Origin of the sequence: Methylobacterium sp. 37f, from assembly GCF_023093475.1 — a bacterium.
GTDB lineage: Bacteria > Pseudomonadota > Alphaproteobacteria > Rhizobiales > Beijerinckiaceae > Methylobacterium.
In genome coordinates, this window is record NZ_JAGHKN010000001.1 from 112,508 (window position 1) to 166,429 (window position 53,922).

The 53,922-nt window shown below is 68.6% G+C and carries 59 protein-coding genes, 3 tRNA genes and 1 pseudogene (2 of these 63 only partly in view); 25 read left to right on the plus strand and 38 right to left on the minus strand.

Features of this window, described 5'->3' with window-relative positions; genetic code table 11:
• Positions 1-476 carry the 5' portion of a glycine betaine ABC transporter substrate-binding protein gene (locus J7U37_RS00520; RefSeq protein ID WP_247634491.1) on the minus strand. It extends 418 nt beyond the left edge of the window, so the window shows 476 of its 894 coding nt (coding positions 1-476); it begins with the start codon at positions 474-476; its stop codon lies beyond the left edge, outside the window.
• Positions 477-825: 349 nt separating this feature from the next.
• Here J7U37_RS00520 and J7U37_RS00525 point away from each other — a divergent pair, with 349 nt between their 5' ends.
• Positions 826-1,215, plus strand: a complete 390-nt coding sequence (locus J7U37_RS00525) for a response regulator (RefSeq protein ID WP_056190273.1) — start codon at positions 826-828, stop codon at positions 1,213-1,215.
• Positions 1,216-1,217: 2 nt separating this feature from the next.
• On the opposite strand, the gene J7U37_RS00530 is transcribed toward J7U37_RS00525, so the two are convergent.
• Together J7U37_RS00530 and rsmI are read right to left on the minus strand one after the other, a co-directional pair.
• Complete coding sequence (locus tag J7U37_RS00530) at positions 1,218-1,595, minus strand: YraN family protein (RefSeq protein ID WP_247634492.1); 378 nt, start codon at positions 1,593-1,595, stop codon at positions 1,218-1,220.
• The gene (gene rsmI, locus J7U37_RS00535) at positions 1,588-2,541 is read right to left on the minus strand and encodes a 16S rRNA (cytidine(1402)-2'-O)-methyltransferase (protein ID WP_247634493.1); all 954 of its coding nucleotides are present in this window, start codon (positions 2,539-2,541) and stop codon (positions 1,588-1,590) included. Before rsmI ends, J7U37_RS00530 begins: the two co-directional genes overlap by 8 nt.
• Before the next feature lie 119 nt (positions 2,542-2,660).
• Between rsmI and J7U37_RS00540 the strand changes: the two genes are divergently transcribed.
• Positions 2,661-3,878, plus strand: a complete 1,218-nt coding sequence (locus J7U37_RS00540) for a penicillin-binding protein activator (RefSeq protein WP_247634494.1) — start codon at positions 2,661-2,663, stop codon at positions 3,876-3,878.
• Here the strand turns inward: J7U37_RS00540 and hemW are convergent, their stop codons facing one another.
• The 4 genes from hemW to J7U37_RS00560 form a co-directional block, all read right to left on the minus strand.
• Positions 3,879-5,057, minus strand: a complete 1,179-nt coding sequence (gene hemW / locus J7U37_RS00545) for a radical SAM family heme chaperone HemW (RefSeq protein ID WP_247634495.1) — start codon at positions 5,055-5,057, stop codon at positions 3,879-3,881. It abuts the gene before it with no gap.
• Positions 5,058-5,120: 63 nt separating this feature from the next.
• Positions 5,121-5,753, minus strand: a complete 633-nt coding sequence (gene rdgB, locus J7U37_RS00550; RefSeq protein WP_056190282.1) for an RdgB/HAM1 family non-canonical purine NTP pyrophosphatase — start codon at positions 5,751-5,753, stop codon at positions 5,121-5,123.
• The gene (gene rph / locus J7U37_RS00555; protein WP_247634496.1) at positions 5,750-6,466 is read right to left on the minus strand and encodes a ribonuclease PH; all 717 of its coding nucleotides are present in this window, start codon (positions 6,464-6,466) and stop codon (positions 5,750-5,752) included. The genes rdgB and rph overlap by 4 nt, the downstream gene beginning before the upstream one ends.
• A 186-nt stretch (positions 6,467-6,652) precedes the next feature.
• Positions 6,653-6,961 (minus strand): hypothetical protein, encoded by a 309-nt coding sequence (locus J7U37_RS00560; RefSeq protein ID WP_247634497.1) that lies wholly within the window; start codon positions 6,959-6,961, stop codon positions 6,653-6,655.
• Positions 6,962-7,396: 435 nt separating this feature from the next.
• Between J7U37_RS00560 and hrcA the strand changes: the two genes are divergently transcribed.
• Complete coding sequence (gene hrcA, locus J7U37_RS00565; protein ID WP_200935846.1) at positions 7,397-8,452, plus strand: heat-inducible transcriptional repressor HrcA; 1,056 nt, start codon at positions 7,397-7,399, stop codon at positions 8,450-8,452.
• A gap of 58 nt (positions 8,453-8,510) precedes the next feature.
• Here hrcA and J7U37_RS00570 read toward each other — a convergent pair whose 3' ends face one another.
• Positions 8,511-9,389 (minus strand): DUF1236 domain-containing protein, encoded by an 879-nt coding sequence (locus J7U37_RS00570; RefSeq protein ID WP_247634498.1) that lies wholly within the window; start codon positions 9,387-9,389, stop codon positions 8,511-8,513.
• A gap of 295 nt (positions 9,390-9,684) precedes the next feature.
• On the opposite strand from J7U37_RS00570, the gene J7U37_RS00575 reads away from it, so the two are divergent.
• From J7U37_RS00575 to J7U37_RS00585, 3 genes are all read left to right on the plus strand, one after another.
• Positions 9,685-11,043 carry an MFS family transporter gene (locus J7U37_RS00575; RefSeq protein ID WP_056481662.1) on the plus strand — a complete coding sequence of 453 codons (1,359 nt, stop codon included), beginning with the start codon at positions 9,685-9,687 and terminating at the stop codon, positions 11,041-11,043.
• Positions 11,044-11,308: 265 nt separating this feature from the next.
• A complete protein-coding gene (locus J7U37_RS00580) occupies positions 11,309-12,094 on the plus strand; it encodes a YfdX family protein (protein WP_056190295.1) in 786 nt (261 codons plus the stop codon).
• Positions 12,095-12,241: 147 nt separating this feature from the next.
• Positions 12,242-12,460, plus strand: a complete 219-nt coding sequence (locus J7U37_RS00585; protein ID WP_056481656.1) for a hypothetical protein — start codon at positions 12,242-12,244, stop codon at positions 12,458-12,460.
• 98 nt (positions 12,461-12,558) lie between these two features.
• Here J7U37_RS00585 and J7U37_RS00590 read toward each other — a convergent pair whose 3' ends face one another.
• Positions 12,559-14,403: a chloride channel protein gene (locus tag J7U37_RS00590; protein ID WP_247634601.1), complete on the minus strand. Its 1,845-nt coding sequence runs from the start codon at positions 14,401-14,403 to the stop codon at positions 12,559-12,561.
• A gap of 195 nt (positions 14,404-14,598) precedes the next feature.
• On the opposite strand from J7U37_RS00590, the gene J7U37_RS00595 reads away from it, so the two are divergent.
• From J7U37_RS00595 to J7U37_RS00615, 5 genes are all read left to right on the plus strand, one after another.
• Positions 14,599-14,675: transfer RNA gene (locus J7U37_RS00595), tRNA-His, on the plus strand.
• A 221-nt stretch (positions 14,676-14,896) separates the two neighbouring features.
• The gene (locus J7U37_RS00600) at positions 14,897-16,096 is read left to right on the plus strand and encodes a transglycosylase SLT domain-containing protein (RefSeq protein WP_247634499.1); all 1,200 of its coding nucleotides are present in this window, start codon (positions 14,897-14,899) and stop codon (positions 16,094-16,096) included.
• 205 nt (positions 16,097-16,301) lie between these two features.
• The gene (locus J7U37_RS00605) at positions 16,302-16,832 is read left to right on the plus strand and encodes a response regulator (protein ID WP_056190430.1); all 531 of its coding nucleotides are present in this window, start codon (positions 16,302-16,304) and stop codon (positions 16,830-16,832) included.
• A gap of 88 nt (positions 16,833-16,920) precedes the next feature.
• Positions 16,921-17,841 carry a transglutaminase family protein gene (locus J7U37_RS00610; protein ID WP_056190432.1) on the plus strand — a complete coding sequence of 307 codons (921 nt, stop codon included), beginning with the start codon at positions 16,921-16,923 and terminating at the stop codon, positions 17,839-17,841.
• Between the two features lie 75 nt (positions 17,842-17,916).
• Entirely contained in the window at positions 17,917-18,723 is an 807-nt protein-coding gene (locus J7U37_RS00615) for a transglutaminase family protein (RefSeq protein WP_056190303.1), read from the plus strand.
• Positions 18,724-18,764: 41 nt separating this feature from the next.
• Here the strand turns inward: J7U37_RS00615 and J7U37_RS00620 are convergent, their stop codons facing one another.
• A complete protein-coding gene (locus tag J7U37_RS00620) occupies positions 18,765-19,295 on the minus strand; it encodes a DUF4142 domain-containing protein (RefSeq protein ID WP_056482693.1) in 531 nt (176 codons plus the stop codon).
• 215 nt (positions 19,296-19,510) lie between these two features.
• On the opposite strand from J7U37_RS00620, the gene J7U37_RS00625 reads away from it, so the two are divergent.
• Positions 19,511-19,738 carry a hypothetical protein gene (locus J7U37_RS00625; protein WP_056190306.1) on the plus strand — a complete coding sequence of 76 codons (228 nt, stop codon included), beginning with the start codon at positions 19,511-19,513 and terminating at the stop codon, positions 19,736-19,738.
• Positions 19,739-19,748: 10 nt separating this feature from the next.
• Here the strand turns inward: J7U37_RS00625 and J7U37_RS00630 are convergent, their stop codons facing one another.
• Positions 19,749-20,705, minus strand: coding sequence for a LysR family transcriptional regulator (locus J7U37_RS00630; RefSeq protein WP_247634500.1), 957 nt, complete (start codon positions 20,703-20,705; stop codon positions 19,749-19,751).
• 127 nt (positions 20,706-20,832) lie between these two features.
• Between J7U37_RS00630 and J7U37_RS00635 the strand changes: the two genes are divergently transcribed.
• Entirely contained in the window at positions 20,833-21,762 is a 930-nt protein-coding gene (locus J7U37_RS00635) for a ring-cleaving dioxygenase (protein ID WP_247634501.1), read from the plus strand.
• 101 nt (positions 21,763-21,863) lie between these two features.
• A complete protein-coding gene (locus J7U37_RS00640) occupies positions 21,864-22,502 on the plus strand; it encodes an alpha/beta fold hydrolase (RefSeq protein WP_247634502.1) in 639 nt (212 codons plus the stop codon).
• 49 nt (positions 22,503-22,551) lie between these two features.
• On the opposite strand, the gene J7U37_RS00645 is transcribed toward J7U37_RS00640, so the two are convergent.
• Genes J7U37_RS00645 through cyoA form a run of 5 tightly spaced genes read right to left on the minus strand, consistent with a single transcriptional unit; the run spans position 22,552 to position 27,641 of the window.
• Positions 22,552-23,307: an SURF1 family protein gene (locus J7U37_RS00645; RefSeq protein WP_247634503.1), complete on the minus strand. Its 756-nt coding sequence runs from the start codon at positions 23,305-23,307 to the stop codon at positions 22,552-22,554.
• A complete protein-coding gene (gene cyoD, locus J7U37_RS00650; RefSeq protein ID WP_056190317.1) occupies positions 23,307-23,690 on the minus strand; it encodes a cytochrome o ubiquinol oxidase subunit IV in 384 nt (127 codons plus the stop codon). The genes J7U37_RS00645 and cyoD overlap by 1 nt, the downstream gene beginning before the upstream one ends.
• Positions 23,687-24,331, minus strand: coding sequence for a cytochrome o ubiquinol oxidase subunit III (cyoC, locus tag J7U37_RS00655; protein WP_056190319.1), 645 nt, complete (start codon positions 24,329-24,331; stop codon positions 23,687-23,689). The genes cyoD and cyoC overlap by 4 nt, the downstream gene beginning before the upstream one ends.
• Before the next feature lie 28 nt (positions 24,332-24,359).
• Positions 24,360-26,363, minus strand: coding sequence for a cytochrome o ubiquinol oxidase subunit I (gene cyoB, locus J7U37_RS00660; protein ID WP_056190321.1), 2,004 nt, complete (start codon positions 26,361-26,363; stop codon positions 24,360-24,362).
• A 60-nt stretch (positions 26,364-26,423) separates the two neighbouring features.
• Positions 26,424-27,641 (minus strand): ubiquinol oxidase subunit II, encoded by a 1,218-nt coding sequence (cyoA, locus tag J7U37_RS00665; protein ID WP_247634504.1) that lies wholly within the window; start codon positions 27,639-27,641, stop codon positions 26,424-26,426.
• 366 nt (positions 27,642-28,007) lie between these two features.
• Between cyoA and J7U37_RS00670 the strand changes: the two genes are divergently transcribed.
• The 3 genes from J7U37_RS00670 (at position 28,008) to J7U37_RS00680 (ending at position 31,182) form a co-directional block, all read left to right on the plus strand.
• Positions 28,008-29,342 (plus strand): MFS transporter, encoded by a 1,335-nt coding sequence (locus J7U37_RS00670; protein ID WP_056190324.1) that lies wholly within the window; start codon positions 28,008-28,010, stop codon positions 29,340-29,342.
• Between the two features lie 99 nt (positions 29,343-29,441).
• Positions 29,442-30,761 (plus strand): carboxylesterase family protein, encoded by a 1,320-nt coding sequence (locus J7U37_RS00675; protein WP_247634505.1) that lies wholly within the window; start codon positions 29,442-29,444, stop codon positions 30,759-30,761.
• A 97-nt stretch (positions 30,762-30,858) separates the two neighbouring features.
• Positions 30,859-31,182 (plus strand): hypothetical protein, encoded by a 324-nt coding sequence (locus J7U37_RS00680; RefSeq protein WP_056190327.1) that lies wholly within the window; start codon positions 30,859-30,861, stop codon positions 31,180-31,182.
• A 393-nt stretch (positions 31,183-31,575) separates the two neighbouring features.
• Here the strand turns inward: J7U37_RS00680 and J7U37_RS25245 are convergent, their stop codons facing one another.
• The 5 genes and pseudogenes from J7U37_RS25245 to queA all read right to left on the minus strand — a co-directional run bounded on the left by J7U37_RS25245 (position 31,576) and on the right by queA (position 35,828).
• Positions 31,576-32,091 carry a hypothetical protein gene (locus J7U37_RS25245; protein WP_244478546.1) on the minus strand — a complete coding sequence of 172 codons (516 nt, stop codon included), beginning with the start codon at positions 32,089-32,091 and terminating at the stop codon, positions 31,576-31,578.
• Between the two features lie 51 nt (positions 32,092-32,142).
• Positions 32,143-32,682: pseudogene (locus J7U37_RS25250) on the minus strand (calcium-binding protein); the annotation flags it as partial.
• Positions 32,683-33,286: 604 nt separating this feature from the next.
• Positions 33,287-33,362, minus strand: a tRNA-Lys gene (locus J7U37_RS00695).
• Between the two features lie 143 nt (positions 33,363-33,505).
• A complete protein-coding gene (gene tgt / locus J7U37_RS00700) occupies positions 33,506-34,681 on the minus strand; it encodes a tRNA guanosine(34) transglycosylase Tgt (protein WP_247634506.1) in 1,176 nt (391 codons plus the stop codon).
• A gap of 61 nt (positions 34,682-34,742) precedes the next feature.
• Positions 34,743-35,828 (minus strand): tRNA preQ1(34) S-adenosylmethionine ribosyltransferase-isomerase QueA, encoded by a 1,086-nt coding sequence (queA, locus tag J7U37_RS00705; protein WP_247634507.1) that lies wholly within the window; start codon positions 35,826-35,828, stop codon positions 34,743-34,745.
• A 178-nt stretch (positions 35,829-36,006) separates the two neighbouring features.
• On the opposite strand from queA, the gene J7U37_RS00710 reads away from it, so the two are divergent.
• From J7U37_RS00710 to J7U37_RS00720, 3 genes are all read left to right on the plus strand, one after another.
• Complete coding sequence (locus tag J7U37_RS00710) at positions 36,007-36,249, plus strand: hypothetical protein (RefSeq protein ID WP_247634508.1); 243 nt, start codon at positions 36,007-36,009, stop codon at positions 36,247-36,249.
• A 95-nt stretch (positions 36,250-36,344) separates the two neighbouring features.
• Entirely contained in the window at positions 36,345-36,632 is a 288-nt protein-coding gene (locus tag J7U37_RS00715) for a hypothetical protein (protein ID WP_247634509.1), read from the plus strand.
• A gap of 119 nt (positions 36,633-36,751) precedes the next feature.
• Positions 36,752-37,639 carry a cation diffusion facilitator family transporter gene (locus J7U37_RS00720; protein ID WP_247634510.1) on the plus strand — a complete coding sequence of 296 codons (888 nt, stop codon included), beginning with the start codon at positions 36,752-36,754 and terminating at the stop codon, positions 37,637-37,639.
• Here the strand turns inward: J7U37_RS00720 and lipB are convergent.
• A complete protein-coding gene (gene lipB, locus J7U37_RS00725) occupies positions 37,636-38,343 on the minus strand; it encodes a lipoyl(octanoyl) transferase LipB (RefSeq protein WP_247634602.1) in 708 nt (235 codons plus the stop codon). The genes J7U37_RS00720 and lipB overlap by 4 nt on opposite strands.
• Before the next feature lie 97 nt (positions 38,344-38,440).
• Between lipB and J7U37_RS00730 the strand changes: the two genes are divergently transcribed.
• The 3 genes from J7U37_RS00730 (at position 38,441) to J7U37_RS00740 (ending at position 39,531) form a co-directional block, all read left to right on the plus strand.
• Positions 38,441-38,746, plus strand: a complete 306-nt coding sequence (locus J7U37_RS00730; protein ID WP_056190342.1) for a FliM/FliN family flagellar motor switch protein — start codon at positions 38,441-38,443, stop codon at positions 38,744-38,746.
• Positions 38,747-38,893: 147 nt separating this feature from the next.
• Positions 38,894-38,978, plus strand: a tRNA-Leu gene (locus J7U37_RS00735).
• A gap of 307 nt (positions 38,979-39,285) precedes the next feature.
• The gene (locus J7U37_RS00740; RefSeq protein ID WP_056190345.1) at positions 39,286-39,531 is read left to right on the plus strand and encodes a hypothetical protein; all 246 of its coding nucleotides are present in this window, start codon (positions 39,286-39,288) and stop codon (positions 39,529-39,531) included.
• 25 nt (positions 39,532-39,556) lie between these two features.
• On the opposite strand, the gene J7U37_RS00745 is transcribed toward J7U37_RS00740, so the two are convergent.
• The 4 genes from J7U37_RS00745 to J7U37_RS00760 all read right to left on the minus strand — a co-directional run bounded on the left by J7U37_RS00745 (position 39,557) and on the right by J7U37_RS00760 (position 41,919).
• Positions 39,557-39,772, minus strand: coding sequence for a hypothetical protein (locus J7U37_RS00745; RefSeq protein ID WP_247634511.1), 216 nt, complete (start codon positions 39,770-39,772; stop codon positions 39,557-39,559).
• A gap of 83 nt (positions 39,773-39,855) precedes the next feature.
• Complete coding sequence (locus J7U37_RS00750; protein ID WP_056190347.1) at positions 39,856-40,479, minus strand: GNAT family N-acetyltransferase; 624 nt, start codon at positions 40,477-40,479, stop codon at positions 39,856-39,858.
• 135 nt (positions 40,480-40,614) lie between these two features.
• The gene (locus J7U37_RS00755; protein WP_056190441.1) at positions 40,615-41,349 is read right to left on the minus strand and encodes an autoinducer binding domain-containing protein; all 735 of its coding nucleotides are present in this window, start codon (positions 41,347-41,349) and stop codon (positions 40,615-40,617) included.
• Positions 41,350-41,487: 138 nt separating this feature from the next.
• On the minus strand, positions 41,488-41,919 hold the full coding sequence (locus J7U37_RS00760) for a DUF488 domain-containing protein (protein ID WP_056190349.1): 432 nt from the start codon (positions 41,917-41,919) through the stop codon (positions 41,488-41,490).
• A 212-nt stretch (positions 41,920-42,131) separates the two neighbouring features.
• Here J7U37_RS00760 and J7U37_RS00765 point away from each other — a divergent pair, with 212 nt between their 5' ends.
• On the plus strand, positions 42,132-43,001 hold the full coding sequence (locus J7U37_RS00765) for a glycoside hydrolase family 25 protein (protein ID WP_247634512.1): 870 nt from the start codon (positions 42,132-42,134) through the stop codon (positions 42,999-43,001).
• Between the two features lie 34 nt (positions 43,002-43,035).
• On the opposite strand, the gene J7U37_RS00770 is transcribed toward J7U37_RS00765, so the two are convergent.
• From J7U37_RS00770 to J7U37_RS00800, 6 genes are all read right to left on the minus strand, one after another.
• Positions 43,036-43,716, minus strand: a complete 681-nt coding sequence (locus J7U37_RS00770) for a hemolysin III family protein (protein WP_056190351.1) — start codon at positions 43,714-43,716, stop codon at positions 43,036-43,038.
• Positions 43,717-43,811: 95 nt separating this feature from the next.
• Complete coding sequence (locus J7U37_RS00775; protein ID WP_247634513.1) at positions 43,812-44,018, minus strand: hypothetical protein; 207 nt, start codon at positions 44,016-44,018, stop codon at positions 43,812-43,814.
• Positions 44,019-44,178: 160 nt separating this feature from the next.
• Positions 44,179-45,309 (minus strand): COX15/CtaA family protein, encoded by a 1,131-nt coding sequence (locus tag J7U37_RS00780; protein WP_247634603.1) that lies wholly within the window; start codon positions 45,307-45,309, stop codon positions 44,179-44,181.
• Positions 45,310-45,360: 51 nt separating this feature from the next.
• Positions 45,361-45,513 (minus strand): hypothetical protein, encoded by a 153-nt coding sequence (locus J7U37_RS00785; RefSeq protein ID WP_200935836.1) that lies wholly within the window; start codon positions 45,511-45,513, stop codon positions 45,361-45,363.
• A 493-nt stretch (positions 45,514-46,006) separates the two neighbouring features.
• Entirely contained in the window at positions 46,007-46,192 is a 186-nt protein-coding gene (locus J7U37_RS00795; RefSeq protein WP_056190358.1) for a hypothetical protein, read from the minus strand.
• A 320-nt stretch (positions 46,193-46,512) separates the two neighbouring features.
• Positions 46,513-48,321 carry an adenine deaminase C-terminal domain-containing protein gene (locus J7U37_RS00800; RefSeq protein ID WP_247634514.1) on the minus strand — a complete coding sequence of 603 codons (1,809 nt, stop codon included), beginning with the start codon at positions 48,319-48,321 and terminating at the stop codon, positions 46,513-46,515.
• 347 nt (positions 48,322-48,668) lie between these two features.
• Between J7U37_RS00800 and J7U37_RS00805 the strand changes: the two genes are divergently transcribed.
• On the plus strand, positions 48,669-48,923 hold the full coding sequence (locus J7U37_RS00805; RefSeq protein WP_056190362.1) for a hypothetical protein: 255 nt from the start codon (positions 48,669-48,671) through the stop codon (positions 48,921-48,923).
• Positions 48,924-49,018: 95 nt separating this feature from the next.
• Here J7U37_RS00805 and J7U37_RS00810 read toward each other — a convergent pair whose 3' ends face one another.
• From J7U37_RS00810 to J7U37_RS00835, 6 genes are all read right to left on the minus strand, one after another.
• Positions 49,019-49,234 carry an alkylphosphonate utilization protein gene (locus tag J7U37_RS00810; RefSeq protein WP_247634515.1) on the minus strand — a complete coding sequence of 72 codons (216 nt, stop codon included), beginning with the start codon at positions 49,232-49,234 and terminating at the stop codon, positions 49,019-49,021.
• Between the two features lie 11 nt (positions 49,235-49,245).
• Positions 49,246-49,449: a hypothetical protein gene (locus tag J7U37_RS00815; RefSeq protein WP_056190366.1), complete on the minus strand. Its 204-nt coding sequence runs from the start codon at positions 49,447-49,449 to the stop codon at positions 49,246-49,248.
• 119 nt (positions 49,450-49,568) lie between these two features.
• Entirely contained in the window at positions 49,569-50,333 is a 765-nt protein-coding gene (locus J7U37_RS00820) for an SOS response-associated peptidase (RefSeq protein ID WP_247634516.1), read from the minus strand.
• Positions 50,334-50,404: 71 nt separating this feature from the next.
• Positions 50,405-52,093, minus strand: coding sequence for a methyl-accepting chemotaxis protein (locus J7U37_RS00825; RefSeq protein ID WP_247634517.1), 1,689 nt, complete (start codon positions 52,091-52,093; stop codon positions 50,405-50,407).
• A gap of 93 nt (positions 52,094-52,186) precedes the next feature.
• Positions 52,187-53,191: a magnesium transporter CorA family protein gene (locus J7U37_RS00830; protein WP_056190372.1), complete on the minus strand. Its 1,005-nt coding sequence runs from the start codon at positions 53,189-53,191 to the stop codon at positions 52,187-52,189.
• A 10-nt stretch (positions 53,192-53,201) separates the two neighbouring features.
• Positions 53,202-53,922 carry the 3' portion of an NAD(P)-dependent oxidoreductase gene (locus J7U37_RS00835; protein ID WP_056190374.1) on the minus strand. The gene runs 140 nt beyond the window's last position, so 721 of the gene's 861 nt are visible here — the last part of the coding sequence; its start codon lies off the right edge, out of view; it ends in the stop codon at positions 53,202-53,204.

Genomic DNA, 53,922 nt, shown 5'->3' on the forward strand with positions numbered 1-53,922 from the left:
TCGGTGGAGGCTGCGAGGCGGATGAGACCGCCCCGGACGGCGCGCGCGAAATCCACCATGGTGTCGAGGCGCTCACGCCGCGCGAGATCGCCGTTGACCGCGATCAGCCAGGTGTTGTTGGCCGGGGCGCGCGTGAGCCAGACCAATCCCCGCTCCGCATCGCTCCGGCGGATGGTGTCGTAGGCGCCCTCAGCCGATTTCCATGCCGGATCGCTCTCCGTCCCGGTGAAGAAGGCGCCGTTCCCGGTATATTCGGGGTAGATCGTGATGTCCCCCGCCAGCAGGCTCGCCCGGACGATCAAGGTCGGTCCGAGCCCGAGCCTGCGCTGCACCGGAAGCCCGAGCCCTTCGAGCACCAGCGCGATCATCGCGCCTGTCAGAGCCCCTTCGGTGTCGCTTTTCGAAGCGACCACCAAGGGGGTGAGACCCAGGCCCGCGTCGCTCGCCAGCAAGCCCGAGGCAGCGAGGCCGGTCATGACGGTGCGTCGCGTCAGCTTCCGGACGAAGGATGATCCAATTAACTTATGTTGTTGGTACAAGCGGGTGTCCTGCCTAGGGAGCGTTCGACGCGAGTCCGAAATGTATCACAGCGTAACATTGCTGCCGTGTTGAGGGCATCCGGCCGTCCCGGGACGCTTGACACGCTTCGCGGAACGGGCGACGGCTCGCTCTGTGCCGGGGCGTAACATGCGCCTCGCAGTCTCTCGGGTTCGTTCATCCTTCGGGATGCTCGGCGGCAATGGCACACGGTGGGAGCGAGGACCTGAACATCCTTCCTGAAGGTGTTCTGGAATTTCGAACGAATCGAAGGGAAGAAGCCCCGGCGTGAGTGCTCAAGTGGACGAAGACCTTCTCAACGGGGCTCGCGTGCTTGTCGTCGAGGACGAAGCGGCGATATCGATGCTTCTCGAAGACATGCTGCTGGATTTCGGCTGCACCGTCGTCGGACCGGCCGCGCGCCTGTCGACAGCCCTGGAAATGGCGCAGAACGAGAGTTTCGAGGTCGCCATTCTCGACGTCAACGTCGCGGGCGAGCCGATTTATCCGGTGGCCGAGGCGATCGTGGGGCGCAACCTTCCCATCGTGTTCTCCACCGGCTATGGCGGGGCCGGCATCCGCGAACCATTCCGGGATCGTCCGGTGGTGCAGAAGCCCTTCAGCCAGGCCGATCTCAAGCGGACGCTGATGGCCGCCGTCGCCGCCGCCCGCGCCTGACCTCACGCGATCGGGAAAGCATCCGTCACGTGACGGGGCCAGCGACCCGGCGCGACGAACATCGCATCGGCCCGGAACGTGGCGCCCCCGGCGGCCGGATGCCGGCTGATCCAGGCCCGTGCGGCCCGTGAGAAGCGCGCGACCTTGCGGGCGTTGATGGCGGCCCGCGCCTCATCCAGCGTCCCCCGCGCCTTGACCTCGACGAACGCGATGGTGTCGCCGCGCCGGACGATCAGGTCGATCTCGCCCCCGGCGGCGCGGAAGCGCGAACCGAGCGGGCGATAGCCCTTCAGCATCAAGGCGAGCAGCGCCAAAGTCTCGGCGATGCGTCCGCGCCGTTCGGTGGCGCGTCGATGCGCTTCGGATCGCCCGTCAGGCATCGTCGCGACGGGCCAGCGCCAGGGCGCGGGCATAGACGACGCGGCGCGGCTGACCGGTCTCCTCCGCCACCAGGGTGGCGGCGTCCTTGATCGAGTGACGCGCCAGAGCGGCCGTCAGGGACGCGTCGATGCCGGCGTCGGTCGCGGCCGCGTCGGGCACCTCGGCCTGCGTGCCGATGATCACCACCACCTCGCCCTTCGGTGCCCCCTCCTCCGCGTAGAGCGCGGCGAGGTCGCCGAGGCTGCCGCGCCGGATCGTCTCGTAGAGCTTGGTCAATTCGCGGGCGACCGCCGCCGGGCGGCTCGCGCCGAGTACCGCCACGGCATCGACCAGCATCTCGGGCAACCGATGCGGGGATTCGAACAGCACGAGGGTGCCGGGGATCTGCCCGAGGGCTTCGAGACGGTTGCAGCGTGCGCCGGATTTCGCCGGCAGGAAGCCTTCGAAGAAGAACCGGTCGGTCGGCAGGCCGGCGGCCACGATGGCGGTCATCACTGCGGAGGGGCCGGGAATGGGGGTGACGCTGAGGCCGGCCTCGATCGCGGCCTGCACCAGCTTGAAGCCCGGGTCGGAAACCAGCGGGGTGCCCGCGTCCGAGACGAGGGCCAGGGCTTCGCCGGCCTGCATCCGGGCGACCATCCGCTCGCGCACCGCCGCGTTCGAGTGCTCGTGATAGGCCACGAGGGGCGTGGTGATCCCGTAATGCATCAGCAGCGTGCGGGTGACGCGGGTGTCCTCGGCCAGCACCGCATCGGCGGCGGCCAGCGTCGCCAGCGCCCGGAACGAGACGTCCTTGAGGTTGCCGATCGGCGTCGCCACCACGTGCAGGCCCGGCTCGATGGATTCCGCCTCCGCCGCGAGGCCGAAGGCCGTGAAGGTGGCGGGCGGCTTGCCATCCGCCGTGTCCCGGCGCCGACGGGTACGGGTGTCGATCTTCTGCGTCATGAACCGACCTTGCCACGATCGGACCCACAAGCGGAATGCGCCGTGACGGGGGGCTCACATTTACTTTTGATCCTCAGACTTTATGCGTGGGGCGTCGGCTGGCGACAGGAGGTCCTCCGATGGGGCGCGGGAACAGGCTGCAATCCGGACTGGTGGGCCTCGTGACCCTTCTGGGGCTCTCGGCCTGCGTCGGAGGGCCGGATGGCGGCGCGCGCGTGAGCCGGCGGGCTCCGGCGACCACGCCGGTCGAGGTGGTCGCCCCCGATGTGCCCGGCGCCGTGGCAGCGGGCCGGATCGGCACCGGAACCGTCAAGGTGGCGCTGGTGGTGCCGCTCTCCGGACCGGGCTCCGCCGTGGGCACCGCGATGCGCAACGCGGCCGAACTCGCGATCGAGGATTTCCAGAAGCCCGACCTGCAGATCCTGGTGAAGGACGATCACGGCTCGCCGGACGGCGCGCGCGAGGCGGCCCAGGCGGCCTTGGCGGACGGGGCCGAACTCGTCCTCGGCCCGCTGTTTGCCGCCAACGTCCAGGCGGCGGCCGGCGTGATCCGGCCGGCCGGCAAACCGCTGATCGCCTTCTCGACCGATTCCGGCGTGGCCGCGCGCGGCACCTATCTGCTGAGCTTCCTGCCCCAGGCCGAGGTGGACCGGGTGGTTGATGAATCGGTGGCGGCGGGTCGGAAATCCTTCGCGGCGGTGATCCCGGAAACGAGCTACGGCCAGGCGGTCGAGGCGCAGTTCCGTGAGGCGGTGGCGCGCAAGGGCGCCCGGCTGGTCGCCATCGAGCGCTATCCCGCGGGCAATCCCGGCCCGGCCATCGGCCGCCTGTCCGGCCTCATCACCGGCCCGGCGGCGCAGGCAGACGCGCTGTTCCTGCCCGATACCCCGGATGGTCTCGGGGCGGTGGCGGCCGCCCTCACCAAGGCGAACTTCTCACCCACCCGGGTCCGGCCGATCGGCACCGCCGTCTGGAACGATCCCCGGGTGTTCGCCCTGCCGGCGCTCCAGGGCGGCTGGTTCGCGGCACCGGACGTGGCGGGTTTCAACGGCTTCTCGCAGCGCTATCAGGCCCGGTTCGGGTCGGTGCCGCCGCGCGTCGCCACCCTCGCGTACGACGCCGTTTCGCTGATGGCGGCCCTGTCGCGCCAGTTCGGCTCGCAGCGCTTCGCCGACACCACCCTCACCAACCCGTCGGGCTTCTCCGGGATCGACGGGACGTTCCGGTTCCGACCGGACGGCCCGAGCGACCGGGCGCTGGCGGTCTACGAGATCCGCTCCGGCGCCCCGGTCGTTGTCAGTCCCGCCCCGCGTACCCTCTCGCCCTCGGGCACCTGATCAGGCGGCGAGCGCGGCCACCACGGCGTTGAGGACCGGCGCCCCGGCCGGGGTCGCGGCGATGCGGCCGCCCGCATGTCGGGCGATCAGCCCGTCGGCGACGAGGCCGTCGATCCGCGCCGGGTCGAGGACTTTGCCTTTCAGGAGCGCGTAGCGGCGCGGGTCGATACCCTCGCGAAGGCGCAGGCCCATCATCAGGAATTCGTCGCCCTGGTCGGAGGCCGCCAGGGTCTCGGTCTCGACGATGCCGTGACCGTCGCGCTCGACGCGGGCGAGCCAGGCTTCCGGCGCCCGCTCGGTGACGGTGCCGATCCGGCCCTCCGCCCCGACGAGGCGACCGTGGGCGCCGGGGCCGATGCCCGCATATTCGCCGTAGCGCCAGTACAGCAGGTTGTGGCGTGATTCCGCGCCCGGACGGGCGTGGTTCGAGATCTCGTAGGCGGAGAGCCCGGCGCGGTCACAGACCTCCTGGGTCACGTCGTAGAGGAGGCGGGCGGAATCGTCGTCCGGCGGCACCAGCTTGCCGGCGGCGGCGAGACCGTAGAACGGCGTGCCGGGCTCGATGGTGAGCTGATAGAGCGACAGGTGTTCGGCTGCCCGCGCGATGGCGCCCTCGAGTTCGGCCCGCCAGGCGGCCGGGCTCTGATCCGGGCGCGCATAGATGAGGTCGAAGGAGTAGCGCTCAAAATGGGCGGCGGCGACCCGGACCGCCGCCATGGCTTCCGCGGCGCTGTGCAGGCGTCCGAGCTGCTTCAGGGAGACGTCGTCCATGGCCTGGACGCCGAGGGAAACGCGGTTGACCCCGGCGGCGCGGTAGCCGCGAAAGCGCTCCGCCTCGACGCTGGTGGGATTGGCCTCCAGGGTGATCTCGACCTCGGGTGCCACGGTCCAGGCCCCGCCGATGGCGTCGAGGAGCCCCGCCACGGTGGCGGGCTGCATCAGGGAGGGCGTGCCGCCGCCGAGGAAGACGCTCGACACGGTGCGCCCGGGCGTGCGCGCCGACACATGGGCGATCTCGGCCCTGAAGGCCTTGAGGAAGCGGACCTCGTCCACCGGCGCATGGCGCACATGGCTGTTGAAGTCGCAATAGGGGCACTTCGAGGCGCAGAAGGGCCAGTGGACATAGACCCCGAACCCGGCATCGCGGGTCGGATGGTCCGGGCCTGTCGGTTTGGTCATGGGGCGCACGTCATGGGGCGGATGTGCGCGCGGGATTGCGGTTTGGCAATCCCGCCGCCGGTTTCAGGGACGCCGCAGGCAGCTCTGCGCCAGGAGCACGAAGGCGCGGGCGCGGTGCGACAGGGCGTTGCCGGTCTGCCAGTCGACGCCGTGCTTTTCCTCCGAAGAGATCTCACCGAAGGTGCGGTCGTAACCGTCGGGCAGGAACATCGGATCGTAGCCGAAGCCGCTCGCGCCCCGAGGAGCCACGAGTTCACCGAAGACCCGTCCCTCGAAGGTCTCGGTGTGGCCGTCCGGCCAGGCGATCACCAGGGCGGAGACGAAATGCGCCCGCCGGGTGGTGGCGCCGCGCTTGTCGAGTTCCGCGGCGATGCGCGCCATGGCGCCCGAGAAATCCTTCGACGGCCCGGCCCAGCGGGCCGAGAACAGCCCGGGCGCCCCGTCCAGCGCGTTGACGCACAGACCGGAATCATCGGCAAAGGCCGGCAGATTCGAGGCCGTCGCGGCGGCGAGCGCCTTGAGGGCGGCGTTCTCGGCAAACATCGTTCCGGTCTCGTCCGGCTCGGGCAGGCCGAGTTCGCCGGCCGAGACCGCGTCGACGCCGAAGGGTGCCAGCAACTCGCGCATCTCGACGAGCTTGCCGGCATTGTGGGTCGCGATGACGACGCGGCCCGTGAGGATGCGAGGGTCGCTCATACGCCGATGGCCTGCTTCTGGAGGACGACGAGGGACTGGACCCCACCCTTGGCGAGGCGCAGCAATTCGAGCAGCTCGTCTTCCGAGAACGGCTTGCCCTCGGCGGTGCCCTGCACCTCCACGAGGCCGCCGGTGCCCGTGATGACGAAGTTGGCGTCGGTCTCGGCCGCGGAATCCTCGTCGTAGTCGAGGTCGAGCACCGGCTTGCCCTTGTAGATGCCGCAGGAAATCGCCGCCACGTGGTCGCGGAGGGGGTCGACCGAGATGATCGAGCGGCTGCGCATCCAGGTGAAGCACTCGTGCAGGGCGACCCAGGCGCCGGTGATCGCAGCGGTGCGGGTGCCGCCATCGGCCTGGATCACGTCGCAATCGACCGTGATCTGGCGTTCGCCCATCGCCGGCAGGTTGGTGACGGCGCGCAGCGAGCGGCCGATCAGACGCTGGATCTCCTGGGTGCGGCCCGAGGGCTTGCCGGAATTCACCTCGCGCCGGGTCCGCTCGTGGGTGGCGCGCGGCAGCATCGAATACTCGGCCGTCACCCAGCCCTTGCCGGAGCCGCGCAGCCAGCCCGGGCCACGCTCTTCGAGCGAGGCCGTGCACAGGACCTTGGTGTCGCCGAAGCTGACGAGGCAGGAGCCCTCGGCATGGCGGGAGACGGCACGCTCCAGGGTCACGGTGCGCAGTTCGTCGGTCGCGCGCTTCGAGGGGCGCATGCCGCTCTCCTTCCAGAATCAGGGTTGGGAGCGGGCTTTACGGGTCCGGGTCCGGGCCTGCAAGCGAGGCTGTTACGCGAGGCCTGCCGGCGGACGGGGGATGGCCTATACGAAGAGGGCCGCCCCGAAGGGCGGCCCATGGCCGAAGAGGGCCACCCCAAAGGGCGACCCGTGGCACGAATGCGCTCAGTAGCGGTAGCGGTGGTGACCGAAGTGATGGCCGCGGCGGTGACCGTAATGATGGCCGAAATGGCGGCGATGGTGATGGCCGAAGTGGCGGCCGCGATGGTGGTGGTGCCGGAAGCCGCGGCGATGATGACGCCAATGGCCGCCATACTGCACCTGGGTGAGGCCGACGGCCGGAGCGGCGACTTCGGTGGACACCATGGCGGGGGCGGCCTGGGCACCCTGGGGTGCGCCGAACAGCATGGCGCCGACCATCGCGAGAACGATGGCGAACGACTTGATCAGGCCGGATCGAGCTGAGTGTCTCATGGGTCTCTGCCTCCTGGTGGCTTCGGCTTGAGCGATTCGCCGGCGGGTGTTCACCGACGACGCACCCATGCAGATCGCGATGGGCGAGCGAGCCGGAGAACGATAGGCCCGGCAAATCGCGGGATACGGCAACGCACGACCCGGCCGGATCGTCGCAAATGGCCAAGCTGTTTCTTTGGGCAGCGGCGCGGTCTTGCTTCTCATGAGGCAAACGGCGTGGGAAAGGCCGGGCGTATCGTTTCGGTGCCGCGGTGCGTTTGGAAGCGGTGCGTTGTCAGCGCCGCGCGTTCGTGAAGGCGCGGCGCCGCCTTTCCGGCCCGAGGCCGCCCTGGCGACGGCGCGGTGGATTGTATTAACCCGTGGAGGACGTCACACTCCCCGTCTCAGGAATGGATCGTGACCGAGCCCGCCCGCCCCTTTTCGACCGTGCAGCAGATGCAGGTTCTCAGCGCGCTGAACGAGCGCTCGCGCGAGATCTTCCGTCAGATCGTCGAAAGTTATCTCACCACCGGTGAACCCGTCGGCTCGCGCAACCTCGCGCGCATCCTGCCGATGTCCCTCTCGCCCGCCTCGATCCGCAACGTCATGGCGGATCTCGAGCATTCCGGCCTGATCTTCGCGCCCCACGCTTCGGCCGGGCGGCTGCCGACCGAGCAGGGCCTGCGCTTCTTCGTCGACGCCATGCTGGAGGTCGGCGATGTCGGGCGCGAGGAACAGGAGCGGATCGAGACCCAGATGCGCGCGGCCGCGTCCGGCCACACCTTCGATTCGGCGCTGGCCGAAGCCTCGATGCTGCTCTCCGGCGTCTCCCGCGGGGCCGGAGTGGTGCTGACCACCAAGACCAACGTGCATCTGAAGCACATCGAGTTCGTGCGTCTCGACCCGACCCGCGCTCTCGTGGTCCTGGTCTCCGACGACGGCTCGGTGGAGAACCGCCTGCTCGACCTGCCGCCCGGCCTGCCCGCCAGCGCCCTGCAGGAGGCCTCGAATTACCTGAACGCCCGCCTGCAGGGACGGACGCTCGGGTCGCTGCGGGCCGAGATCGAATCCGGCCGCCAGGTGATGAAGCGCGAACTCGACGCCATCACCGAGCGGCTGGTCGATGCCGGTCTCGCCGTCAGCGTCGGCCCTTCGGATGCCCGCCAGCTGATCGTGCGCGGACAGTCGAACCTCCTCGACGACCTGCGCGCCGCAGAGGATCTCGAGCGTATCCGTCTGCTTTTCGACGACCTCGAGACCCAGAAGGATGTGATCGAATTGCTGTCGCGCGCCGAGGGCGGCGAGGGCGTGCGCATCTTCATCGGCTCGGAGAACAAGCTGTTCTCCCTGTCCGGATCGTCGATGATCGCGGCGCCGTTCCGCGACGGCTCGCAGAAGATCGTCGGCGTCGTCGGGGTCATCGGTCCGACGCGGCTGAACTACGCCCGCATCGTGCCGATGGTCGATTACACCGCCCGGGTGGTCTCCGGGCTGCTGGATCGCAAGCGCTGAGCGATACCCGTGAGAGGCGGAGGCGAAGCTCCGCCTCCGCATTGCGTGCGACCGACAATCAGCCGCGGATCACGTCGACGATCTCGTAGGTGTCGGGATCGACGATGACGATGTCGTCGCCGACCAGCACGTAGCGGTAATCCTCGTATTCGGGCGCGATCCGGACGATGTCCGGCGGTAGGTCGTAGAGGGTGTAGCTGCGGGCGATGGCCGTGCCGACGCTGAGAGCGAACACGCCGGCGGCCAGACGCGGAACTCCACGGCGGATCACGCTCTGACGGAACTCCGTGCGCTGCGGGGCCGCGAGACGGCCATAGGCTCCGCGCACCGCTCCCCGATCACCCCTGTCGTCGCGATCCGTCCGACCGTCCCGTCCGCCACGGTCGTCCCGGTCGGCCCGGCCATCACGATCGGCTTTTCCATCGCGGTTGGCCCGGCCATCACGCTCCGCCTTGCCGTCACGATCCGCCCGGCCGTCACGCTCCGCCTTGCCGTCACGATCCGCCCGGCCATCGCGATCACCCTTCACGTCCCGGTCTGCCCGGCCGTCACGTTCGGCGGTGCCGTCCCGCGTTGCAGCGCCACCCGTCTCGCGGCCGCCCCGTTCGCCGGTTGCCTGTCCCGGGCGCTCGCCGCCGCGCGGACCCGCACCGCCCTCGGCCCCGCGCGCCCCGGCTCCACCGGCCTCGCCGCGCGATCCGGTGCCAGCCCCGGTTTCAGCGCCACCAGCCCCGCCGCGCATCCCGCCGCCGCCCGCGCCGCCGGCTCCCATGCCCGCGCCTCCGGCGCCACCACCCGCGCCCATGCCGGCGCCACCACCTGCACCGCCGGCGGCACTACCGCCCGCGCCACCACCCGGGCCGGCCTGCGCGAACGCCGTCGTTGCGCCGAGAAGAAGGGCCGTTGCCGCTACCGTGCTCCGGAAGAGCTTGCTCATGGGGTCGTTTCCAGTCTCGTTGTGGGAAGCACCGTCCCGTGCCGTCGCCCTCCGCAACGAAGTTCTACGAAAGACCGTTCCGCCTTTTCTTGATCTGATCTTACGACGTTTGCCGCGCGGGCATTTTGTACGAGCTGCGTAAGCTTAGCGATCGGTCTTCCACAGCCAAGTTTACCGTTGATCTTGTCGGTGTACGCCAACCCGCTGAGCGGGCTTGTGAAACCAGCCTCACAGAGTAACGTCCGCGCCAAAGACGCCGCTGACCGGCGACGCCGAGAGCACAGGGACGAGACGGATGACAGGTGGGCCGGGGACACTCACGCACAGGGCGGACGAAGCGGCGGATAGCCGCCGCAGAATCAAGGCGATCGTCGCCTCCTCGTCGGGCAACCTCGTCGAGTGGTTCGATTTCTATTGTTACGCCTTCTTCGCCCTCTACTTCGCGCCCGTCTTCTTCCCCGAGGGGGATGACACCAGCCAGCTTCTGAAATCGGCCGCCGTCTTCGCCGTCGGCTTCTTCATGCGGCCAATCGGCGGCTGGCTCTTCGGCCGCATCGCCGATCGCCTCGGCCGCAAGAAATCGATGCTGATCTCGGTGCTGATGATGTGCGCCGGCTCGCTGATGATCGCGGTCCTGCCGACCTACGCGACGGCCGGCCATCTCGCCCCCGCCCTGCTGCTGCTCGCCCGGATGATCCAGGGCCTGTCGGTCGGCGGCGAGTACGGCACCAGCGCCACCTACATGAGCGAGATCGCCGTGAAGGGCCGGCGCGGATTCTTCGCCTCGTTCCAGTACGTCACCCTGATCGGCGGCCAGCTGCTGGCCTCGCTGGTGCTGATCATCCTCCAGAGCTTCCTCACCGCGCAGGAACTCACCGCCTGGGGCTGGCGCATCCCGTTCGTCATCGGTGCCGTCGCGGCCGTGGTCGCTCTCTACCTGCGTTCGTCGCTGCAGGAGACCGCCACCAAGGAGGACATGGCCAAGAAGGATTCCGGCACCTTCGCCGCCCTGTTCAAGCACTGGCGCGCCTTCTGCGTGGTGCTGGCCTATACGGCCGGCGGCTCGCTGAGCTTCTACACGTTCACCACCTACATGCCGAAGTATCTCTTCAACACCGCCCATATCGACAAGGTTACCGCTTCGCAGATCTCCACCGCAGCCCTGTTCGTCTACATGATCATCCAGCCCTTCTTCGGCTGGCTCTCGGACCGGATCGGCCGCAAGGCCAACATGCTGCTCTATAGCGGCCTCGGCACCCTGATGGTGGTGCCGCTGATGACCGCCATCGGTTCGACGCAGAACGCGGTGCTGTCGTTCGCGCTGATCATGGTCGGCCTGATTGTGATCAGCTTCTACACGGGCATCAGCGGCATCGTGAAAGCCGAGCTGTTCCCCACCCAGGTGCGGGCGCTGGGCGTCGGCCTGTCCTACGCCATCGCCAACTCGCTGTTCGGCGGGACCGCGGAGGCGGTAGCCCTGTACCTGAAGCAGATCGGCTCCGAGAGCAGCTTCTTCTGGTACGTGACCGTGATGCTCGGCATCGCCTTCATCGCCTCGCTGATCATGCCGAACCCGAAGCGCCACGGATATCTCGACGGCGACGGGACGGTCGAGGAGGCGCTGACGCGCAAGACCCGGCTCTCGGCCGCCTGACGGCGCCACGGCCCGGCAATCGAAATCGCACGCGGTGCTCCTGCACCGCGTGCTTTTTTTATGCCTGCGGGTTTCAGATCAAACTGGTTTTGATCGGCTCCTTTATCAGCATGTTTGTCAACGGTGATTTGATGACGGAATGCTGACGATTAATTAACGTGACATGGTGCGAGGGCAACATCAATATCACGACAGAAGAGAGGTTTGGCGCGACCCTATTCCTCCAACACACACACGGTCGCCGCTCCCTTCTGGAGGTATTGTCATGAAACGCATCAGAACCGTTGCCGCCGCACTTGTTGCGACATCGCTCCTCGGCGGCGTGGCTTTCGCCAACGACAAGCCGGCCGCGCAGGCCGCTCCCCCGATCTCGGCGGCCCAGCAGGCGGCGGATCGCGACGTCGGAAAGCTGTCCAAGGACGGCGCGCAGGCCTTCCGCGACCTGCACCTCGCCCGGATCGCCATCTTCAACGCCGATCCGACCCAGGCCAAGGACCTGATCGGCAAGGCTCAGGCGGCGCTCACCAAGGTGAAGACGGACGAGTCGGTCTTCACGAAGGCGGAAGCCGATCTGCACGCGACGCCCAAGAAGTCCGCACCCGCCACCGAGGCGAGCAAATCTTCCGATGCTGCCAAGCCATCGACCAAGCAAACCGCTTGGGTTCCGGTCGACGGGCAGCTGACCCTGGGCGAGGACTTCGTCGCGTCGCCGGCCAAGGCCGCCGCGGTGGCGACCGCCAACAAGAGCCTGGAGAAGGGTGATCGCAAGGCCGCCATCGACCAGCTCAAGCTCGCGGGCGTCGATGTGAACTTCGTCCTGGCGGTGGTGCCGCTCGATCAGACCACCACCGATGTCGACCAGGCGGCGACCCTGATCAACCAGGGCAAGTACTATGAAGCCAACGCCGTCCTGAAGAAGGCGGAGGACGGGCTGCGCTTCGACATCGTCGATATGGTGAGCATGCCACAGAAGGGCGCGGCTGCCGCTGCGCCGGCTCCGGCCGCCGCCGCGACGGCTCCCGCCGCCACCGGCACGACGGTCAAGAAGTAAGGGTCCGATCCCGGACGGCTGTGAGCCGCTTCCCCTCACGAGGGGGTGCGGCTCGCATCCGTGCCGGAGGTGGCCCCTGCGCCGGGCGGATCTTCCCGTTCGGCGTCTCGCGCCCTGCTTCCGGCCCGGTTCGTCCGAGATCCGTCGATGAAGGTACCCACCGTGATCAGTATCGGGATCAGCCTCGGCCTTCTGTGCTCGGCCGCCGTCACGGGGTTCGGCCTCGTCCTGGCCTCCGGCCTGTTCGGCCACCCCGTCGACGGCCAATTGCCGAGCGACTGGGGCTGGAGCCTCGTCATGATGGGATCGGCGAGCCTGCTCGCCTTCGGAATCTTCGGATGGCGCCGCAATCATCCCGATTCGTGACCACACCCGGCCTGTCGCGCGGGCCGGCACGTTAGGCGATCCGGCCCGCCACCCGCCGGCATGTTCTGGTCCTGCCTATTCCGCGCCCGGCCAGCGCGTCAGGTCGCCTCGCCCAGCACCGCCCGGCGCTGGCGGTCCAGTTCCTCGCTGTAGCGCTTCAGCGTGTGGCTCTCGGTCAGCAGGCCGATGACTTTGCGGGTCTTCAGGTCCTCCACCACCGCCAAGGCTTCGCTCTCGGTCCGGTCGAACGCCGCCGTCGCCGCCTTGGCATTCATCTCGGCGGTCAGAACATCGTCGCGATGGCGCAGGAGGCTGGCGAGATCGGGCGAAGCCCCCTCCGTCTCCAGGAGGGCCGCATGGGCTTCGGGCACGAGCACGATCCCGGCGTAGCGGCCGTCGCCGTCCACCATCACCACCCGTGAGGGCGATCCGAGCGGGTGCTTGCGCAGGAAGCTGGCGAGGCTCTGGTCGATGGAGGCCGTCGAGACCTCGCGGCGCATCAGCCGGCCCACCGTCAGCGTCCGGATCCAGCCGACGTCATGCGCGCTGCGGATGCTCTCGCCCCGGAGATGGAAGCGCCAGGTCGCGAAGGAGTAGCCGAAGGTCTTGCGCACGGTCAGGGAGGAGGCGATCACCGCCACCAGCACCAGGCCGGTGATCGGGAAGCTGCCGGTGAGTTCGAGGGCGAGGAACGTCATGGTCAGCGGCCCGCCGATCACCGCCACCGACAGGGAGCTCATGCCGATCACCGCGTAGGCGAGCGGGGTCAGGCCGAAATTCACCATTCCGGGCAGGATCAGCGGCATCCCGACCGCGAAAATCTCGCCCGCCACGGCGCCGAGGAAGAGCGAGGCGAAGAAAAGGCCGCCGCGGAAGCCGGAGCCGATGGAGATCGCCGAGGCGATCGCCTTGGCGACGAACAGCACGATGAGGGCGGAGAGGCCGAGGGCGTTGCCATGCGCCTCCAGGTGCAGGTGCAGCGCCCCGTGCCCGCCGGACAGGACCTGAGGCGAGGCCAGGAGCGCCAATCCGCCGACGCAGAGGCCTCCCACCACCGGGGCGCAGAGCGCGGGCAGACGGGTGATGCGGAAGCCGGCCTCGACCAGGGTGACACCGCGCATGATCAGGATGCCGAGCCCGGCGCAGAGCAGCCCGAGGGTGAGGCTCGGCACCGTGTCGAGGGTCGTCAGCACCGTGGTGGTGATCGCGTCGGCCCGGTCGACCGTGACGAGGGAGGTTTGCGCCACCAGCGCCCGGGCGACGACGCTGCCGCATAGGGCGGCCACCACGACGGGCGTCAAGGTGGCGATGGAATAGGTCCCGATGATGAGTTCGAAGGCATAGAACGCGCCGGTCAGGGGGGCGCCGAAGGCTGCCGCGATGGCGGCGGCCGCCCCGCAGCCCACCAGGGTGCGCTGGTCGGCACGCCGCAATTCAAAGGACAGGCCGAGGCGGGAGGCGACGCCGGCACAGAACTGCGTGTAGGCCGCCTCCATGCCCACCGAGACGCCGCTGCCGTTGGAGATCGTGTTCTGGATCACCACCACGGTGGAATCACTGAGGGACATGCGCCCGCCGTGCAGGGCGTTGGCCTCAATGGGGTCGACCGGCGCGCGCCGGGGGCGCCGGCGCCAGCGCAGCGCGCGGGTGAACAGCGCGAGCAGGACGCCGCCGAAGGCGGGCGCCAGCAGGATCGCCAGGGGCGAGAGATCCGTAGCGGCGCTGAGGCGCATGCCCGGCGGCAGGCCGTACAGCACCTCGCGCATCGCCTGCGTCGCCCGGTTCATCGCCGCCACCGACAGGCCGGAGGCGCATCCGATCAGGCCGGCCAGGACGATAAGGCCGATTTCGCTGCCGCGCACGAGGGCGCGCAGTCGCCCCGGCGCCTGCACGAGCACCTGTCGGGCAGCCGGCGAAGAGGAAGAGCGGTTGCGCAGGGGCATGGGCCGGGCTGGAAGCGGTCGCGGACGGCGACGGAGAGGCATCGAGGCCTCCCCTTACCCTGCGGCTGATAGAGGCGTCGATGGCTGAACCGGGCACGCATGGCCCTGACAGGCCGGGACAGATCCACACTTTTGCCGACGATCGGCCGAAGGCGGCTTGAAATGCGGCGCGGCTCGGGATAGATCGCCCGCAGTGCCGCTGTAGCTCAGTTGGTTAGAGCGCTTGATTGTGGATCAAGAGGTCCCCCGTTCGAGCCGGGGCAGTGGTACCATTCTGTGAATCGAAGTGTCGGGCGGTCGTGCGTGAGCAGGGCCGCTTTTCGCGTTTAAGTCCCACTTTTGCGCGGCGCGCCCGAAACGTGCCGGGGTGTGCGCCAGCGCTCTCGACACTGAGACAAACTTGCCACGGGATTGCCCCAAACTGGGCCGTGTTGTCGCCACATCTCGCAAGCTAATCTCAATCCAGGTCAGGGAACGAGGTTGGGTCGAGCAGATGCAGGGTCGAAACGTCGGATCGTCGCGGACCGTCTTCGCCAAGAACTCGCAGGCTCATAAAGGATCGCTCGCACCGCGCTTCGGCTCCGTCGCAGCGCCGGACGGCTCCGAAGCGCTGACCCTGTCGGGACGCGTCGGCCACGATCACGGCAGCCGCCCGGCCCTGACCCGCTCGGTGCTCTCGATGCTGCTCCTGGCCGGCGGCCTCGGCGCGGTCCTGTCCTACGGCGTCGGTCCGGAGGCCGGTGTCGTCCAGTCGGCCCAGGCCATGACCGAGATCGCGATGCCGCGCCCCCGCGTCCAGCCGATGCCGGTCATCTTTCAGGCCTCCGCCTCGGCCACCCTGCCCGCCTCCGTGTCGCCCACCCCGGCGGCGATCACCGCGTCCTCGGCCTTCGCGCCGGTCCACGACCTCGACACCGAACTCGGCTCCAACGCGGTCGACCGGGTGTCCTATGACTACCTCCTCACCGAAAGTTCGATCGGCGACCCGAACGAGATCATCGAGTTCGGCCCGATGAAGATCCGGCGCCACCTCGTGCAGAAGATCGTCCGGGCGGCGCAGGCGGTGCAGACCGATCCGGTGCTGCTGATGGCGGTGGCCGACAAGGAATCCAGCTTCAAGACCGAAGTGCAGGCACAGACCTCCTCGGCCACCGGCCTGTTCCAGTTCATCGAGCGGACTTGGTTGGGCGTGGTGCGCGACTTCGGACCGAAATACGGTCTCGCCACCGATGCGGCCCTCGTGGTCACCGGCGACAACGGCCGGCCCACCGTGTCGGACCCGGCCGAGCGCACGCGCATCCTCGAGATGCGGCGCGACCCCTACCTGTCCGCCCTGCTCGCCGGCGAGATGCTGAAGCGCGACGCCGCCCGCATCGCCCTGCGGATCGGCCGCGAACTCACCCTCGGCGAGGTCTACCTCGCCCACTTCCTCGGGCCGGACGATGCCGAGGACTTCCTTGCCACGGTGGTCGACAAGCCGAAGGCGGCGGCCGCCCAGATGCTGCCGGGCCCGGCGCGCGCCAACAAGACGATCTTCTTCGCCGCCCAGCGCGGGCGTCGCAAGGCGGCGAGCCTGTCGGTGGCCCAGGTGCACGAGAAGTTCGAGACCATGATGAGCACCCGCGGCGCCCGCTATCGCGACGTCCGTTCCATGGCCGGCGTGCTGGCCTATGCCGATGCGGCGGTGGATTGAGGCACCGTACCGGCTCAAACGCAGGCCAGGGATGATTTCCGGCAACTGACTGTCACCTCCGGGCTTTAATGTCGGCGCCTCCGCTCGTGGCGGCGCACCGAGACACCAACGGCGGAGGCTCTGCTTGTCGGACCCGAAAGGCACCAACGCGGATCGCTCGTCGTCCGTGAGCCGGATTCCTCTCGGCGACACGCTGACGCCGAGCCTGTCCCTCGACCGGATCGGTCAGGCTCTGGCCTCGTTCTACGACGACCTGATCGCCGAGGGCATTCCCGACCACCTCGCCTCATTGATTCGCCAGGTTCAGTCCGAACCTGCGGCCGCGTCCGAAGCGGCGCCCCGGGCCAAGCCGCAGCCGCTCAAGCTCGCCCTGGTGGTCGAGGACGATGCCGCCACGCGCGCGCTGGCCGAGGCCCTCCTGAGCGATACCGAACTCGGCGTGCTCGGGTGCGATAGCGCCGAGGCCGCCCTCAACGTCATGCGCGAGCGCGGCGGCGATGTCGCCCTGGTCTTCGCCGATGTCAGCCTTGCCGGGGCGATGGATGGGGTGCAACTGGCCTCCGCCATCGCGCTGCTGTGGCCGTCCGCCCGTGTGGTGGTGACGTCGGGCGGAAAGGCCGAGCGTCCGAGCAGCCTGCCGGACCAGGCGGTCTTCATTCCGAAGCCGTGGCGGCCCTTCGATCTGCTGACCGAGGCCGATCTCGCGACCAGCACCCCGCAACCCATCGTTTCCTGATAAGGCTCCCCGGCGCACGATTTGCATCGCTTCCCGCAGCGTCCGTGCCGACCAGACCACGCCGCGCGGCGTGGTGGAGCCCCTCGCCTTGCCGATCCTGTCCGTCCGCCACCTGACCATCTATCGCTATCGACAGCCGGTGGCCTTCGGTGAGCATCGCATCCTGTTCCGGCCGCGCGACAGTTACGATCAGCGCCTGATCTCGGCGAATCTGAAGATCACGCCCGAACCGAGCGGGCTGCGCTGGCTCCATGACGTCTTCGGGAATTGCGTGGCCGTCGCGTCGTTCACCGGGCGGGCGGCGCAGCTCACCTTCGAGTGCACCATCACCCTCGATCACACGCCCGAGCTGACGCCGATCTTCCCGATCGCGCCGCACGCGGCGTTCTATCCGTTCGGCTACGGCGCCGACGACATCCCCGATCTCAGCCGCTCGATGGAGCGGCAATACGCGGACCCGCGCAACGAGGTCGATAGCTGGGCGCGCAGCTTCGTCCCCCCGGCGGGACGGATCGGAACCCAGGACCTCCTGGCCGAGATGACGCGCAGCGTCCGACGCAACTTCGCGTATCTGGCGCGCTCCGAGAAGGGCGTGCAGGACCCGGTCACCACCCTGCGGCTCAAGCGCGGCAGCTGCCGCGATTTCGCGGTGTTGATGATCGAGGCCGTGCGCGCCCTCGGCATGGCGGCCCGCTTCGTCTCGGGCTACCTCTACAACCCACGCGGGGATCGCGACCGGCATGTGGGTGGTGGCTCGACTCATGCTTGGGTGCAAGTCTACCTGCCTGGTGCGGGGTGGATCGAGTTCGATCCGACGAACGGCATCGTCGGAAATCGCGACCTGATCCGCGTCGCCGTCGCACGCGATCCGCGCCAGGCCGTGCCGCTGCACGGGTCGTTCTTCGGGTTTCCGGCGGATGATCTGGGCATGACGGTGAGCGTCCACGTCGATGAAGTCGTGCCGAGTGCCGTGGAGCCTTGGGCGACCGATCCGCAGGTGGCGCGTTGAAGGACCGGGTGCGCCCCAGGCTGCCCGGTTTGGAACCATAGAGCGTATAGTTCACGACAGGATCGGGTGGTTGTCATGAAGATCAGGACTGGGTTCGACATTGCCTTCGAATCGGTTCAGCCGACGCCCATGATCCTCGCGTTGAGCGTGCATCCCTCACGGATGCCAGATGTGCTCACCCCGCATGTGATCAACTTCGATCCGCCGATCCCCTGGCAGGAATACCGAGACGACTTCGACAACATCTGCACCCGCATCGTCACGCCCCCCGGACGCCTCACGATCTCGGCCGATTTCGTGGTCCAGGATTCCGGCCTGCCCGACGTCTATGCCCCGCATGCGCAGCAGATCGAGGTCCAGAATCTCCCCCACGAGGTGCTCGTCTACCTCCTGGGCAGCCGCTACTGCGACACCGACAAGCTGTCCGAAACCGCGTGGTCGCTGTTCGGCGGAACGCCCATGGGCTGGGGTCGCGTCCAGGCGATCTGCGATTACGTCCATGACCGCATCCGATTCGACTACATGTGCGCCGACGCCACCCGAACCGCCTGGGACGGTTTCATGCAACGCCAGGGCGTCTGCCGCGATTTTGCGCATCTGGCCGTCGCGTTCTGCCGGTGCATGAACATTCCGGCGCGCTACTGCACCGGCTATCTCGGCGACATCGGCATTCCGCCCGTGCCCGACCCGATGGATTTCTCGGCCTGGTTCGAGGCTTATCTCGACGGCAACTGGTATACCTTCGACGCCCGACACAACACGCCGCGCATCGGCCGGATCGTGATGGCGCGCGGCCGCGATGCCACCGACGTGGCGATCACCACCAACTTCGGCTACGCGCACCTCGCCCGCTTCGACGTTCACACCGACGAGGTGTTCTGACCGTTCGGCCGCGCCGGTTGACCGGCGCGGCGAGCCGTCCGCTACTTGTCGAGATCCTGCGCCATCTTCAGGTGGTGCTCGAGCGCGGGCTGGGTCTTGCTCGCCCAGGCCTTCAATTCGGCGTTGTCGCCCCCTTGGGCGTAACGCTGGAACAGGTCGACGGCATTCTTGTGCGCCGTCACCTGATCGGCGTGGTACTGCTTGGTGAAGGCGTCGCCCTGAAGCGCCTTGAGGCTGTCGAGCCGGGCCTGATGGGTGCTGTCCAGGGCGGTCGGTGCCGTCGCCTGGACCTTGCCCCCCTGGATCATCGCCTTCATCTCGGATGTCGTCTTCTCGTGGTCGGTGATCATCTGACGGGCATAGGCTTTGGTCGGCTCATCGCTGCGCTCGGCGGCCAGCCGGCTGCTCTCGATCTCGAACAGATCGCTGATCCCGGCCTGGGTCACGAAATCCGCCGTGGAAGGGCTCACGCCGATCAGCGCGTTGATGCCCGTCTTCTCGCCCACCGATTGGGCCAGGGCCGGTCCGGCCAGGAGCACAGCCACGGCGGCGGCGCCGACGATCTGTTTCATCACGATCTCCTTCCGATGCTGGATCTGACGCGTTCCCGCCGTCACGAATCCGAGAACACGCATCCTCTCCGCGTGAACCTCGGCGCTGCGGCCCTGTTCCGAAGGGCCGGGGCAGGTGTCGATGGCCGACGGCTTCGACTTCACCACGAATGCAGGTTGTCGGGACGAAAAGCGTGTCGCCGCGCGTTGCACTCAGGCAAGCAGGAGAGACCGAGATGGATGCACGCCTCATCGCGATGAACAACGAGGCCAACCGGATCGCCTCCGAGCGGCTGCTGGAGCAGCTTCGGGACGAGGGATTGCGCTACCGGCTCTGGGTCACGGGCACGCCGAAGGGCGACACGGTGCATCTTCGGGTGACCCGTCCGTGTCCGGACATGCACCAGCGCATCGACAAGGTCTTGCGCGGGCGCGGACTGATCCTGGAGATCACCGAGACCTGACCCGAACGGATCACGCTGCGGGTGCCGGCGGCGCGGCAGCGCCGCGTGCGTAGCCGCCGGGGTCCGACCAGGGGGCGTTCGACAGTGCCTTGGCCAGAAAGCCGATCAGCGCAGTCACCCGCGCGGGGCGCGGATCGCCCGGCGGGGTCACGAGGTGCAGGTCGATGCGCGGCGGCGACCATTCGGGCAGGACCCGCTCCAGGCGACCGTCGCGCAGGTCCTCCCAGATCATGAAATCCGGCTGGACCGCGAGGCCGAGCCCGGCCCGAAGGGCGGGCGCCAGGGCATCGGCGTTGTTGGCCCGCAAGGGACCGTTCGGCACCACCGCCGCCTCCCGACCGTCCGAAGCGACGAAGCGCCAGCGATCCGGCGTCGGCAGGTAGGCGTAGCCCAGGCACGCATGATCCGAGAGGTCGTGCGGATGCGCCGGCCGCCCGAAGCGCGCGAGATAGGCGGGGGTTGCCACCAACGAGCGGTGGACGGTGCATAGGCGCCGGGCCCGCAGCGACGAATCGGTCAGGGCCGCGATGCGCAGGCCGAGATCGAAGCCGCCGCCGACGAGGTCGACGAGGTCATCGCTCAAGTGCAGATCGATGCTGAGGCCGGGGTGGCGACTCAGGAAGTCCGGCAGGCGCGGAGCCACGTGCAGCACGCCGAACGACATCGGCGCGGCGAGGCGCACCCGGCCGCGCATCTGCGCGGCGGCGTCCTGCGCCAGCGCTTCGGCCGCCTCGCCCTCCGCCAGGATGCGGGCCGCCGCATCCCGCGCCGAGGCCCCGGCCTCCGTCAGGGCGAGCTTGCGCGAGGTGCGATGAAACAGGCGTGCCCCGATCCGGGCTTCCAGGCGGGTGACGGCCTTCGAAACCGTGCCTTTGGCGATCCCGAGATCCGCGGCGGCACGCCCGAACGACCCGGTCTCCACCACCTTGGCGAAGACGGCCCAGGCTTCGAAGTCAGGAAGCTTCATGGCGGTGTATTCCGAAACGATGCGTTTCCATCGTTTCCATTTCCGAACCGAAGGGCAAGGCGCATCTTCCGGTCATCGCAGCACGGCCGGGCTTCCGGCGCGGCGCTGCCCGCGAGGAGTTCGTCCCATGTCCCACACCGGCATCCATCACGTCACCGCGTTCTCTGGCGCCCCCGACCGAAACGCCGACTTCTACACCCGCGTGCTCGGCCTTCGCTTGGTGAAGAAGACCGTCAACTTCGACGATCCGGGCACCTACCATCTCTATTACGGCGATGAGACCGGCCGCCCCGGCACCATCCTGACCTTCTTCCCCATTGCCCACGCGGCACCCGGGCGGGTCGGCGTCGGCGAGACGCAGGAGACCGCGTTCCGAGTCCCGCGCGCCGCCATCGGCTGGTGGGCCCATCACCTCATCGAGAAGGGCGTCACGCACGACACCGTGGCCCAGGCCTTCGGCGATCCGATTCTGCGCTTTCGCGACCCGGACGGCATGATCCTGGCCCTGGTGGGAACCGACGCCGAGGAGGCCGGCGGGGTCTGGACCGGCGGCGAGGTTCCGGCCGAGCACGCCATCCGGGGATTTCACGGGGTGACGCTCCTGCTGCGGGAGGCCGAAGCGACGGCGGCGATCCTGACCGGCGTGCTCGGTTTCCGCGAAGCCGGCCGCGACGGTCTGTCGATCCGCTATGGCAGCGGAGCCGAGACCGGCGGCTTCGTCACCCTGCGGGTGGTGGGCGAATTCCTGCGCGGTCGCCAGGGCGCCGGCTCGGTCCACCACATCGCTTTCCGGGCCGCGGACGACGCGGAGCAGGCCCGGATGGTGGAGACGCTGACCCGGTCGTACGGTCTCGGCGTCACCGAGCAGAAGGACCGTCAGTATTTCCGCTCGGTCTACTTCCGCGAGCCGGGCGGAGTGCTGTTCGAAATCGCCACCGATGGTCCCGGCTTTGCCATCGACGAGCCGGTGGCGTCGCTGGGCCAAGCCCTCAAGCTCCCGGGTTTCCTTGAGCCGCACCGGGCGCAGATCGAGGGCCGCCTGGCCGAGAGGGGCTGATTCTATCCACCCGCCGGTTCCGTCACCGGGCGACGAAAACCCGGCGCCCGCTCCCAGAGTCGGGGCGGGCGCCGATTCTCAATCGCTTCAGCGAGGTTGTCATGACCAACCCATCCCTCAGGCAGCCCGCCCTCGGCCTCGTCCATCGCTTCGCGCCAGCGACCGTTGCCGACGCACGGCCCCTGCTCCTGCTCCACGGGACGGGTGGCGACGAGAACGACCTCCTGCCCCTTGGCCGGACGCTGGCGCCCGGAGCCGCCCTGCTCTCCCCGCGCGGCGCCGTCCTGGAGAACGGCATGCCGCGCTTCTTCCGGCGCTTGGCGGAGGGCGTGTTCGACGAAGCCGATCTCCGGCATCGGGCGGCGGATCTCGCTGCGTTCATCGCGGCGGCGCGCGCGGCCTACGGGCTCGCCGCCCCGGTGGCGGTCGGTTTCTCGAACGGCGCCAACATCGCCGCCGCCCTACTGCTGTTGCATCCCGACGTGCTGGCGGGAGCCGTCCTGCTGCGCCCGATGGTGCCGCTGACCCGGACCGATCCAGTCGATCTCGCGGGCAAACCGGTGCTCCTGCTCTCCGGCGCCGCCGACCCGATCGTTCCGGCGGCCAATGCGGGCGCGCTCGCCGCGCGGCTTCGCGCGGGCCGAGCCGCGGTCACGCACGAGATCCTGCCGAGCGGGCATGGCCTGACCCAGGCGGACGTGGAGCGCGCGGGGGCCTGGATCGCGGGGCTCGGCGCCTGAGCCATCCGAGCGGCCGCCCACCGGCAGGAATCGGAGGGAGGGCCGCGGTTCAGGTCGATCTCCGCCGCGCCGAGCGGCGGGCATCGACCAGCGTGTAGGCGAGCGCGCCCGCGACCATCAGCGCAAGAACGTACCACGTCAGCGCGTAGACGAGGTGATTGTCCGGGAAGGCCACGATGGTCAGCCCGCCGACAGGCCAACCACCTGGGTTCGGCGTCGCATCGGCATCGACGAAATAGGGGGCCGCCTCATTGAGGCCCCGCGCCTGCGCGATCGCCGCGACATCGCGCGAATACCAGCGCCCGGCGCCGGCATCATTGCTGCGGAGGAAGCCCCCTCCGGGTTCGCTGAAGCGCAGGAGACCGATGACCGAGACCGGCGCATCGGTCTGCCCCTCGGCCCGCGTGGCCGGATCGCGCCTGTCCGGCGGGATGAAGCCGCGATTGATCAGAAGCGTGGTGCCATCGGGGCGCAGCAGCGGTGTCATCACCCAGAAGCCGCCACCGAGTTCGGTCACGGCCTGAACCAGGGTTTCCCGGTCGTTCTGAAACCGTCCCGTGGCCTGAACCCGCCGGTACGCGTCCGTCTCGGGCGTCAGACTGTTCCAGATCGCCGGACCCGGCGCCGCGACGGGCTCTGCGTGCACCCGGGCTTCGACCCGGGCGATCAGCGCGTGCTTCCAGGCGCGACGCTGAATCTGCCAGGTCCCGAGCGCCGCCAGGAGGCCGATCAAGACCAGTCCGACGACGCAGAGGGTGGCGAGCGCGACGCCGGAGCGCCGCGTCGCCGGTTTGCCGACGCGCATCAGCGCGTGTGCATGTGCATCGGCATCATGTTGGTGTTGAGGTGGTACATGACCCACAGGGAGCCCGCGAGGGTGATGATCACCAGCGTCAGGGTGAAGATCAGCGCCAGGATGGTCCAGCCGCCTTCGGACTTCGTGTTCATGTGGAGGAAGTAGATCATGTGGACCACGATCTGCGCCACCGCGAAGCCCATGATGACGATGCCGGTGATCTGGTTGTTGCCGATCACGTTGCTCATCACGAGGATGAACGGGATTGCCGTCAGGATGACCGACAGCACGAAGCCGGTCATGTAATCCTTGAACGAACCGTGGCTGCCGGCATCGGCATGGCCATGTGCATGCCCGTGGTCGTCGTGTCCTGCCTTCGTCGCGGCGCTCATTGCAGGACTCCCATCAGGTACACGAAGGTGAACACGCCGATCCAGATCACGTCGAGGAAGTGCCAGAACATGCTGAGGCAGAGCAGCCGACGCTTGTTCTCGGGTACCAGCCCGCGCTTGTGGACCTGCGCCATCAGCGTCACCAGCCAGACGATGCCGAGGCTGACGTGCAGGCCGTGGGTGCCGACCAGGGTGAAGAAGGCCGACAGGAAGGCGCTGCGCTGGGGCGTGGCGCCCTCGTGGATCAGGTGGTGGAACTCGTAGAGTTCGAGGCCCACGAAGGCGAGGCCGAACAGGCCGGTCACGGCCAGCCAGATCTGCACCCGGCTGAGGTCGCCCTTCTCCATCTCCAGCATGGCGAAGCCGTAGGTGATGGACGAGAACAGCAGCATCGACGTGTTCAGCGCCACCAGCGGCAGGTCGAACAGGTCCTTCGGCGACGGGCCGGCCGCATAGTTGCGCCCCACCACCGCGTAGGTGGCGAACAGGGCCGCAAAGATGAGGCAGTCGCTCATCAGGTAGAGCCAGAAGCCGAGCATCGTGCTCCCTTCCGGGTGATGCTCGCCCTTGGCGTCGTAGAAGTCCGTCGGGTCGACCGCCTTGATCGCGACCGACGGGCTTCGTCCCGACTCGAAGTTCATGGCAGCGGAAGCTTGGGTTGCCATGGTCTTAGACGTGCTCCGCCAACAGGGCTGTCCGCTGGGCTTCGGTCCGGACGACCTCGTCGGCCGGGATATAGAAGTCGCGGTTGTAGTTGAAGGTGTGGCCGATCGCGACCACCGCGATCGCCGCGAAGCTGAAGGCGGCGAGCCACCAGATGTACCAGATCATCGCGAAGGCGAAGATGATGCTCAGCACGCCGAGGATCAGGCCGGCCGCGGTGTTCTTGGGCATGTGGATCGGCTTGAAGCCCTGGAGCGGACGCGCATAGCCGCGCTTCTTCATGTCCCACCACGCGTCGTGATCGTGGATCACCGGCGTGAAGGCGAAGTTGTAGTCCGGCGGCGGCGACGAGGTCGCCCATTCCAGGGTCCGGCCGCCCCACGGATCGCCGGTCGTATCCCGCAGCTGGTCACGCCGGATGACGCTGACCACCAGGGTGATGATGAACGAGGCGATGCCGCACAGGATCAGAAGGGCGCCAAACGCTGCAATCACGAACCAGATTTGGAGCGAGGGATCGTCGAAGTGCTGGACGCGACGGGTGACGCCCATCAGGCCGAGCACGTAGAGCGGCATGAAGGCGACCCAGAAGCCGGTCAGCCAGAACCAGAACGACATCTTCCCCCAGAACGGATCGAGCTTGAAGCCGAAGGCCTTGGGGAACCAGTAGGTGATGCCGGCCAGCATGCCGAACAGCACGCCGCCGATGATGACGTTGTGGAAGTGGGCGATCAGGAACAGCGAGTTGTGCAGCACGAAGTCGGCCGGGGGCACGGCGAGCAGCACGCCGGTCATGCCGCCGATGACGAAGGTCACCATGAAGCCGACCGTCCAGAGCATCGGCACCTCGAAGCGGATGCGGCCCTTGTACATGGTGAACAGCCAGTTGAAGATCTTCGCCCCCGTGGGGATCGAGATGATCATCGTGGTGATGCCGAAGAACGAGTTCACGCTGGCGCCCGAGCCCATCGTGAAGAAGTGGTGCAGCCACACGAGGTAGGACAGGATCGTGATCACGACGGTCGCGTAGACCATCGAGGCGTAACCGAAGAGGCGCTTGCTCGAGAAGGTCGAGACGATCTCCGAGAACACGCCGAAGGCCGGCAGGATGAGGATGTACACCTCCGGGTGGCCCCAGATCCACACCAGGTTCACGTACATCATCGGGTTGCCCCCGAGGTCGTTCGAGAAGAAGTGCGTGCCGACGTAGCGATCAAGCGACAGCAGCGCAAGAACGGCCGTCAGGATGGGGAAGGCAGCGACGATGAGAATGTTGGTGCAGAGCGAGGTCCAGGTGAAGACCGGCATCTTCATCATGGTCATGCCGGGGGCCCGCATCTTCACGATGGTGGCGATCAGGTTGATGCCGGACAGCAACGTCCCGATGCCGGCGATCTGCAGCGCCCAGATGTAATAGTCGACGCCGACGCCCGGACTCATGGCAGGGCCGGAGAGCGGCGGATAGGCCAGCCAGCCGGTGCGGGCGAACTCGCCGACGAACAGCGAGGCCATCACCGTCACGGCGCCCGCCACCGTCATCCAGAAGCTGAAGTTGTTGAGGAACGGAAAGGCCACGTCGCGGGCGCCGATCTGCAGCGGCACCACGAAGTTCATCAGGCCCGTCACCAGCGGCATCGCCACGAAGAAGATCATGATCACGCCGTGGGCGGTGAAGATCTGGTCGTAGTGGTGCGGCGGCAGGTAGCCCTCGTTCGGGCCGAACGCCATCGCCTGCTGGGCGCGCATCATCAGCGCGTCGGCAAAGCCGCGCAAGAGCATCACCAGCGCCAGCACGATGTACATGATGCCGATCTTCTTGTGATCGACGGAGGTGAACCAGTCGCGCCAAAGGATACCCCAGAGGCGGAAATACGTCAGGGCGCCGAGCACGGCGACGCCGCCGATGCCGACCATCACGAAGGTGATCAGGAGGATCGGCTCATGAAGCGGCACGGCATCGAGCGTCAGGCGCCCGAACAGGAGCTTCTGGAGATCCGGATTGGAGAACATGGGACCTACTCGTCAGAGGAGTGTGCCGAATGGAGGGGCGGGCGACAGAAGCGTCCGCGATTAGCGATTCAGTTGGCCGGGCGCGACCGAGTCCGAGCCCTTCGAATCCTTGCCGTCGGCCGCCGGGCCGGCTTGGCCCTGGTGAGCGCCGTGGTCAGGTCCAGAATGATCGTGCCCGGAATGTTCCGGTGCCGAACCCGGCTTCACCTCGGGCGCGATGCTCTTCGGCTTCATGCCTTCGGGCTGCTCCGGGCTGTGCGACTCACGACCCGAGCCGCCGACGGTGGCGGCGGGAGCCTCCACGCCCTGCTCGGCGTAGCGATTGTCGTATTCGAGCCGCTCGCGATTGGCGTGGCTCTCCTTGCCGGCGCCGCCCATGGCGTCGATGTGCATCATCTCGTTCATGCACATCTTGCCGGGAATGGCGCACATGTTGAGCACCGCGCCGTAGAGGCCGTTCTCGACCGAGGAGAAGTAGCGGACGGGCTCGCGCTCGCTCGGCTTCTCCAACTCGATGTAGGATTGGCGGGTGAGCGATTGGCCCTCCGCCTTCACCTTGGCGACCCAGGCGTCGAACCCGGCCTGGTCGAGGCCATGGAACTTGAAGTTCATCCGCGAGAAGCCCGAGCCGCTGTAGTTGGCCGAAAGACCTTCATACACACCGGCCTTGTTGATCACCGCGTGCAACTTGGTCTCCATGCCGGCCATGGCGTAGATCTGACCGGCGAGAGCGGGAACGAAGAACGAATTCATCACGGTGGCTGAAGTGATCTTGAAGGAGATCGGCACGTCGACCGGTGCGGCCAGTTCGTTGACGGTGGCGATACCCTGATCTGGGTAGAAGAACAGCCATTTCCAATCGAGTGCGACGACCTCGACCGTCAGCGGCTTGACCCCCGCCGGCAGCGGGCGGTCGGCGTCGAGCCGGCTCAGGGGCCGGTAGGGATCGAGAGTGTGGGTGCTGATCCAGGTCAGCGCTCCGAGCGCGATCACGATCACCAGCGGGGCGGACCAGATCAGCACTTCGAGCTGGGTCGAGTGATGCCAGTCGGGATCGTACTCGGCGTCCTTGTTCGAGATGCGGTAGCGCCAGGCGAACAGCAGCGTGAAGGCGATCACCGGAATGATGATCAGCAGCATCAGGCCGGTGGAGGCCAGGATCAGGTCGCGCTGGCGCGCGGCGATGTCACCGGACGGCTGCATCAGAACCATGTTGCAGCCGGAGAGCAGGCCGAACAGCGGAAGGAGGACGAGCGTGCGAAGGATTTTGACGGGCATGGATTTGACGGGCATGGACTCGTCTGGCGCGATCTCGGAGGAGCACCTTCCCGTTCCCCCCTGGGACGGGAGGACGGAAGCGCTGCGTCTCACTGCGCCGCAACACAGGGCTCTGACAAGTCGCGCGTGGCGCGTCTGATCAGCGCTGCGCTCATGGCGGTTGTAAGTTAAGCTGTGCTAAGGGATTTTTTCCGTGGGAAACCGAGTCGTGCCTTTTGGTCGCGGCGTTCCCGGTGGAGCGCGTCACGCCGTGCTTTGACGCAGACGAATCACGCGGCGTAAACGTAGTCCAAACCCCTTCGGCCCCCGCGCGCTTTCCGGCGCCCGATCCGGCCCCGAACGCATGAAGCGAGCCCGGTCCTCTCGATGAGCGCAGAATACGCAGTGCCGTCCTCGTCGTCGCTGGAACGCGACGCCCACGAGGCTTCCAGCGACCACACGGTCGCGCCGGGCGAAATCGCCATCGGAGTCGTGATCGGCCGCGCCGCCGAGTATTTCGACTTCTTCGTGTTCGGCATCGCCTCGGTGCTGATCTTTCCCGGCGTGTTCTTCCCCTTCGCCGACCCGCTGACCGGCACCCTCTACGCCTTCGCGCTGTTCGCCCTGGCCTTCATCGCCCGCCCGATCGGATCGGTGATCTTCATGGAGATCGACCGGCGCCACGGGCGTGCCGCCAAGCTGACGATCGCGTTGTTCCTCCTCGGTGGGTCGACCATGGCGATCGGCTTCCTGCCGAACTACCATCAGGTCGGCGCCCTCTCGATCTGGATTCTCGCAGCCCTCCGCTTCGGGCAGGGGCTGGCCCTCGGCGGCGCCTGGGACGGTCTGGCCTCGCTCCTGGCCCTCAACGCACCCGAGAAGCAGCGCGGCTGGTACGCGATGATCCCGCAGCTCGGCGCCCCCGTGGGCTTCATGCTGGCGAGCGCGCTGTTCGCGTTCTTCGTCGGAAATCTCAGCACCGAGGACTTCCTGGACTGGGGCTGGCGCTACCCCTTCTTCGTGGCCTTCGCCATCAACGTGGTGGCGCTGTTCGCCCGCCTCCGCCTCGTCGCCACCGAGGAATTCTCGCGCATGCTTCAGATGCGCGAGCTGGAGCCGACGCCGGTGCTGGAGCTGCTGCGCACCCATGGACGCTTCGTGCTGATCGGCGCCGTGGTCCCGCTGGCGAGCTTCGCCCTGTTCCATCTCGTGACGGTGTTCCCGATCAGCTGGATTCACCTGTTCACCGCGCGCTCGGCCAGCGAGTTCCTGCTGGTGCAGTGCTCCGGGGCGTTCCTGGCGGCCGGCACCATCGTGGTCTCGGGTATCATGGCCGATCGCATCGGCCGGCGGACCACGGTCGGCATCGCGGCCGCCCTGATCGCCGTGTTCGCGGTGGCCAGCATCATCGCCCCCATCGTGTTCGGCGACAGCGAACTCGGCCAGACCGTCTACGTCCTGATCGGGTTCGGCCTGCTCGGCTTCTCCTATGGCCAGACCTCCGGCTCGGTGACGGCCAATCTCGGTTCGCGCTTCCGCTACACCGGCGCCGCCCTGACCTCGGATCTCGCCTGGCTGATCGGCGCCGGATTCGCGCCCCTGGTGGCCCTCGGCGTGTCGAGCCGCTTCGGTCTGTCCTGGGTCGGCGTCTACCTGCTGTCCGGCGCCGTCGCGACCCTGTGCGCCCTCGCCTTCAACCGGCGTGAGACCGCCCGCCTCTGAGGCGAGCCGGCCCGTGACCCCGACGAAGCCCCGCCCGGCCCCCGCGCCGGCGGGGTTTTTTCCTATGCGATTGCCGAGGCATAGCCCGCGTGGTCCCGCATGAGCGAGCCGTGCCGCTTCTTCCCGCCCTGTGGCCCGGTGGTGGCCCGGGTCGACGGTGCGGTCATGCGCGCAACCGGGATTCCCTACGCGCAGGCCGCGCGCTTCGCCCTTCCCGAGCCGGTGCCGGACTGGACCGAGCCGTTTCAGGCTACCGAATGGGCCCCGGCCTGCCCGCAGGTCGCGATCCCGTTCCTAGAGGAGGCCCTCGGCGGCGCTCTCGGCACGCTCACCCAGGACGAGGCGTGCCAGCGCCTCTCGATCACCTGCCCGGTCGATCGCGGCGCCCAGGAGCGCCTGCCCGTCATGGTCTGGATTCATGGCGGCTCCTACATCTGTGGCGCCGGCGATGCGCCCTGCGGCGACCCGGCGCGACTGGCGGCCGAGCAGCGGGTCATCGTCGTCACAATGACCTATCGGCTCGGCCTGTTCGGCTATCTCGGGGATGATGCGGGCCGCCCGGCCAATCTCGGCCTGCTCGATCAGATCGCCGCCTTCCGCTGGGTTCGACGCAACATCGCGGCCTTCGGCGGCGACCCCGAGGCGGTCACGGCCTTCGGGCAATCCGCCGGCGGAGACGCGGTGGCGCACCTGATGGCGACCGAGGAGGCCGGGACGCTGTTTCGCCGCGCTATTATCCAGAGCGCGCCGCTGGGCATCCGCCATCGGCGCCGGCGCATGAACGCCGCCATGGCACAGGTGCCGGTCACGCGCGCCATGACGACCGCGCAGGTGCTCGCGCGCCAGGGGCGCGTCGCGGCACGGGCGAGGTGGTTCGGCCTCTCGGGCTTCATGCCGTTCGGAACCCAGTACGGCCATGCCCCCCTGCCCCCGGAATCCGGGATGGCGGCGGCCTGGGACCGGGCAGCGCCGCAGGTCGACCTGCTGATCGGCTACACGGCCGAAGAAGGCCGCTTCTTCCTGCCCACGATTCCGGTGTTGCAACCGTGGCTGCGCCTGCCCGGGATCGGCAGGCTGCTGGCGCGCGGTCTGGTGGGCTTCATCACCCACATGGTCTATGCGGGGGCCGTGCGCCGCTTCGCCCGGCGCCACGCCCGGGCCGGCGGCCGGGTCCATCGCTACACTCTCGACTGGCGCGCGCCCGGCAATCCCTTCGGTGCCGCCCACGCCATCGAATTGCCCCTCCTGTTCGGATCGGAAACGGTCTGGCGCGACGCCGCCTACCTCGCCGGCGCATCCTGGCCCGAGATCGACCGCGCCGGTCGCGATCTGCGCGCATTCTGGGCGGCATTCGCTCGCGGCCAAACACTTCCCGAGCGTGGGTGCATCGACGGTCTCATCCGCTACCGGAAGATCTGAACCGGTCTTCGAGGGAACACCCGGCGGATTCCGCCGGTCGACATTCGATGGCCGAAGCACTAGCCCGGCCTTCGTCGCAAATCAGGGACCGGCATTCGTGGCCAAGCTGATCTACACCCGCCTCGAAGACCATCCGCGCGAAACCTACGTCATCACCAGCGGAGCCCTGATCGTCGGGCGCGTCGATTGCATCAGCGACGATCCGGCGCCGGCCGCGCAATGGACCTGGGGTCTACACCTCGACATCGGCGCGGCCCCGTTCCGTCGCGGCGCCACCGTGGCTTCCCGCGACGCCGCCATCGCGGCCCTCGATGCGGCCTGGGGCGAGTGGAAGCTGTGGGCGGGGCTTCGGGATGCCGATCCGAGCGAGGCGCCGGAGCCGGTCGCGGTGACGAATCCGGGTGCGCGGGTACTGCGATAGCCGGAAAGCTGTCGTGCCGACGGGATCGGTCTCAGATTTCGGCGGCCGGCGTGCTATCCAGAGCCATGCCTCGCTGGTTCTTCCTCCTGTTCGCCTGCGCCCTCGCGCTGTCCGTCATCGGCGGCGTTCTGATCTTCCTGCGCTCGCCGATCCCGATCGAGCAGCGCGCGAACTGACTCCCGGCGCCGCGGTTCGCCGCGCCTCGTATCGCGGCCCTGCGCCGCGTCGCGCCTGTCGATGTGGAACCGCCTGGGCGGCGCAGCCCGGACGCGCTCCGTCGATTCTGACGATGAGACCGTGTCGCGATCACCCGGCGCGCGCGGATGCCCGCGACACGATCCCCATCGATTCGGGTCCACGCGCAGGGCAGCGCGTGGACCCAAGCCGCAGATCTCAGGCGTGGAAGACGCCATCGCCGACGACCGGCTGACGCCCCTCGGCGGCTCCGAACTCCAGGAAATGCTGAAGCGGATTGAAGCCGGCCGCGGCGACATCGGGATTGGCGGCCAGGTACCCCTGCGTGTCGAAGCCGGCGGATGGATCGCGGCCCTCCTTCCAGCCGAAATTGAGGTAGTGTTCGAGCGGGTTGATCCCTGCGGCGGCCACATCCTGGTACGCCGTCAGGTACCCCGTGGTGTCGAAGAACGCATTCGGGTTCCGCCCTTCCTGCCAGCCGAAGGCGGCGAAATGCACCTCGGGATCGGTGCCGGCCTGGAAGACGTCCGGGTTCTGGCTGAAGTAGAACAGATCGTCGACGAGAGCATTGCCGTCGCCCTGCACGACCTTCCCGTTCGTGAACTCGAACACTTCGACGTTCTTGATGGTATCGAGCCCCGATGCCGTGGTGATCGTGCTCAGAACGCCGGCCGACGACAGGGCGTCGCCGCTCGGAAGCGCATAGTCGAACACGGCGGTGTCGGCCCCTTGAGCGCCGTCGAGGATGTTGGTCCCCGTCCCACCGGCGAGCCGGTCATCGCCGAAGTCGCCGAACAGGGTATCGTCGCCTGCCGCACCCACGAGGGTGTCGTTGCCCAGATCGCCATCGACGAGGTCGTCGCCGTCGCCGCCATCGAGAGAATCGTCGTCATCGCCTCCGGCGAGAAAGTCATTGCCGGCTTCGCCGAAGACTTGATCGCGGCCCGCTTCGCCGACGAGGAAGTCGTTGCCGGCAGCACCGTAGAGGATGTCGTCGCCCGGGTTGCCGGCGGCATAATCGTCGCCGTCTTCGGTGTAGATCGTATCGTTGCCGGCTTCACCGATGATCTGATCGGCGCCGGCTCCACCACGGATCAGATCGTCCCCGGGACCGCCCGCGATGAAGTCCAGATCGGCACCGCCCGTGATCGTATCGTTGCCGTCCTGACCGTCGATCCTGTTGAACCCGCCGGGGTCCGAGAGGGTATCGTTTCCAAGGAGACCGAGGATGATGTCGTCGTCAGTCGTACCGGTCAGAACATCATTGCCATTCGTTCCTGAGATCGATGCCATAGTATCCTCCATGATTGATTTTTTGGGGCGGTGAACGGTTCCACGCACAGGCCTGCGCCCGTGCTCAGATCAGATCGGCACGCGATAGGTTGCTGTATGATAGACGCCTATGCGAATGCAGCACAGTTTGCCGCACTGCATCAGAAGAAAACAAATCTTTCACACGACAACTGCAGCTTACGGCTAACCGGGAGTCGTTCGACTTGTTCACCGGCCCCGTGTCGAACTTCGCTGGAGCGTTGTGCCGCGCCAAACCGGCGTGTGCGGCGGCTGGCGTGGGATGCAATCCGGCGGGGCGGCGCAGACCTGGCCGTGAGCGCGGTTCTGAACGCTGAAGCGAGGGGGCGAAGGCCGAGCCGGTACGGACAAAGCGGCCGTCGACCGGATCACCGCTTGCTCAGGTCGCCCGACCCTGGGCACGCCCCGACGTCCGCGCCGGCGCACCATCGACGGCCTGGACTGTCGTGCGGCCGGGCACAGATCCTTGCCGATCCGTGTGGCGCAGGTGCCTGCTGCTCGCATATCAGGCGTCGCGACAGGACCGGCGGGCGTGAGCCGCACACCAGTTCGGGTTGCCACGAAGAAATTGCTCAAGTCGTCGTGACGGAAGGGAATGTGGTGAGCGCGCTGGGACTCGAACCCAGGACCTACAGATTAAAAGTCCGTTGCTCTACCAACTGAGCTACGCGCTCGCGTCCGAAGGGGTGATGCGGCCCTCTCGGGGGCCGGGCCGTTTCGGACGGCGTGGCTCGCAATAGGGGGTCGGCGGTATGGGGTCAACCGGCTTTGCGGTTGGACCAGGAGACGGGTGAGGAGGCAGGCCCGGAACGGACCGTCAGGCCGCCGCGGCGCGCTCGGCCTCCGCCCGGGCCCAGGCGGCGCGGGTCTCGTCACAGAAGTCGGCGAGCCGCCCCTGCGCGATGGCGGCACGCATCCCCGCCATCAGGTCCTGATAGTAGGACAGGTTGTTCCAGGTCAGCAGCATCATGCCCAGGATCTCGTCGCTGCGCACGAGGTGATGGAGATAGGCGCGGGAATAGTCGCGGGCGGCCGGGCAGGTCGAGGCCTCGTCCAGCGGCCGGGTGTCCTCGCCGTGGCGGGCGTTGCGCAGGTTGATGCGGCCGTAGCGGGTATAGGCCAGGCCGTGGCGGCCGGCGCGGGTCGGCATCACGCAGTCGAACATGTCGATGCCGCGCATCACCGAGCGCATCAGGTCGTCGGGGGTGCCGACGCCCATGAGGTAGCGCGGCTTGCCCGCCGGGAGGTGCGGCTCCACCGTCTCGATCATGGCCAGCATCACCGCCTGCGGTTCGCCGACCGCGAGGCCCCCGATGGCGTAGCCCTTCAGGTCGAGGTCGACGAGGGCACGGGCGCTCTCGACGCGCAGGTCGGGCAGGTCGCCGCCCTGGACGATGCCGAACATCGCCTTGCCGGGCTGCTCGCCGAAGGCGACGCGGCAGCGCGCGGCCCAGCGCAGCGACAGCTGCATGGCGCGCGCGATGGTGTCGCGCTCGGCCGGCAGGCGGACGCATTCGTCGAGCTGCATCTGGATGTCCGAGCCGAGCAGGCCCTGGATCTCGATCGAGCGTTCGGGGCTCATATGGTGGGTCGAGCCGTCGACATGGGAGCGGAAGGTCACGCCCTGCTCGTCGAGCTTGCGCAGGGCCGAGAGCGACATGACCTGGAAGCCGCCGGAATCGGTGAGGATCGGGTGCGGCCAGTTCATGAAATGGTGCAGGCCACCGAGCCGCGCCATGCGCTCGGGGCCGGGGCGCAGCATCAGGTGGTAGGTGTTGCCCAGCACCACGTCGGCGCCGAGGTCGCGGACCTGTCCGGGATACATCGCCTTGACGGTGGCGGCCGTGCCGACCGGCATGAAGGCGGGCGTCCGGATGATCCCGCGCGGCATCGCGATCGCGCCCGTGCGCGCGGCGCCGTCGGTGGCGTCGACCCGGAAGGTGAAGTCGCTCGGAAGGGTTTCGGGCGCGGGGCGTGCGGCGGGCTCGGACATGGGCGCCGTCTTAGCACCGGTTTTCCGGCTCGGCACGTCCTCCCCCGCGCCTTCCCTCGTGTCAGTCCCGCGCCGGAAACAGCAGGCTCGAATCGCCGTAGGAATAGAAGCGATAGCCGGACGCGATGGCGTGGGCATAGGCGGCCCGCATGGTGTCGAGCCCCGAGAAGGCCGAGACCAGCATGAACAGGGTCGAGCGCGGCAGGTGGAAGTTGGTCATCAGCGCATCGACGGCGCGGATGCGGGTGCCCGGCGTGATGAAGATCTCGGTCGGTCCCGCGAAGGCGTGAAGCCGTCCCTCGGAATCGGCCGCACTCTCCAGGAGGCGCAGGGCGGTGGTGCCGACGGCCACGACGCGGCCGCCGCCCGCCCGCACGGCGTTCAGGGCCTCGGCGGTGGCGGCGTCGAGGCGGCCGATCTCCGCATGCATGCGGTGGTCGTCGGTGTCGTCGGCCTTCACCGGCAGGAAGGTGCCGGCGCCCACATGCAGGGTCACGGTGTGGCGGGCGATGCCGGCGGCATCGAGGTCGGCCAGGAGCGTGTCGGAGAAGTGCAGGCCGGCGGTCGGGGCCGCCACCGCGCCGGGCTCGCGGGCATAGACAGTCTGGTAGTCGGTGGCGTCCTGCGCGTCGGTGGGCCGCTTGCCGGCGATGTAGGGCGGGAGCGGCAGGTCGCCGATCCGCGCGATGGCCTCGTCGAGGGCGGGGCCGGCCAGATCGAAGCGCAGGGTGATCTCGCCCCCCTCCCCCTTGGCCGCGATGGTCGCGTCGAGGCCGCCGAGATCGCAGGGCTCGCTCGCCCTGTGCCGGCCGAAGCTGACCCGGTCGCCGGCGGCGAGGCGCTTGCCCGGCCGGGCGAAGGCACGCCAGGTGTCCGCCGCCTCGCGCAGGTGCAGCATCGCCTCCACGCGCAGGCCCGGCGCACCCGGCCGGTGGCGCAGGCCCGAGAGGCGGGCCGGGATCACCCGGGTGTCGTTGAAGACCAGGGCGTCGCCCGGCCGCAGGAGCTGCGCCAGGTCCCGCACCTTGCGGTCTTCGAGGGCGTCGCCGGGGCGCACCACCAGGAGGCGGCCGGCATCGCGGGGGACCGGCGGGCGCAGGGCGATGCTCGCCTCGGGCAGCTCGAAATCGAAGAGGTCGACGCGCATGGCCCGCCAACAGCACGGTTTGGCGGCGCGGATCAATGGGGTCACTCGTGGTCGGGCGCCACCGGCGGAACCGGCGCGGGCCCGACCTGTTCAGACGAGAGCCGCCCGCGACGGGCGTCCGTACCGACACTTTCCACACCGCCACTTTCCACACCGAGACCTGAGGAGACCCGACAGGATGGCCTGGTTTGCCGTGAGCCCCCGCGATTCCGCCGACCCGCGCTGGCCCTTGCCGGATCGGGCGAGCATCACCCTCAAGGCGGAGGATGCCGAGGAGGCGCGGTCGAAATTTCTGGAGGCCTATCCGAGCCGCCCGTTCGGCACCCCCTCCTCACCGGTCCCGGATGCGGGCGATGCCGGCTTCGCCCAAGATCCGGACGCGCTCACCGTCGCGCCGACAAGCGTGCCTCCCTCTCCGTGAAATTCGCTGTCCGGCCGCTGGATCAGTCCGGCGGCTGTTCGCACCGGAAACGCCCTTCTCGACCCTGACGTCCACGCTCGCCATTCGGAGCCTTCATGACCGACGCGCACAGAAGCGACGATATCCGGTCCGATGCCATCCGGGCCAAGATCACGGCCCGGCGCACGACGCTCGACGGGGAGCTTGTGGATTACTGGACGCGGGAAGCCCTGCGCCTGGACACCCTGGCCGCCGGCGCGCGCTGGAACTGGATGGTCCGGAGCTATCAGCGCAAGGCCGAGCGCGCCCGGGCGCAGGGGGCGGTCTTCGCGGCCCGCGAAGCGGCTCGCGCCAAGGCACCGGATCTGGACGAACCGGGTCCGGCCGACCCCGGCACGGCATAGCCCCGGCTCAATCGTACAGGTGCGGGTTCAACCTTTGCCGTGGCCTTGGCGTGGCCACGGGCGCTAAGGCCTCGGCACCGGGCGGCCGCGCCGCATCCGGCTCGAGACCGGACACCGTCATGGACCGCACCCAGAAAGCCGCCCTCTTGAGCGCCGGCGTTGGCGCCCTGGTGATGGGCCTCAAATTCGCTGCCTACTGGGTGACCGGCAGCCTCGCGCTCTATTCCGATGCCCTGGAGAGCATCATCAACGTGGTGGCGGCGGTGTTCGCCCTGGTCGCGCTTCGGGTTGCGGCCCGCCCGGCCGACGACGATCACCCCTACGGCCACCACAAGGCCGAGTATTTCTCGGCGGTGATCGAGGGCGCGCTGATCATCGTGGCGGCGCTCCTGATCCTGCGGGAGGCCTTCTTCGGCCTGCTCGACCCCAAGATGCTGGACGCGCCGGCCATCGGCCTCGCGGTCAACCTCGTGGCGACCGCGATCAACGGCGTCTGGGCGATGACGCTGCTGCGCCGGGGCCGCGCCTGGCGCTCGCCGGCCCTGGTGGCGGATGCCCGCCACGTGATGGCCGACGTGGTCACCTCGGCGGGCGTGCTCGTCGGTGTCGTACTGGTGACGGTGACCGGATACGCCATCCTCGACCCGCTGATCGCCGGCCTCGTCGCCCTCAACATCCTGTGGTCGGGCTGGGGCATGATCCGCGATTCGGTCAGCGGCCTGATGGACAAGGCCGCGCCCACCGAGATGGTGGCGCAGATCCGCGAACTGATCTCGCTCCACAGCACCGGTGCCCTGGAGGCGCACGACGTCCGCACCCGCCATGCCGGGCAGGCGACCTTCATCGATTTCCACCTCGTGGTGCCGGGCGCGATGACGGTGCAGGATTCGCACGCCATCTGCGACCGCCTGGAGGCCGCGATCGAGAGCGCCATCGAGGGCTCCGTCGTCGTCATCCACGTGGAGCCGGGGGAGCACGCCAAGGGCCGGGGCGTGCCGGTGATCTAATCCGCCGCGACCGTTGGGCCGAAGATCGCCTCGAAGGCGGCGCGGAGCTGCATGTCCACCTCGGGCATCGAGACGAGATGGCCGAGATCGACCAGGCTGGTGACGCCGTGCCCGGCGATGCCGCAGGGCACGATGCCGGTGAAGTGCGACAGGTCCGGCTGCACGTTGAGGCTGATGCCGTGGAAGCTCACCCAGCGTCGGACCCGGATGCCGATGGCGGCGACCTTGTCCTCCACGCCCGCCCCCTTTTCGGGACGCCGGACCCAGACGCCGACCCGATCCTCCCGCCGCTCGCCGCGCACGTTGAAGGCCTCCAGGGTGGCGATGATCCAGGCCTCCAGGGCGGCCACGTAGGCCCGCAGGTCCCGGCGGCGCCGGTTGAGGTCGAGCATCACGTAGGCCACCCGCTGACCCGGCCCGTGATAGGTGTACTGCCCGCCCCGCCCGGTGCGGTGGACCGGAAAGCGGTCCGGCTCGACGAGGTCGGAAGCCCGCGCCGAGGTGCCCGCCGTGTAGAGGGGGGGATGTTCGAGCAGCCAGACCAGCTCCGAAGCGCGGCCCGCCGCGATCGCCTCGGCTCGCTCCTCCATGGCCGCCACCGCGTCACCGTAGGGCACCGGGGTGTCGCTGATCCGCCACGCCACGGGCGCACCGTCCGAAAGGGCGTGAAAATCCCCCGCGGGAAGCGCCAGACGGGGCGCGATTAGGGTTTCGTTTACCAAGATTTCACCATCGCGCAGGGAAGGTGGAGGGAAGGGCCGAACCACGGGTTGGGCCGGCCCGGAACGAAGGACGGATCGCGTGGCGGTGTTCGAAGACCTGAAGGTCGACCTGACGGTGGTGCTCGGGCGCAGTCACATGCCGTTGCACATGCTCCTGCGCATGGGCCGCGGTGCGGTGATCGAACTCGAAGCCACCGAGTCCGATATGGTCGAGATTCTCGCCAACGACCACCCGATCGCGCGCGGACAGATCGTGGTGACCGGCAACCGCATCTCCGTCGAGATCACCGAACTGATCCGCAAGGCCGACGTGGTGCGCCTGCCCGGCGTCACCATCGGCCAGGGCGCCGTGCCGGTCCTGGACGGCGGAGTCGATTTCCTCTGATCCCGCCACCGTGACGCTTGTCGGACGGAAATCCGTCTGTTATTGGCTGCGCCGCGCCCCGAGAGATCGGTCGCCGCAGCCCACCAGAGCCCACCGCTACGGCGCGATGGTCCTCCGGGCCCGGTGACGGAACGGTGCGTTGACGATGCGGCCATGGCGGAATTGGTAGACGCGCTAGCTTGAGGTGCTAGTCCTGCAAGGGGTGGAGGTTCGAGTCCTCTTGGCCGCACCAACTCTTTCGATCGACGACGACGAAGAGTTGGTGCATCGCGGTTCGATCAGGGTTGCCGGGTTCTCATAGAACCGCACCCCGGACCTAGTCTGATCCACACAGAAATGACGTGAGTGCTCCGGCCGGTTGCGCAGGCGCGTGTCCTGCGTTCGATCGATGGTGGGGCTCGCCTATCCTGCGCCTCATGGCGGCTGCCACAACGCCCGGCGGCGACATGTCGGTTGTCCTTGATCTGCCCGTCGGATCCGGCGTTGTCTGTTCACATGTCGCGTCGAGGCACGGCCGACCTTACAACCGGGAACGTTCGATGACCCGCTTCTCTCGCCTGGCCCTGTTGATGGTCGCGGTCGCAGGCCCGATCGGCCTCGCCATTCCGGCCATGGCCCAGAGTCCGGCCAAGGACTACCTGTTCCAGGAGCAGCGCTTCAGCCGCGCCTGCCGCCCGCCGCTGAAATACGCGGCTGGCGCCTGCGTGCGCCGCTGCCCGGCCGGCTACGAGGATATGGGACGGACCTGCCGCCAGCGCAGCATGCGCGGCGGCAGCGCGCGCTAGTCGGCCACTGGCCGCAGATACAGCGTCAGACGACCGGATCGAGGGCCCGAGCCGGATCTTCCTCCGGATCGGCCAGCGCCACGGCGATCTCGAACAGCAGAAGATCGATCAGCCGCCGCATCATCGGCGTCCCGGACTTGTCGATGACCGTCCGCGCCGCGATGAACTGGACCGCCAGGGCATCGAGCGCCTGTTCGGCCTCCGAGTGGGCGGTCGGGCCGGCGCCGGTCTCGCTCGGCATGAACGAGTCCAGGATCGTCTGATCCAGACTCGTCGAATCCGTCAATCGTTGCCCCATGGTGGTCGGTCCTTCGAGAGCGCGCGTCAGGCGGCGAGATAGGGATAATCGGGAGCCAGGACGGAGCCGGAGCGGCCGGTCAGGCGACGCAGGCGCGCCAGCGTGCGCTCGTCGAACTCCGCCGTGGTGGCGATGATGTCTTCGCCGCTGATCGCTTGCGGCAATCCGAGCGGGTGGGCGCGGAAGTGCAGCTGCACCACGTGCAGCAGGTAGAGCGTCGGCATCTGCAGCACGAGGCGGCGGACCCCGCTGGCCAGGCCCCACTCGACGATCCCCGAAAGCAGCGCCAGCGAGACCGGGTTGATCGCCTTGCCGCGGCCCCGGTGCGAGCGGGCCACGGCCTGCCGCGTCCATTCCCAGGTGTCGTGACCGCGCGGAAGTTCGCCCTCGCAGAGCTGCGGCAGGACGTCCGACAGGAGATGCGGCCGCGTGGTCGGCAGGAGGCGGCTGTAGCCGATGACCCGGCCGGCCTCGAGGGCGAGAAAATGGATCGCGTGCGGCGTGTCGAACTGGTCGATCTCGCGGCCGTCCGGCCTGGCCAGATCGGTCCAGCGTTTTTCCTCAACGAACACTGCGTGTCTCAGGCGCCAGACCTGTTCCATCTCGTCGCGAAACCGCTGCGCGTTCGCGGGTGTCACGATCTGAATCATATCTTGAAACCTCCGGGCCCGGAGGTGTTTCTGACAGGGAGATGACGGTTGCAGACCTACGGGAATCCGTAGGGAGATGCGGCGGCGGGCGGCAGCCTCCGAGGCTCGGAGGCTCGGCCTGAGAGGCTCAGACGCTCAGAGGATCAGCCCGCGCCGCAGCGCCACCGCCACGGCCTGGGTGCGGTTGGTCGTGCCGAGCTTGGTCCGCGCCGAGCGCAGGTGGAAATCGACGCCATGTGTCGAGATCCCCATCACCTCGCCGATCTCCCAGTCGGTCTTGCCCTCGGCAGCCCATTGCAGGGCCTCGCGCTCGCGCGGGGCCAGCCGGATGGTGCGCGGAAGGCTGCCTTCCCCGCGCAACCGCAGCAGGTGGCCGAAGGCGTAGGTGGCGATGAGATGGAGCATCGGCCGGTCGTCGGGATCGATCGCCAGGTGCTCGCCCGAGAGGCTGAAGCCCGCCGTTCCACCCTCCAGCGTCATCAACGGAATGGTGACGCCGTCGCGCAGGCGAAACTCGCCCGCCTCGTCCATGACCCTGCGCGCCTCGCTGTCGTCGCCGATGCGGCTCCGCAGATCGCTCCAGGCAAACGGAACCTTCGTCTCCGACAGGTGGCGGACGGTCGGGTCGTGGAAGGCGTAGCCCCGCGTGAGGTAGCGCCGTCCCCATTCGGACGGGAAGGTGTTGACCAGGATGTGGGATTGCTGCTGGCGCGCCGGCGTGCCCTTCCCCGGCACGGTGCCGGCCATGGCGTGGGCGACGCCGAAGGCGGCGAGTTCGGTGACCAGCAGGCGCGCAACGTCGTCGACGCTCGCAGTCCGGTCAAGCGATCGCAGGAACCCGAGTGTCTGGTCCAGCGCCTTGCGCGTCATCCTCGTTCCGACATCCTGTGCTTCTTCGACGAAGCAGAGCCGCATAACTCTAGATTGTCAACGGCGGTACGGCCCGACCGTGGGCAGCCGGGTCGTGGCGACGCGGGGGCGGCATTCATCCCGGGCGATCGGGCTGGATCAGCCGAACAGGTCGACGCTGATGAAGCCGCGCTCGGCCATGCGCTCGGCCAGGACGCGCCGGTGGCAGTGGGCCGGGTCGCGCTCGAAGCAGAGGAGGCAGGTCGGAGCCCGGGCCGCCAGGGCGCAGAGGTCGTCCAGGGCGAGTCCGCCATCGGCGGTGTCCAGCACTTCCTCGCAATAGATCCTGCGCATCAGGCTCGCATCGTTCGCGCGGGCCGCCTGACGCCCGGCCTTGGGGGTGCCGAGGGCGCGGGCATGGGCGTAGCCGAGCCCGACCTCTTCCAGGCTGGTCCGCAGGGCGTTCTTGGAGAAGCCGCGCTTGCGCGAGTTGGCCACCGCCCGGACATCCGCCAGGGTCGCCACACCGGCATCGCGCAGAGCCGCGATCAGGCGCTCGGAATCTAGCCCTTCATACCCGATGGTGAACAATGTCTTCACCCGATTCCCCCCTGGCGAAACCCGCAGGCCCGACCTGCACTTAGGCGGCGCATCGCCTGGGGGCCAGCGGGGATGTCCGCGACGGATGTGACCGTCTCACCACGACTTCCGGAAATCCGCCGCAATGCCGTCAAAGGTCTGTTAACCGCGCCGGGCCATCCCTTAGCCATAGAGTGCGTGCGTCAATGATGGATCGGGGACCGATGCGGCTGAGGAACGGGACTGTCCCGACACGCCAGAACCAGCCGGTCCGTTTCCAGGTTTTTCGCGAGACCTTGCGGCGGGGTGCCGCCGTGGCGGTGTTGTCTGCGCTCGCGGCCTGCTCCGGCACCACAGACTTCTATCCCACCAAGGGCGATGCCAAGCCGCATCCCGGCGTGGCGCGGGCCAAGCAGCACCCGGTCCAGGGCATCGACATCTCGAAATGGCAGGGCCCGATCGACTGGATGTCGGTGCGGGCCGCCGGAACCCAGTTCGCCTTCATCAAGGCGACCGAGGGCGGCGACCACGTGGACGAGCGCTTCCGAACCAATTGGGACGGAGCGGCCCAGGCCGGCGTGCCGCGCGGGGCCTATCACTTCGTGTTCTGGTGCCGCTCCGCCCAGGATCAGATGGCCTGGTTCAAGAAGAACGTCCCGAACGATCCCACCGCCCTGCCCCCGGTCCTCGACGTCGAGTGGAACGGCCATTCCCAGCTCTGCCCGAAGAAGCTGCCCAAGGCCCAGGCCCTGTCGATGATCCGCTACATGCTCGACGAGATGGAGCGTTACACCGGCAAGCGCCCGATCATCTACACCGACATCACCTTCCACAAGGATGTGCTCGAAGACGAACTGCCGGATTATCCGCACTGGGTCCGTTCGACCGCGGCCGAGCCCGAGCAGCGCTACGTCAAGCGCAAGTGGATGCTGTGGCAGTTCACCTCGACCGGCCGGGTGCCGGGCGTGCGCGGCGATGTCGACCGCAACGCCTTCTACGGCAGTCCCGCTGAGTGGGCCTCGTTCCTGTCCACCGATTGCGATCCGCGCGAGCACCGCACCCTCGCCGACCGGGGCCTCTGCTCCGGCAAGTGACCGCCGGGCCTATCGCCCCGAAACACCGGCGCCCTCAGGCGCCGGCCTGCATCACGGTCGCCAGCACCGTCCCATAGTGGCAGGCGGTCGCGGCCAGCACGAAGGCGTGCCAGATCGCGTTCTGGTACGGCAGGCTGCGCCAGACATGGAACACCACGCCGGCCGAGTAGAGCACGCCGCCGAGCGCCAAAAGCCCCAGCGCATTCGGGGACAGCTGACCGATCACCGCATCGTAGGCGATGACGCCGCTCCAGCCGAGGATGAGGTAGAGGCAAATGGAAGCGCGATCGTAGCGGCCGGGCAGCAGCAGCTTGAGGGCGATTCCGATCGCCGCCACCAGCCAGACCACGGCGAGGAGGCTCCAGGCCGCCTCTCCGGCGCCCACCATCGCCACCAGGGGCGTGTAGGTTCCGGCGATCATCAGGTAGATCAGCGCGTGGTCGGCGCGCCGCAGCAGCCACTTGCGCCGGGACACCGGCCACATGTTGTAGGTGGCCGAGACCCCCAGCATCGAGACGAGTCCGGCGGCGTAGATCGTCACGCCGGCGCGTTCGACCAGGGTGAGCGGCGAGAGCGCCGCGATCACCACGATGGCGATGGCGCCTGCGACCCCGAGGGCCACGCCGACGACGTGGACCGCGCCATCCGCCAGAAGTTCGTTCCGGCTGTAGTTCCAAGTTACTCCCGTCGGGCGTCCGTCGTCCGCTAAAAGCATCGCCGACCTCCGGTCTTTCACCAGATGCTACGCTTCAACCTGTTGCCGCGTTCCACGCGACAACTACCGAGTTCGGGCCATCAACAGGAAAATGTTCAGCCGGGGAGAACACCCGGATAGCGGCTGGCGATCGCCACCGCCCAGACGACGCCGAGCAGGCCGGTCAGACCCACGGCGAGCCAGATCTGCGGCTTGTGCGAGCGTTTCGCGGGCGGCGCGAGGCTATCGCGCTGCGCGCCGGCGCCGGGCGCGCTGGTCGATGACGGGTTCGACAATGGACGTGACGGTTCGGCGTCCCGCATGCAGGGTTTGTCCTCTCGCGTTTCAGAATCGTCGGGCGTCGCTTCTGGCCGGAAGCCAGCGCGACGCCGGGACGGGGGTCGAACGTACGAGCGGAACCCTGGTTCGCTGCACTGCGGTCGCGATGTCTCGATCCGCACATGGCAGGTGTCGCGCGTCCGGTCAGGTCCGGGGCGCCAGGGCCTCGAAGCCGAAGGGCGTGGTCGGCGCCTCAAGCCGTATGGGAGCGGGCACCGCCTGCATCCGCCGCGCATGGACCGTCGCCATGGTCAGCACCGCCATGGCGAACACCTGATGCGATAGGGCCGCCCAGAGCGGCACCGCCAGCAGCAGGGTCGCGATGCCGAGGGTCGCCTGCGCCAGGACGAGGCCGGCGACTCCGGTTGCCCGCCGCCCCACGGCCGAGCCGCGCAGCGAGCGCCGGGCGTCGAGGGCGTGGAAGAGCGCGGCCGCCAGCAGCAGGTAGGCGGTCAGGCGGTGGTTGAACTGCACCAGGGCGAGGTTGTCGACGAAGTTCTCGATCCAGGGCGTTCCGGCGAACAGCTCCGAGACCGGCGGCACGAGGTGACCGTCCATGGTCGGCCAGGTGTTGTAGACCAGCCCGGCCTTCGAGCCGGCCACCAGACCGCCGAGGAAGATCTGCAGCAGCACGAGGCCCATCAGCACGGAGGCGGTCCGGCGCAGGCGCGGCGCGACGGCCTCGACCGGCGCATCCGACGTGCGCAGGCCGGCAGCGAGCCAGACGAGGCCGGCCAGAATCAGGCTGGCGGTGGTCAGGTGGAGGGCGAGCTTGATCGGCGCCACGGCGGTCATGCCGGGCTGGAGCCCGGACGCGACCATGATCCAGCCGATCGCGCCCTGGAGGCCGCCGAGCAGGCCGAGCCCGAGAAGGCCAAGCCCGAGGCGGCGGGTCAGGGCGCCGCGCCACCAGAACCACAGCAGCGGCAGGAAGAACGCGAGGCCGACGATGCGCCCGAGCAGGCGGTGGCCCCATTCCCAGGCGTACAGGACCTTGAAGTTAGACAGGCCCATCCCGGCATTCAGGATGCGGTATTGCGGCGTGTCCTTGTACTTGTCGAACTCGGCGGCCCAGGCTTCGGCCGAGAGCGGCGGAATCGCACCGGTGACCGGGCGCCACTCGGTGATCGACAGGCCGGACCCCGTCAGGCGCGTCGCACCCCCGACCGCCACCATCGCCACGACGAGCGCCGCGAGCAGGTAGAGCCAGATCCGAACGCCCTGGAGGCGCGGGGCCGCGCCGGTCGCCTGTTCGCCTGCTATCCGCACGTCGATCCTCGCCTTCGCTGGACGGCCCGCCCGAGCGAGCCGCCGTCAACGAGCGAGTTAGGCGAGGTAGGCGCTGCGGGCAACGCTGAACGACGACGCACCGGCCGGGGCCAAACCCTCCGCCGCCAGGTCGCTGTCCCGTCGCAGCGCGATCATCTCAAGGAGGGCGATCACGAACCAAGGTCCCGCGATCCCGATGAAGAACGTCATGCCCCGCCTCCCCTACGCGCGTCGCGCCATCAGGATGATAGGGGAGCGCGGCAGTTCCGCAAGCCGTCGTCCCGGTGTCGTCCGGGCGAAGAGGGCTGGCACTGGCTGATGCAAGCCCCGCCGTCTGGAAGGCTCACCGCTGTCTTGAAGGCTCGCCGCTGTCCCGAAGGCTCCCCACTTGCCGCGACGGAAAGCAGGATGCCGACAACCGGTGCTCACCAGACCTGCTGCCCGATCCGCCAAGCCAGAAACCCGAGGGTCACGGCACCGAGGCCGCGGCGCCAGGGATTCACGCCGCGCAGGAGTTCATCGAGTGCCCAATAGGCCAGGGCGAGGGCGCCGGCGGCGCGCAGAGCGATGCCCCACGAGCCCTCCGGCGCAACGATCCCGTCGATGAGCGCGCAGGCCGCGAAGATCAGCAGCGGCGCGTTCGGCCGCTGCGCAATGGTGATCGCGCCGGTGCGCCGATCGCGAAAGACCCAGTCGACGGCGTTCAGGTCGGCACCCCGACCTCGGCCTTGCGCATCGGTGCGCAGATCTGAGGCGAGACCTTGTCGAGGTATTCGCAGGCGTTGCGCAGGTACCAGGTCCGCAATTCAGGCTGGCCGGGCGCCACGTACATGCCGACGAGCACGAACGCGATCGCGCCGACGATGATGAGGGTGAGCAGGCTACGCATCGGGGCAACTCCGTCGACAATCCGGGACCGTGTTCAGCCGCTCCGGTCTCCGACCTTATCATCGAAGTTCGGGACGATCCCATGACAAGAAAACAGCCCGCGCGCCGGTTCCGGCAGGCAGGCTGTGAAAGCTTGGGAGGAACGAGAGGCTGTTGAGACCTGCCTGACAACGGACAACGCGCGCGGGAGTTCCGTCCCGATGCAATCTCGCCCGATGCAATCTTGCCCGATGCAATCTCGCGCCAGCGACCCCCACCCCCGCGGCGATCCCGCGCCGACGGAACGGTCGGCCGGCAAGGGAGTCGCCGGTGGGATTCGCCTCAGGCGGCCTCGAACAGCGGCACGATCCGCATGGCCGGAACCAGCACGAGACCCTTGTCGGTGATGCGGATCTCCGGGATGACCGAGAGCGGGATCAGGTTGAAGCCCATATAGGGGATGGTGCAGCCTGCCCGCTCCCAGGCCGCCTTGAGCACCCGCACCTCCTCGGCCACGACGGTGACGCGCTTGTCCGACAACAGCCCTGCGACCGGCAGCGGCACCAGCGCCACGACGCGGCCGTCCTCCACCACGCAGACGCCGCCCTGGATGGCGCCGAGGGCGTCGAGGGCGACGCGCATGTCGGCCTCGTTCAGGCCGGCGACGATCGCATTGTGCGAATCGTGGCCGACGCTGCTCGCGACCGCGCCGCGCTTCAGGCCGAAGGCGCGCAGAAGGCCGTGTGCCACCGTGCCGGCGCGGCCGTGGCGCTCGATCACGCTCACGAAGCAGAGGTCGTTCTGCGCCAGGGTCGCGCCCCAGTCGGCGCCCGGCACGAGGTCCACGACCTCGTGGGTCAGCTCGATGCCCGGCAGGGTGGTGCGGATCGCGTTGATCCGACACGGCTCCTCGGGCAGCGCGGGGATCAGTGCCGGCAACGGCTCCGGCAGGTGCATGGTGGCGTAGGCGGGAGCGGGGTAGCGGTAGGGCCGCGACAGGGCCGCATCGAGCCGCGGCGTGATCGTGCGGTTCTCGACCACGCATTCCCCGCCGTACCAGGTCGCTTGCGGCACGAGGTCGTCGTCGAGGAGCACGAGGTCGGCCCGCCGGCCGCCGCCGAAGCCGCCGATCTCGCCGTCGAGCCCGTAGCGCGTCGCAGGATGCAGCGAGCCCATCGCCCAGGCCTGCACGTTCGGGATACCCATCCGCACCGCTTCGCGCACGACCCAGTCGAGGCCGTAGGCCAGGAGGTCCTGCGCGTCGCGGTCGTCGGTGCAGACGCAGACGCGCTTGGCCGAGGCCCCGTAATCCAGGATGGTGCCGATGGCTTTGGGCAGGCTGTGCCAGGGTGTGGTCGGCGGGCCGCCACGCAGGTAGATCCACAAGCCGGCTTCGAGCAGATCGTCGGCAATATCCCGGTCGATGGCCTCGTGCGTGTCGGTGACGCCGCTGGCCGCGTAGGCCGCCACGAAGGCGCGCCCGTAGATGTGGCCCGAGACGGGGCGGCCCCGCGCCAGCGCGGCCTGAAGGATGGCGTGGGCGCGTGGGTCGCCCTCGCACACGGCGACGAAATCCATCTTCTCGCCGAGCCCGATCGCCTCCGGCCAGGCATCGAACAGGGCCGCGATCTTGCCGGCGTCGAGGTCGCCGCCGGCGGTCTCCAGCTCGGGCGAGGTCGCCGGGACGGTACTGGGCACCGTCAGGTAGATGTTGAGGGGGGCCTGGCGGGCATCCTCCAGCATCCAGGCGATGCCGTCCTTGTCCAGGACGTTGCCGATCTCGTGGCTGTCGCACACGATGGTGGTGGTGCCGTTGAGAAGCGCGGCCTCGGCATAGGCACAGGCCGTGACCATGCTGCTCTCGATGTGCAGGTGCGGGTCGACCAGCCCCGGCGCCAGAAGGCCGCCGCGCACGTCCCTGCGCGCTGCCGCGCCCCGGTAGGTTCCGGCCGGCCGCACCGCCGCGATCCGGCCGCCGGCGATCCAGACCTCGCGGTCGGGCAGGATGCGCTCGGAATAGGTCGAGAGCAGGCGCGCCCCGGTGATCACGAGATCCGGCTCGGCCCGGCCGGAGGCCACGGCGGCGAGATGTCGGGTCATCGCGCTCAAGGGAGCCACGGAGAATCGCGTCAGCGGGCGTGGGTCGGTCATGCGGTCCCCCGGAATCTGGTCCTGGCCGCCAGCGGCGCACGCATCGTGCCAGACCCGCTCCGCAGAGGACAGCGCAGAGCCGGGGCGGACCTGACGAAGCGGGAGCCCTGTCGCCGATTGCCCCTGTTCCCGGCACCGACGCCGATCGCTCCACCCATGCTCGCCTTGCCAAAGGCGCATTCGGACTCCATTTAGCGCCCAGGCCGGTCGCGACCCACGTCGCTCGATCGGAGACGGCCACGATGCAGGGCCAGGGTGACGCCGGATGTACGCGCACCCGCCACGCCCCCATCCGTGGCCGTTGGCATTTTCCCCCACCCGCCTTCCAGTCCGAGCATCGTCCCGTCATGGCCAAGCGTACCAAGTCGAAACCGCAGGAGCGCGGCTCCGTCCTGTTCGACGTCCTCTACGACGACGAGTCCCGCGCCTCGAACCGGCGCGTTCCCATGGAAATCCTCGGCGGGCTCGACGGCGATGAGCCGGCCCGCCAGCTCATCGAGGAGCAGGACCGCGCCATCGCGGAAAAGTCCGGCCGCCCCTTGCGGTCCATCCGCAGCCTCACCCGCTCCCCGGCCCGCGCGCCGAGCGCGTCGGACGAATAATTTTCGGCGTTCGACCTGTCGCTCGCCTCAGCGGGTCCCGGGTTCGCCCGAGACCTGTCGAGTTGACCGCCCACCGCAACCTGAGCGAAAGCCCGTCAGGCCTTCTTCAGGAACTGGGTCTTCAGCACCAGACCCTTCACCTTGTCGGCGTTGCACTCGATCTCGTCCGGATCGCCCGTCAGGCGGATGTTCTTGATCAGGGTGCCGCGCTTGAGGGTGGTGGACGTGCCCTTCACCTTCAGGTCCTTGATCAGCGTGACGGAATCGCCGTCAGCCAGCTTGGTGCCGTTGGCGTCCTTGGTGTCGTCCATGGCCGGCGCCTTCAGTGCTCGGGCGGCGTGTAGGGCCGGCCGGCATCGACCAGCGCACGGTCCACCGCTTCGATCGCCAGCAGGATGCGGGTCAGGTCCTCCGCGGCCGAGGGGGCCGCGACGTCGCTGGCGCCGATGCGCTTGGCGAGGGCACCGCGCTGGCGGGCCAGGCTGTCCCGGGCCCGGTTCAGGGTTTCGATCTCGTCCGGCGTCATGCTGTCCCCACCTGTTCCGCTGATTCCGCGAATCCGATGAGCGATGCGGCCTTTGCGGCCCGGACGCAATGGCTGGCCCCACCCGGCCGCCCCGGCGGGCGATGGGCCGCGCATCCGATTCAGAACAGCGCGCCCTGCGCATCCTCGTCGCTGGAGCGCGGCTGCTCGGCCGGAGGCCGCCCGCGCTCGGGATTGCCGGGATGGGGTGAGGCGAGCGGCACGATCAGGTCCGGTTCGTCGATCCGGGCGTTGTTGACGCGGGGGCTGACCGGGTCGAGGGTCAGCCAGTCGTCCGGGCAGGGCCGGCACAGGCGCACGGCCGCATCCGGTTCGACGCCGCGGCTGTCGAGCCAGGGTTCGACCTGCTCCGGCGCCAGGATCGCGGGCATCCGATCGTGCACCGCCGCCATCGTGCCGTTGGCACCCGTGGTGACGATGGCGGCGGTATCGACCTCGGACCCGTCGGCGCCGAGCCAGTTCTCCCACACGCCCGCGAGCGCCATCGGCGCGCGGTCCGCCCGGCGGATCATGAAAGGCGTCTTGGTCGCGGACTTGCCGGTGCCCTCGCGGCGCCACTCGTAGAATCCGTCGGCCAGAAACACGCAGCGGCGGTGGCGCAGAGCGCCCCGGAAGGTCGGCTTCTCGCCCAAGGTCTCGACCCGCGCGTTGATGACGAGGGGGAAGGCCTTCGGGTCCTTGACCCAGCTCGGCCACAGGCCCCAGCGCACCAGCCGGAACTGCCGGGGCCCGGCTTCCGACAGAACCACCGGCACGGGCTGGGTCGGCGCCACGTTGTAGCGGGGCGGGAAGTTCGGCACCTCGGGGTAACCGTAGAAGGCCCGGAAGATCTCGGGGGCCTGGGCGATGAAGAAGCGTCCACACATCGGCGGACGATCCCCAATCCGGCGCCGATGGGCAAGGGCCGGGACCGGCTGTCCCCGGGTCCCGGCCGGATTCAGGCGGCGCGTACGCTCGCGAGGAAGCGGCTGACCTCCTGGCCGAGATGCTCTGACTGGCGCGACAGCGCCGAGGCCGAAGCCAGGACCTGACTCGCCGCCGCGCCGGTCTCCTCGGCCGCACCCGCCACGCCCGCGATGTTGGCCGTGACCTCGCCCGTGCCGGTTGCCGCCTCGGCGACGTTGCGCACGATCTCCTGGGTGGCCGCGCCCTGCTCCTCGACCGCCGCCGCGATGGTGGTGGCGACAGTGCTGATCTCGTCGATCCGGTCCCGGATCGCCGCGATGGCGCGCACGCTCTCCGCCGTCGCGCCCTGGATGCGGGCGATCTGGGTGCCGATCTCGTCGGTGGCCCGTGCCGTCTGCCCGGCCAGCTCCTTGACCTCGGTCGCCACCACCGCGAAGCCCCGGCCGGCCTCTCCGGCGCGGGCCGCCTCGATGGTGGCGTTGAGGGCCAGCAGGTTGGTCTGCCCGGCGATGTCGGAGATCAGCTTGACGACGTCGCCGATGCGCGCGGTGGCGCCGCTGAGTTCCTGAACCAGTCCGGCGGTGGTGCTCGCCTCGCGCACGGCCGCGCCGGCGAGTTCGGCCGAGCCCTGGACCTGGCGCCCGATCTCCTGGACCGACGAGCCGAGTTCCTCGGCGGCGGCCGCCACCGTCTCGACATGGGAGGCGGCTTCTTCGGCCGCCGCCGCCACCGAGACGGACTGGCTCGCGGTCTGGGTGGCGGTGCCGCTCATGGCCTGGGCGGTCGCCTGTAATTCCCCGGCCGCGTGGCCGACCGAGCCGACGATGCCGCCGACCGCGCGTTCGAACCCGTCGGCCATCTCGTGCATCGCCTGCCGGCGCTGGGCCTCGGCACCGGCGCGGGCCAGGACCGTCTCCTCTTCCAGGCGCTTCATCCGGATCAGGCTGTCCTTGAAGACCTGGACCGCGTCGGCGATGCGGCCGATCTCGGTCCCGGTGCCCTGGTGCGGGATGGACACGGTGAGGTCGCCCGCGGTCAGACCGGTCATGGGCCGAACCACCGAGTCGATGCCGCGCGCGATGCTGCGGATGATCAGCACGGCGAGCAGGATCGCCAGCGCCACCGCCAGCGCCAGGGCGCCGAGTGCGACCGCCTCGGTCTGCGCCGTGACGGCCCGGCCATCCGCCTCGGCCCGCGCCGCGCCGACATCGTTGAGTTCGATGACCTTCTCCAGGGCCGTCGAGGCGCGCCGGCGCGGCTCGACCCCGTCCGACAGGTAGAGCCGATAGGCGTCGCCCTGGCCGCCGGAGCGGGCGACGGCGAGAATCCGGTCGGCGGCGGTGAAGAAGCTCGCGACCTCGCGCCGGAAGGCCTCGACGTGGGTGCGCTCCGCTTCCGAGCTGATCAGCGGCTCAAGCGACCTGGACAGGGTGGCGACCTGCTCGCGCCGCTTGGCCATGTCGCCCTCGATCTTGGCGAGGTCGCCGCCATCCGAGGTCTGCGTCGCCCGCAACAGGCTGGTTGTGTAGCGGGCCAGCGCGGTGTCGATCCGGCCGCTCATCTGCACGCTCGGCAGCCAGTTGGTGTGGACCGCCGTCAGCAGTTTGTTCATCCGGTCGACCCCGGACAGGCCGATCCAGCCAATTGTTAAGATGAACAGCGTGACGATCGTAAAGCTGGCAACCAACCGGGTTCGGATGGTTGTGGTCTTCAAGGTCATGGACGTCGCCCCAGTGGCGCAACTCCGTCCGTGGGTCACGCCGAATGATGCGAGACTGCCTCAGCATTCTTAACGGGATGCATCGAATACTCGCTAGAGCCATTTCTTCCAGCGGAAGAACACGTACGGCAGCACCGCCGCCACAACCATCATGACCACCGCCATCGGGTAGCCGAACCCCCAGTCGAGTTCGGGCATCATCTTGAAGTTCATGCCGTAGATCGAGGCGATCAGGGTCGGCGGCATGAACACCACCGCCATCACCGAGAACAGCTTGATGATGTTGTTCTGTTCCAGGTTCACGAGGCCCAGGGTCGCGTCGAGGAGGAACTGGATCTTCGAGGACAGGAAGGTGGCGTGCTCCTCCAGCGACTGCAGGTCGCGCAGGGTCGAGCGCACATCCTCCCGCAATTCGCGCGGCGCCTTGGCGGTGCGGTAGGTCGCCGACAAGGAGAGCAGGATTCGCTCCATCGAGACCAGGCTCTCGCGCTGCTTGGAGATCAGGTCGCCGTGGCGGCCGAGCGCGCGCAACGTGTCCTGGAGTGCGGTGTTGCGGGCGCTCGGGTCCTCCTTCTCCTCGAAGATCTTGCCGGAAAGCCGGTCGATGCGCTCGCCCTGGAGCTGGAGCACGTCCGCCGCCCGGTCGATCACCGTCTCGATCAGTCCGGCCAGGATGGTCTCGCCCGAGGGCACGGCGGAGGGGCCGTTGCCGGTGGAGCGGCCGGCCCGCTGGGTGTACATCCGGAAGGCCTGCGGCTCCTCGTAGCGCACCGTGACGAGGCGGTTGCCGCGCAGGATGAAGGTGATGCCGGCCAGGCCCGGCTCCTCGGATTCGCTGACCTTGCTCAGCACCCGGCCGGTCATGTAGCGCGCCCCGTCCTCGACGTAGAGGAGTTCGGAGGGCTCGATGTCCTTCATCTCCTCGCGGGTCGGCACCGAGATGCCCATGAAGACCTCGACCTTCAGGTCTTCCTCGCGGCTCGGCCGCACCATGTCGAGCCAGACGGTGTCGTCGGGAATCGGCTCCTGCAATTCGAGGGAACGGCGCTCGAGCAGGGTCTGCCCGGCGCCGGCGACCGGCTGGTGGATGAAGATCACGCGGGATGTCTCAGGCGAAGGCCCCGGGAGGCGGTGTGCTCGCATCCGGCACGAAGAAGTCCGGCGCAAGAGGAATGCCGGGTGTGACCCGGTATTTTGAAAAGTCCGTGACACCCTGCTCCGCCAGGAAGCTGTCGTCGATGAGGAAACGGCCGGTCACCGCGCGGGCGGGCAGGCGGAACAGCGCGTGCGCCGCGTCGGCCAGGATCTCGGGCGTCCGGCTCGCCTGCATCAGCGCGTCGCCGCCGAGCAGGTTCTGCACTGCGGCGGTGGCGATGGTGGTGCGCGGCCACAGGGCGTTGACGGCGATGCCCTGGCGCCGGAGTTCGCCCGCGAGGCCGAGGACGCAAAGCGACATGCCGTACTTGGCGATCGAGTAGGCGAGGTGCGGCGCGAACCACTTCTCGGCCATGTCGAGGGGCGGCGACAGCATGACGATGTGGGGGTTCTCCGCCTTGGCGAGGTGGGGAATCGCGTATTTGCTGACCATGTAGGTGCCGCGCGTGTTGACGCCGTGCATCAGGTCGAAGCGCTTCATCTCCGTCTGCGGCGTGCGGGTCAGGGCGATCGCGCTGGCGTTATTCACCACGATGTCGATGCCGCCGAAGGTCTCGGCGGTCATCGCGATCGCGGAGGCGACGCTGTCCTCGTCGCGGACATCGACCAGCAGCGGCAGGGCGTGGCCGCCGGCGGCCTCGATGGCGGCGGCCGCGGTGTGGATGGTGCCCTCC

Bases quoted from the DNA above. Each gene is read 5' to 3' on its own strand.
- J7U37_RS00620 (WP_056482693.1), bottom strand. From the start codon at position 19,295: ATGAAACAGATCGTCGGCGCCGCCGCCGTGGCTGTGCTCCTGGCCGGA.
- rph (WP_247634496.1), bottom strand. From the start codon at position 6,466: ATGCGCCCCTCGAAGCGCGCGACCGACGAACTGCGCACCGTGACCCTG.
- J7U37_RS00675 (WP_247634505.1), top strand. From the start codon at position 29,442: ATGAGCGAGCCGTGCCGCTTCTTCCCGCCCTGTGGCCCGGTGGTGGCC.
- J7U37_RS00740 (WP_056190345.1), top strand. From the start codon at position 39,286: ATGACCCGCTTCTCTCGCCTGGCCCTGTTGATGGTCGCGGTCGCAGGC.
- J7U37_RS00625 (WP_056190306.1), top strand. From the start codon at position 19,511: ATGGATGCACGCCTCATCGCGATGAACAACGAGGCCAACCGGATCGCC.
- J7U37_RS00645 (WP_247634503.1), bottom strand. From the start codon at position 23,307: ATGCGCGTCGGCAAACCGGCGACGCGGCGCTCCGGCGTCGCGCTCGCC.
- J7U37_RS00670 (WP_056190324.1), top strand. From the start codon at position 28,008: ATGAGCGCAGAATACGCAGTGCCGTCCTCGTCGTCGCTGGAACGCGAC.
- J7U37_RS00820 (WP_247634516.1), bottom strand. From the start codon at position 50,333: ATGTGTGGACGCTTCTTCATCGCCCAGGCCCCCGAGATCTTCCGGGCC.
- J7U37_RS00600 (WP_247634499.1), top strand. From the start codon at position 14,897: ATGCAGGGTCGAAACGTCGGATCGTCGCGGACCGTCTTCGCCAAGAAC.
- J7U37_RS00785 (WP_200935836.1), bottom strand. From the start codon at position 45,513: ATGACGTTCTTCATCGGGATCGCGGGACCTTGGTTCGTGATCGCCCTC.
- J7U37_RS00530 (WP_247634492.1), bottom strand. From the start codon at position 1,595: ATGCCTGACGGGCGATCCGAAGCGCATCGACGCGCCACCGAACGGCGC.
- cyoB (WP_056190321.1), bottom strand. From the start codon at position 26,363: ATGTTCTCCAATCCGGATCTCCAGAAGCTCCTGTTCGGGCGCCTGACG.
- tgt (WP_247634506.1), bottom strand. From the start codon at position 34,681: ATGTCCGAGCCCGCCGCACGCCCCGCGCCCGAAACCCTTCCGAGCGAC.
- J7U37_RS00615 (WP_056190303.1), top strand. From the start codon at position 17,917: ATGAAGATCAGGACTGGGTTCGACATTGCCTTCGAATCGGTTCAGCCG.
- J7U37_RS00795 (WP_056190358.1), bottom strand. From the start codon at position 46,192: ATGCGTAGCCTGCTCACCCTCATCATCGTCGGCGCGATCGCGTTCGTG.
- J7U37_RS00585 (WP_056481656.1), top strand. From the start codon at position 12,242: ATGAAGGTACCCACCGTGATCAGTATCGGGATCAGCCTCGGCCTTCTG.
- J7U37_RS00560 (WP_247634497.1), bottom strand. From the start codon at position 6,961: ATGAGACACTCAGCTCGATCCGGCCTGATCAAGTCGTTCGCCATCGTT.
- J7U37_RS00745 (WP_247634511.1), bottom strand. From the start codon at position 39,772: ATGCCGAGCGAGACCGGCGCCGGCCCGACCGCCCACTCGGAGGCCGAA.
- J7U37_RS00720 (WP_247634510.1), top strand. From the start codon at position 36,752: ATGGACCGCACCCAGAAAGCCGCCCTCTTGAGCGCCGGCGTTGGCGCC.
- cyoA (WP_247634504.1), bottom strand. From the start codon at position 27,641: ATGCCCGTCAAAATCCTTCGCACGCTCGTCCTCCTTCCGCTGTTCGGC.
- J7U37_RS00640 (WP_247634502.1), top strand. From the start codon at position 21,864: ATGACCAACCCATCCCTCAGGCAGCCCGCCCTCGGCCTCGTCCATCGC.
- J7U37_RS00775 (WP_247634513.1), bottom strand. From the start codon at position 44,018: ATGCGGGACGCCGAACCGTCACGTCCATTGTCGAACCCGTCATCGACC.
- J7U37_RS00810 (WP_247634515.1), bottom strand. From the start codon at position 49,234: ATGGACGACACCAAGGACGCCAACGGCACCAAGCTGGCTGACGGCGAT.
- hrcA (WP_200935846.1), top strand. From the start codon at position 7,397: ATGCAGGTTCTCAGCGCGCTGAACGAGCGCTCGCGCGAGATCTTCCGT.
- hemW (WP_247634495.1), bottom strand. From the start codon at position 5,057: ATGACCAAACCGACAGGCCCGGACCATCCGACCCGCGATGCCGGGTTC.
- J7U37_RS00825 (WP_247634517.1), bottom strand. From the start codon at position 52,093: ATGACCTTGAAGACCACAACCATCCGAACCCGGTTGGTTGCCAGCTTT.
- J7U37_RS00570 (WP_247634498.1), bottom strand. From the start codon at position 9,389: ATGAGCAAGCTCTTCCGGAGCACGGTAGCGGCAACGGCCCTTCTTCTC.
- J7U37_RS00800 (WP_247634514.1), bottom strand. From the start codon at position 48,321: ATGACCGACCCACGCCCGCTGACGCGATTCTCCGTGGCTCCCTTGAGC.
- J7U37_RS00750 (WP_056190347.1), bottom strand. From the start codon at position 40,479: ATGATTCAGATCGTGACACCCGCGAACGCGCAGCGGTTTCGCGACGAG.
- queA (WP_247634507.1), bottom strand. From the start codon at position 35,828: ATGCGCGTCGACCTCTTCGATTTCGAGCTGCCCGAGGCGAGCATCGCC.
- J7U37_RS00590 (WP_247634601.1), bottom strand. From the start codon at position 14,403: ATGCCCCTGCGCAACCGCTCTTCCTCTTCGCCGGCTGCCCGACAGGTG.
- J7U37_RS00635 (WP_247634501.1), top strand. From the start codon at position 20,833: ATGTCCCACACCGGCATCCATCACGTCACCGCGTTCTCTGGCGCCCCC.
- J7U37_RS00765 (WP_247634512.1), top strand. From the start codon at position 42,132: ATGCGGCTGAGGAACGGGACTGTCCCGACACGCCAGAACCAGCCGGTC.
- J7U37_RS00540 (WP_247634494.1), top strand. From the start codon at position 2,661: ATGGGGCGCGGGAACAGGCTGCAATCCGGACTGGTGGGCCTCGTGACC.
- J7U37_RS00715 (WP_247634509.1), top strand. From the start codon at position 36,345: ATGACCGACGCGCACAGAAGCGACGATATCCGGTCCGATGCCATCCGG.
- J7U37_RS00805 (WP_056190362.1), top strand. From the start codon at position 48,669: ATGGCCAAGCGTACCAAGTCGAAACCGCAGGAGCGCGGCTCCGTCCTG.
- J7U37_RS00580 (WP_056190295.1), top strand. From the start codon at position 11,309: ATGAAACGCATCAGAACCGTTGCCGCCGCACTTGTTGCGACATCGCTC.
- J7U37_RS00630 (WP_247634500.1), bottom strand. From the start codon at position 20,705: ATGAAGCTTCCTGACTTCGAAGCCTGGGCCGTCTTCGCCAAGGTGGTG.
- J7U37_RS00755 (WP_056190441.1), bottom strand. From the start codon at position 41,349: ATGACGCGCAAGGCGCTGGACCAGACACTCGGGTTCCTGCGATCGCTT.
- cyoD (WP_056190317.1), bottom strand. From the start codon at position 23,690: ATGAGCGCCGCGACGAAGGCAGGACACGACGACCACGGGCATGCACAT.
- J7U37_RS00710 (WP_247634508.1), top strand. From the start codon at position 36,007: ATGGCCTGGTTTGCCGTGAGCCCCCGCGATTCCGCCGACCCGCGCTGG.
- rdgB (WP_056190282.1), bottom strand. From the start codon at position 5,753: ATGAGCGACCCTCGCATCCTCACGGGCCGCGTCGTCATCGCGACCCAC.
- cyoC (WP_056190319.1), bottom strand. From the start codon at position 24,331: ATGAACTTCGAGTCGGGACGAAGCCCGTCGGTCGCGATCAAGGCGGTC.
- J7U37_RS00815 (WP_056190366.1), bottom strand. From the start codon at position 49,449: ATGACGCCGGACGAGATCGAAACCCTGAACCGGGCCCGGGACAGCCTG.
- J7U37_RS00575 (WP_056481662.1), top strand. From the start codon at position 9,685: ATGACAGGTGGGCCGGGGACACTCACGCACAGGGCGGACGAAGCGGCG.
- J7U37_RS00770 (WP_056190351.1), bottom strand. From the start codon at position 43,716: ATGCTTTTAGCGGACGACGGACGCCCGACGGGAGTAACTTGGAACTAC.
- rsmI (WP_247634493.1), bottom strand. From the start codon at position 2,541: ATGACGCAGAAGATCGACACCCGTACCCGTCGGCGCCGGGACACGGCG.